The following is a 55,136-nucleotide window of genomic DNA, read 5'->3' on the forward strand; positions in this document are numbered from 1 at the left end:
ACAACGCGATATTCTCGGCCGCTGTCAGCGCCTCGAACAACGAGAAATGCTGAAACACCATGCCGATGCCGAGCTTCTTCGCCACACCGGGGCTGGTGATCCGAACGGCCTGGCCGTCCCAGAAGATCTCGCCCGAATTCGGCTCGAGCGATCCGAACAGCATTTTGACCAGCGTCGACTTACCGGCGCCGTTCTCGCCAAGCAGCGCGTGGATCTCGCCCTTCGCTATGTCGAGGTCGATATGATCGCACGCCGTCAGCGTGCCGAAAATCTTCGTAAGGCCGCGAACCTCCAGCAGGTTCGCCCTGTCATGATTTGCACTCACAGTGCCTCCCATCCGGTTTCCCGGATATGTTCTGTGTTCCCGAAAGCATGGTATGCGCGGCCGGCTCCCATCGGAAAGCAGCACCCAACTTGAAAGAGCTTCAAGAATTCCAGCGGAAACTCAAGGGGTAAGATAGGCCTGTTGTGAGCGCGAGAAAACCGGCGAAGCTGTTCAAGCGAACAGTGCCTTCACATATGGCAAGGCGCTGAAAAACAAGGCATCAGGCGAGAGCATGATGCCGAAAAGTGTGAAGTGGTTTTCGGGCGACATCATGCTCTATCTCTTTGATGTAGAGCCGGGTTCAGATTTCAGGTCGATTCGACCTGAAATCATCCGGCTTTAGGGAATGAGGATGGTTGTGCCCGTCGTCTTGCGGCCCTCGAGATCCGATTGCGCTTGTGCCGCGTCCTTCAGCGCATAGCGCTGGTTGATCTTGATCTCGACGGCGCCGCTCAGCACCACATCGAAGAGCGCTTGCGCCGACGCCACAAGATCTTCGCGTTTGGCATTGTAGACGAAGATCGTCGGCCGGGTGGCGAAGAGCGAGCCCTTCTGCGCCAGAAGCGACATCGAGAATGGCGGGATCGGCCCCGACGATTGGCCGAAGCTGACGAACATGCCGAGCGGCCTTAGGCAGTCGAGCGAGGCGGGAAAAGTATCGTTGCCGACGGAATCATAGACGACGTCACACTTCTTGCCGCCGGTGATGGCGGCGACGCCGGCGACGAAATCCTGCTCCTTGTAGTTGATGACATGGTCGAAACCATGCGCCTTGGCGAGCTCGATCTTGTCGCTGGAGCTTGCCGTGCCGATCACCGTTGCGCCGAGATGCTTTGCCCACTGGCCGAGGATGAGGCCGACGCCGCCTGCGGCGGCATGGTAGAGGATCGTGTCGCCGGCCTTCACTTTATAGGTACGGCGCAGCAGATATTCCGCCGTCATGCCTTTCAGCATCATGGCTGCCGCCTGCTCGTCGCTGATGCCGTCCGGCACCTTGACCACGCGATCGGCGGCGATCACCCGTTCCTCGGAATAAGCGCCGACATTGACGGCATAGGCAATGCGGTCGCCGGGCTTCAGCCAGTCGACGCCGGCGCCGACGGCGAGCACCGCGCCGGCCGCCTCGCTGCCCGGGATCAGCGGGAACCCGCCCGGCGGCGGGTAAAGGCCCGAACGGTGATAGACGTCGATGAAGTTGAGGCCGATCGCGGTGTGCCTGACCAGGATCTGCCCGGCGCCCGGCTGGCCGGGATGGGCATCCTCATAGGTCAAGACCTCGGGGCCGCCATGGGCGTGAATGCGGATAGCCTTGGACATCGCTCAACTCTCTTGGGAAGGGACAGAAGCAGGATCTAAAGCATGTCCCCCGAAAAGTGGGAACCGGTTTCGGGACAAAGACATCCGCAAAATCAAAAGCCTGAAGCGCATGGGGCGAATCCGAAGGATCGCGGCGCGCGTTAGCGTCAGGATTTCTTGGCGCCAAGATTGGGGAACATCTGCATGATACCCCCGATGCAGGCAAGATAGAGCCCGGTGATGGTGATGCCGATCTTGGTGAAGTCGCTGACCTGTTCACCCAGGACGCCGATCTGGTTGTAGAAGCTGGCGAGTGCGGCCTGTGCCAGCGCAAGCGCGCCAAAGGCGCACCACAAAAGGATCATAAAGAGATTGAGCGATCTGAGCCGGACTACCCGCACCGGATGGATGAAGTTGATCGGCAGAAAGGTGAGGATGCCAGCGACCACGACCACGGCGAAAGAAACCCACGGACCCGGTTCGATGACGAAGAGCGTGAACACCACCATGTTCCAGACGACCGGGAACCCTTTGAAGAAGTTTTCCTTCGTCTTCATGCCGGTGTCGGCGTAGTAGATCGCGCTCGACACCACGATGATGGCTGCCGACAGGAACGACAGGTTCTCACCCATGAATCCGCGCTGGTAGAGCGCGAAGGCCGGGATGAGCACATAGGTGACATAGTCGATGATGTTGTCGAGCATTTCCCCCGACCAGGTCGGCAGGATCTCCTTGACCTCGAGCTTCCGGGCGATCGGGCCGTCGATGCCGTCGACGAAGAGCGCCAGCCCCAGCCACCAGAACATCGCCGTCCAGCGCTCCTCGCTGGCCGCGACCAGCGACAGGAAGGCGAGGAACGAACCGGACGCGGTGAGCAGGTGCACCGAAAAAGCACGAGCCTGCGGCCACGTCACCTTCTTCTTCGGCAGCGGAATCCGCTCCGCGATTTTCTTGGCCGCTTTCCTGGCCGCTGTGTTCTTGCTCACGGGCCTCGCCAGTCCAGCTTGCAGATCTCGGCCGAACGGCCGGCAAAATTCCAATTGCGGCCGAAGGCCCGCATCTTGCTCTTGTCGGACTTCGCCACGATGATTTCCGACGCGATCCAGTATTCGGAATTACTGATCACCGTATCCTTCTCGCGGTCCTTGCCTAGTACAGGCGTCACTGCGCCGTCGATAATCCGCGGTATCTGGAAGACGCGCGTCCTGTCACGCGTCTCATAGGTGATCGGCACCTGCTCGACGCCGAGGAATTTGCCGACCAGGATCGACAGCAGCGATGTGGTGCCACCGGCCTTGCCGGTGAAGATTTTTGTCAGCGCCTTCACCGCGTATACCGAGGCGCGCTTGTCGATGAACAGCCCGGCGGTCCAGTTGCCTCGGCTCATATAGCCCGGGATTTCCATGATCAGCCCGAGATTGAGGCCGGAGAGGTCCACCTCGCCGAAATGGCCGGCATCGATGCGGAATCCCGCCCAGGTCTGGCAATAGCCCTCGGTCGGCGGATGGCTGCCGAGCGACAGAACGCAAGGGCAGAAAACCGTGCAATTGCAGGAGAGTACCAGCTCTCCCTTCATCGCCCAGCTTTGATCGGTCATCGAATTCTCCCCTCACGCCGAAACTAATAGCAGGGCGGCAGCCCACACAAGCAGTATCGCACCGCCCATCCGGCTTGCCACCCTGCCGGTGGTCTGTTTTTCGATCAGGGTGAACAGGCCGATCAGCGCCATCCAGAAGATGTTCATCGCGCCAACGGCGAACATCACCAGCATCAGCGCCCAGCAGCAGCCGAGGCACCAGACGCCCTGCTGCAGGCCCAGACGGAAAATGCGCCACGGTTGCGCGCTCCAGTTGGCGAACAGGATCGAGAACGGGTTCCGGCATTTCTTCAGGCAGGCCTGTTTCAAGCCGCTGAATTGATAGAGGCCGGCAATCGCAAGCGCAGCAGCACCAGCCAATCCGACGACCGGATCAAGCATCTGCCCCGCGGCGGCGAAGCGATAGACTGCAAGTGTCAGTACGGCAAATGCCGCCGACGCCGCAAGCCAGGCTGAGAGGTATCCGGCCACCAGAACCAGTGGATGGACGACGGGCTCGTGCTTGATCCGAGCGGTATCCGCAATCTCGCAATATGTGCGGATCATCGGCGCCGCCGAAGGCAGCATCGCCGCCACGGCCATCAGGAACCACATCAGGACGAGCGCTAACTCCTGCGGGCCTGCCGAGCCTGCAAGCGGAGCCGGCGTAAGGCACAGGGCGAAAAGGCGGTCGACGAATTCCGGCAGCGGCAATCGCGGCAGGTCTTTGAGCAGCGCATCGCCCGGAGCGCCGCCGGCAAGCCGGCTTTCGGCGCCGCGGACCGCCATGGCAGCGAGGATGAGCCAGGCAAGCGCGATGCCCGCGCCAATGGTGAGCGTCACCGCAAGGCGCGGGCTGCGCGCGAGTCCTGCCGTGGCGCGGCCAGCGCGGTCGAGATGGCTGAAATCATGCTCCTGCCCGGTCATGGCAATCGAATGGGCCGAATCGCCGCGTTGATCAAGCCCGCCGATCTGCCCTATATCCGCACATAGGCCCGATGGCCGCCCATCACTATGGAAGCCTCGCGTGGAGCAGAACGACAAAGCCCGCATATTGGTTGCCGGCAGCGGCCCGGCCGGCCTTATCGCAGCGCTGGGCTTTGCCGAGGCAGGTTTTGCCGTGACGTTGGCGGGCCCCGGAGCCACGACCAACGATAGCCGCACTACCGCGCTCATGAACCCTGCCCTGAAAGTGCTCGACCGGCTGGGCGTGCTTGCCGAGCTCAGGTCGCAGGCGGCGCCGCTCAAGGTGATGCGGATCGTCGACGCGACACGCAGGCTGATCCGCAGCCCAACCGTGACCTTTCGCGCCAGCGAGATCGGCGAGGAGCAGTTCGGGTTCAATCTGCCGAACAAGATTCTGATCCCGGTGCTCGCCAAGGCGGTTGCGGATCACCCCGGCATCGAGTGGCGGAAGTCGATGGTCGAGACGTGGCGGCTTGACGCCGACCGGGCCCACGCGAGCCTGGCTGACGGCAGCGAGGTTTCCGCGTCGCTGGCGGTTGCCGCCGACGGGCGCCTGTCGCCGGCACGCGACGCCGCCGGCATCAAAGCTTCCGCCCGCCCCTATCCCCAGTCGGCGCTCGTTCTCAATTTCAGCCATCGCAGCGAGCATGGTTTTATTTCGACCGAATTCCACACCGAGACCGGACCGTTCACGCAGGTTCCGCTGCCCGGCAAGCGCTCCAGCCTGGTCTGGGTGGTGAAGCCGGAGACGGCAAAGGAACTCGCGGCATTAGACGATGCCACGCTGTCCGTCCGGGTCGAGGAGCAAATGCAGTCGATGCTCGGCCGGGTTTCGGTCGAGCCCGGCCGCCAGGTCTATCCGCTGTCGGCGGCCTCGCCTGGCCGTTTCGCGCAGAACCGCGTGGCGCTTGTCGGCGAAGCGGCCCATGTCTTTCCGCCGATCGGCGCCCAGGGCCTCAACCTCGGCATCAGGGATATTGACGATCTGATTGGAATCGCCAGCGAAAATCGCGACGATCCAGGGTCGAGGCTAAGTCTCGCCGCCTATGACACAAGGCGCCGTCCCGACATTTTTGCGCGCAGCAGCGCGGTGAACCTGCTCAACCTGTCGCTGCTGTCCGACATGCTGCCAGCGCAGTTGGCGCGCAGCGCCGGCCTCAACGTGCTGGGCAGCTTCGCGCCGTTGCGCGCGTTCTTCATGCGCGAAGGCCTGCGGCCCGGCAGCGGCTTTCGCGCGCTCGCCGGCGGCTTCAGGAAACAGGCCGCGCGCTGAGCGATACATTTGGACCTTGCGCTTTCCGAAACCATTGCATCCGCCGGCAGCGCTGCGGCATGGAATTGCGGCAATGTCTGCGCCAATGGTACCAAGCCGAAAGTCGGGGTCGATTTTTGGCTGCGTGATGTGTAAATTCAAGACCTTAGGCGCCTTGTGCGCAAGCCACTGACGGCGCCTCGGTCCTAGGTGGTGAGTGCGATGAAGACGGCCAAATTCGCGATCGGGCAAGTGGTTCGCCATCGGCTGTTTCCGTTCCGTGGCGTGATCTTCGATGTCGATCCGCAGTTCGCCAACAGCGAGGAATGGTACGAAGCCATTCCCGCGGACATGCGTCCGCACAAGGACCAGCCCTTCTACCACCTTCTCGCAGAGAATTCCGAGACCGAGTACATCGCCTACGTATCCGAGCAGAACCTGCTCGAGGATCGGTCGGGCGAGCCGGTGCGGCATCCGCAGATCGGCGAGATGTTCGACAAGCTGCCCGACGGTCGCTATGAGCCGAAACGTCATTCGAAGCACTGAAGGCTCGACAGGCGGCAACAAAAAAAGCGGGGTGCTTGCCCCGCTTTTTGCATATTGGAGAAACGCTCCGGCGATCAGTTGGCGGTCTTCGCCTTGTCCTGCTCTTCCTTGAGCTTCTTGGCGAAGTCCTGGTTGTTCTTGGCGACGAAGTCCTGCAGCTTCTTCTGGCGGTCCTCGATGTCCGACTGCTGCAGCGGCGGGCCGTCATAGGCGCCGCTGAAGCCGGTCAGCGCGACCTTGATCGGGTTCGGCTGGTTCTGGAAATTGATCGAAGTGAGCGAGATCGCCTGGCCCTTCTTGAAGGACGCGACGAGCTGGTCGGTCAGCGGCACTTCGGCCACGCAACGATCAGGGAAGCAGATTACATAGTCGAGCTTCTGCGCCTTGCCGGCGTCGATCTGCAAGCCGATGCCCGGGGGAATGAGGCGCCCGGTCGGCACCGTGACCTGGAACACCTTGCGGTTCACCTTGCCCTTGAGCTCGATCAGGCTGACGCCGGTGACGAGCTGGCCATTGCCGGCGGTGACGATGTTCTGCACGTTGCAGATGTCGACGTCTTCCTGCTTGGTGCAGGCCTTGAACCAGCCCTGCGGAATCTGCGGCTGCTGCTGGGCCGAGGCGGTGAAAAGCCCGGCGCCCAGGACGCCGACCACGCCTGCGGCCAGCACCGAAAGGCGATACGCGTTGCTCGTCATATGGTGCACTTTCCTCTCAAATGATCCCGGGGACCGGCTTCTTCGTGCCGTGCGGTCCCGCTACCTGTTGCCCAAATGAGGCAACAGCATGACTTCGGAGCGCGTGTTACACTGCCAGCGGTGCCGAATCCAGCCCGGTTTCCGCGATTTCTTCTCGGTTCGAAGTCACTCGACGAACCCCGGATTGGCGATGGACCGGCCGAACCCAATTCCCATTGGCGCGCCGATTCAATCGGGGGGCGAAATGCTCTAGGGTGCGTGTCGAATCACAAAGCCGCCCGGTAAGGAGACGGTCATGGACCGCGTTCTCGTTCGGCTGATCGCCGCGCCCTCGTTTCTGGCCCTCTCGCTGCTTCCGGCTTTGTCGGAGCCGAAGCACGGCATCGCCATGCAGGGCGAGCCGGCGCTGCCTGCGGGCTATCAGCATTTCGACTACGTCAATCCCGATGCGCCGAAAGGCGGCAGCGTCACCTATTGCGTGGTCGGCAGCTTCGACAACCTCAACCCCTTCATACTCAAGAGCCTGCGCACCACCGCGCGCGGCATGATCGACACCGTCTACGGCAATCTCATCTTCGAGCCGTTGATGCAGCGCAATTACAACGAGCCTTTCAGCCTCTACGGCCTTCTCGCCGACAGCGCCGACATGGACTCGGAGCGCAAGAGCATCGAGTTCCATCTCAACCCCAATGCCAAATGGTCGGATGGCCAGCCGGTGACGCCGGAGGACGTGCTGTTCACCTACGATGTCTTCACCGACAAGGGCCGCCCGCCTTACAGCGACCGCATGAGCATGATCGCCAAGCTGGAGAAGACCGGCGACCACAGCGTGAAATTCACCTTCAATGACAAGGCCAATCGCGAATTTCCGCTGATCATCGCGCTGACGCCGATCATCCCCAAGCACGCTTTCGACAGGGACAGCTTCGACAAGACCACGCTGAAGCCGCTGATCGGCAGTGGCCCCTACACGGTGGACAAGGTGCAGCCCGGCCAGCGCATCGTCTTCAAGCGCAATCCCGATTATTGGGGCAAGGATATTCCCTCGAAACGCGGCTTCGACAATTTCGACCAGATCACCATCGAGTATTTCCTCAACGCCAACGCCAAGACGGAAGCCTTCAAGAAAGGCATCTGCGCCCTCGACGACGAGACCGATCCGGTCAAGCGCGACCGCGATATCGACTTCCCGGCCTTTCGCAAGGGTGACGTGAAGCAGGAATATTTCGACACCGGCATTCCGCCTGTGGTGACGGGCTTCCTGTTCAACACCAGGCTGCCGAAATTTGCCGATCCGGTCGTGCGGCGCGCGCTAGGCATGCTCTACGACTTCGAGTGGGCGAACAAGAACCTCTTCGCCGGCAAGTTCAACCGCACGATGAGCTTTTGGCAGAACTCCGAGCTGTCGGCGCTCGGCCATCCGGCCGACGAGCGGGAGAAGGCGCTGCTCGCCCCCTACCCCGGCCGCGTGCCTGCCGAGGTGATGGACGGCAGCTGGCGGCCGCCGGTCACCGACGGCTCCGGCCAGGACCGCAAGGTGCTGCGAGCGGCTTTCGAGATGCTGAAAGGCGCCGGCTATCATGTAGAAGGCGGCAGAATGGTCGATCCCCAGGGGAATCCCTTCGGCTTCGAAATCATGACGTCATCGCAAGATGAGGAGCGGCTTGCGGCGCTCTATCAGCGCACGCTGGAGAAGATCGGCATCGATGTTACCATCCGCAGCCTCGACGGCGACCAGATCCAGTCGCGCAAGCAGCGGTTCGACTTCGAGGTTCTGATTGGAACGAGCGGCTTCAACAATTCGCTTTCGCCCGGCAGCGAGCAACTTGGGCGCTGGGGATCGGTCGCTGCCAAGCAGGAAGGTTCGTTCAACCTCGCTGGTGTCGCCGACCCGGCGGTCGACGCCGCGATCAACGCCATGCTGAATGCCCGCGCCAAGGAGGACTACGTCGCCGCGGTGCGCGTTCTCGACCGGCTGCTGATCTCCGGCAACTACATCGTGCCCATGCAATACAACACGCAGCAGTGGCTGGCTTACTGGAGCTACCTGGAACATCCGCAAAAGACCCCCATATTCGGCTATCAGCTGCCGGCATGGTGGCGAAAGCCCAACTGACGCAAACCCCGACCGGCGCAAAATGCGGAGACGACCATGACAGCCGAGAACTCGATCACCGTCGATGTGGTGTCCGATGTCGTCTGCCCCTGGTGTTTCATCGGCCAGAAGCGGCTGGATAAGGCGATCGCCGCTGTCGGCGATGTCGGGGTGCATGTGCGCTGGCGGCCCTTCCAGCTCGATCCGACCATTCCGCAAGGAGGCATGGATCGCCGCCAATACATGCTGGGCAAATTCGGCAGCGAGGAGCGCATCCGCCAGATCCATGCGCGCATCGAACCGCTCGGTGAAGCGGAAGGCATCCATTTCGCCTTCGGTGCCATCAAGGTCGCGCCGAACACGCTGGACGCGCACCGCGTCATCCGCTGGGCGGGTGCCGCCGGCGAGGATGTGCAGAACCGGCTGGTGCGCCGCCTCTTCCAGCTGAATTTCGAGGAAGGGGCTGATCTCGGCGATTTTGCCGTGCTGACCGAGGCAGCCCGCGAAGCCGGCATGGACGCCTCCGTGGTTGAAACGCTCTTGCCGACGGACGCCGATGTCGACGCCGTCCGCAACGAGATCGCCACCGCCTCGCGAATGGGCATCACCGGCGTGCCCTGCTTCCTGCTCGAGGGCAAATATGCCGTGATGGGCGCGCAGGACGCCGACACGCTTGCCGACGCCATTCGCCAGGTCGCCCAGGCCAAGGCGCGCGGCGAGCTGGAAACCGCGGGCTGACCTGAAGTTTATTTTGCCATCACCTTCGCCTTGCTGACGAGAAGCCGCGGCCGCTGCCGCCCGAAGTCAATCCCTTGGTTGATGACAGGCAAGTGATTGGCTCCCTCGCTTCAGCTGTTGCCGTGACCGAACTCGGTAGATAGTCGAGGCAGCTCTGCTCGCCGGGGCTCCTGGTCAAGGTCGCCGGCCCTTCGGCGCCAAAATCACCGTCATATAGCTCGGCTCGACCTGAGCCGGCGCCCCGTCATGGGCTCGGAAAAATGACGGTTGGATCGAATCGAGGGCGGCGGTTTTTCGAGCATTCCAGTTGCCGCCCAATAGCGAAACCGGGCCGGCCGGCACGCTTTTCCGTTCACAAAGCCGTGTTTTTAGTTTCCCTAGGGGAAAGGCGGCGATGCCTTGGATCGTTGCCGTCAACCTTCTGGAATAAAACACAAAATCCCTGCTGAGGGCAACCAGCCGTCGATGCTCTCCTGTTGCCTTCATGCCACTGCGGGTAACCCTGTTCACATTCGGGGGCAGAAAATTAATGGAAAATGATCAATTGGTGTTACCATGTGTAACAAAACAAGAAAGGTTTGGGCGGGATCGTGATTCGGGTCGGCAGACCGCGACGTACAGTACCGGCAGAACTACCCAGCGAGGCGGCAAAGCCCTCGCACCTGACGCCGGTATCGTCGATGCGTACCTTCTGGGGGCTGATGCGAGCCTACTGGTTCTCCGACCGCTGGAAGGAAGCCTGGACCCTCACCCTCGTGATTGCGCTGCTCACCGCGCTCTCCAGCAAGGCAGGCGTCTGGTTTGCCATGGCGTCCGGCGAGATGGTGAATTCGATCGCCTTCTTCCACGACGCCGCCAACACCAATCCGCTGCAGGCGCTTCTCACCAATGCCGGCATATTGGTGCTGCTGGTCGTGCTCAAGGATGCCGGTTTCACCGGCGTGCGCAACCTCGTTTCGACGACCTTGCATCGCAAATGGCGCGGCTGGCTGAACAGCCAGTTCAACCAGGCGCTGCTCGACGGCAACCATACCCATTTCCATGCCCAGCATGGTTCCGTGGCCGGAAGCATCGTCGCTCCCGACAACATAGACCAGCGCATCCAGGAATCGATCAAGGACATGACGGGCGGCGCGATCGGCCTCGCCATGGGCGTGCTGGGTGTCGCGACCTCGCTCTACTTCGTCGGCGAGAATCTCATCGGAGCCTCCGTGGAGGTCAAAGGGCTGGAGTTTCTCGGCAGCTATGGCAGCGCCGTGCTCGCCTTCCTGGCGGTCGCTACTTACGTGCCGCTCAACACCTGGATTGCGGTCAAGCTCGGCGGCATGCTCGAGCGCCTCAACATACGCATGCAGCAGGCCGAGGGCAGCTATCGCGCCGAGTTGACGACATTCCTGCGCCGCAGCTTCCATGTCGCCGCCTCGCATGGCGAGGATGTGCAGAAGACCATGCACGACAGGCTCTATGTCGACATCGACAAGACTTGGGGCCGGCTGAACGTCGTCAACACCAGCTACACGTCGTTCGAGCTGATCTACAATTTCATCGGCGCCCGTATCGTCTCCTACGGCCCCGGTCTGGTGCCGTTCATCCACAACGGCTTCGATCTGAAGGGTTACATCACCGGCTCCGAAATGGTCGCCCAACTGATCAGCCAGTGTTCGTGGTTCATCCATGTCATGCCGGCGATCGCGACGCTCCGGGCCAACAGCCAGCGCGTGACCGAGCTTGCCAACGCCGTCGAGAACGTCCAGCAGCCGCAGGAATTCTATCGCCAGACCGGTCGTTCGGACTTTAGCTACGCCACGCAAAACCCTGTCTTCGGCCTGACCATCCAGAAGCTCGAGCTGGCGCATCAGGGCGAGGATGCAACGCCCTTCCTCAGCGCCGCCAACTTGCGCTTCCGCCGGGGTGAATGGACCTTCCTCAAGGGCGAGTCCGGTTGCGGCAAGACCTCGCTGATCAAGGCGATCAACGGCCTGTGGCCCTATGGCCGCGGCACTATCGTGTTCCCGGAAGGGGTGACGAGCTTTTACGCCGCCCAGGAAGTGAAGCTGCAGCAGGTCTCGCTGAAGCAGCTTGTCTGCCTGCCGGGCTCCGAGAACGACCACAGCGACATGCAGGTCGCGGCGGCCTTGCATAAAGCCGGTCTCGGTGAATTCATCGAGCACCTGACTGACGAGAGCCGCGAGGGCAAGATCTGGGATCAGGTCCTGTCCGGCGGCCAGAAGCAGAAGCTGGTGGTCGCCCGCATCATCCTGCAGCAGCCTGGGCTGCTGTTCCTCGACGAGGCGACCGGCGCGCTCGATCCTGAAGGCAAGATCGCCTTCCACGAGGCGATCAAGGGCAACTGCCCCGATGTCACCGTGATCAGCGTGATGCACGAGGCCGTGCCGCCGCGGTCGCTCTCCGGAGAGGAATTCTACCACAGCGTTGTCGCGATCGCCGACGGCGTCGCGACCAAGAAGCCGCTGGTCCCCACCCTGCCGCGCGAGCTCACGACCATCCTCGCCCAGCCGCCCAGGCCAGCCGAGGACAAATGGCTGCGCTTCCGCCGGCTGAAGCAGAAATAGCAGTCATACCAAGCCTTTGACCGGCCGGCCTGGTTCGGTCGCGGCTGCCGCCGATCACAGTCTCGCGAGCCGGCGTGCATTCGTTCATTTTCCGCGCTCTCCACGATTGACTCGACAAAGCGCGCTCCTATGTTGCGCCCGCTCGCAGAATTCCAACCCGAAACCAGCGAGCGGAAAGGTCAGCCCGCCATGCCTGGCGACAGTCACAGTCGAACGCAACCGCCGTCCGCCTTGACGTGACCTGATGGCTCACGTCCTGCCGGACGGCAAGGAGTGAGCCATGAACGAATTCGCACCCGTATTGGACGACGAAGCGATCGCCGTCGCCCGTGTTCTTGCCAACGATCACGTCGCCGACGTCGTCGAAGCCCTCAACCACGAACCCCATGAGACGGCCGTCGAGCTGCTCTGCGCGGTGCCGTTCGAGCGGTTGGTCGAAATCTTCGACCAGCCGGAGCTCGAAAACGCGCCGAAGCTCACCGAAGCCTTGCCGCGCTCCAAGGCGAGCGAGCTTTTGACCGCCATGTCGGTCGACCGCGCGGCCGACATCCTGCGCGAGCTCGACGCGGCGGCCCGCTCCGAGCTGCTCGGCGCGCTTGCCCCGCCGCTGCGCGCGACGCTGCTTTCCATTCTCGGCTACCCCGAGGGCAGCGCCGCCTCGATCATGACGACGGAATTCGTCAGCGTTCCTTCGGACTGGACCGTCGGCCGCACGCTCGACTACATCCGCAAGGTCGAGCGGACGCGCGAGACGGTCTATGCGATCTACATCGTCGATCCGGAAACGCAGCTCCTGCTGCGGGCGACCGGCTTGCGCCGGCTGATCACCGGCGAGCCGGAGGACTTGATCCTGTCGGTGGCGCCGGATCGCATGCCGGTGACGGTCACGCCGCTGACCGATCGCGAGACGCTCGCGCAGACTATCTCCAAATACGACCTGCTTGCCTTGCCGGTTGTGGATCACGGCAGGATCCTTGGCATCGTCACCGTCGACGACATCATCGACACTATGGTCGAGGAGACGACCGAGGACGTGCACCGTTTCGGCGGCATGGAGGCGCTGGACGAGCCCTATATGAAGATGGGCTTCCTCGCCATGATCCAGAAGCGGGCGGGCTGGCTCTGCGCGCTGTTCCTCAGCGAGATGCTGACGGCCAACGCCATGCAAAGCTACGAAGGCGAACTGGAGAAGGCGATCGTGCTCACCCTCTTCATCCCGCTGATCATGAGCTCGGGCGGCAATTCCGGCTCGCAGGCGACCTCGCTGGTCATCCGAGCGCTGGCGCTGCGCGAGATCGGCCTGCGCGACTGGTGGCGAGTGGCGCTGCGCGAGCTGCCGACCGGGCTGGTGCTGGGCTCCATCCTCGGCGTCGTCGGCATCTGCCGGATCATGCTCTGGCAGTATCTCGGCCTCTACGACTACGGCCCCCACTGGATGCTGATCGCGGCAACGGTGGGCGCCGCACTGGTCGGTATCGTCGCCTTCGGGTCGCTGTCAGGATCGATGCTGCCTTTCGCGCTGAAGCGCATCGGCTTCGATCCCGCGAGCGCCTCGGCGCCGTTCGTCGCCACGCTGGTCGACGTCACCGGGCTGGTGATCTACTTCTCGGTGGCGCTGGTAATCCTGCGCGGCACCCTGCTTTGAACTTGGGTATCACCGCCGCCGACTTTGCCGGCGGCGGCTCCAAGCCACCGCTTATTGCATGTCGCCCAAAAGTGTGCAGCGGTTTTGGGAGAACGACATGCGTCAAAACAAAGACCTAAAGCGCGTCGCCTGAATCCGCTTCAGCGCGACGCGCTTTAGACTCGCACGCCATTCTTCACGCGATAGGTCGGCTTATACATGGTGACCAGTTCCTCGGCCGCGGTCGGGTGGACGGCCATGGTGCGGTCGAAATCGTCCTTGGTCAGCCCCGCCTTCAACGGAATGCCGAGCAGCTGCGCCATCTCGCCGGCGTCGGGGCCGAGAATATGGGCTCCGAGCACTTTCCTCGATACGCCGTCGACCACCAGTTTCATAAGCATCTTCTCGTCGCGGCCCGACAGCGTGTGCCGCATCGGACGGAAGGAAGCCCGATAGACCTCGATTTCCGGGAAGCGCTTGACCGCCTCGTCCTCGGACAGACCGACGGTGCCGATTTCAGGCTGCGAGAACACGGCCGTCGGGATGGTGTCGTGGTCCGGCGAGGTCGGGTTGCCCTTGAAGGCGGTTTCGATGAAACACATCGCTTCGTGGATGGCCACCGGCGTCAGTTGCACGCGGTGGGTGACGTCGCCGATCGCCCAGATGTTCTCGATATTGGTGCGGGAATATTCATCGACGACGATCGCGCCCGTCTTGCCGAGTTCCACGCCGACGCCTTCGAGCCCCATATTCTCCGTATTGGGAATGCGGCCGATCGCCAGCATGACCTGGTCGACCGTCAGCGTCTGGCCGCCTGAGAGCAGCACGTCCAGCCTGCCTTCACGATTCTTCCGCACCCATTCGGAAACCGCGTGGCAGAGGATCCTGATCCCCTTCTTCTCCATCGTCTCGTGCAGCGAGCGGCGAAGGTCCATGTCGAAGCGGCTAAGGATCTCCTGGCCACGGTAGACAAGCGTGGTGTCGACGCCGAGCCCATGAAAGATGTTTGCGAATTCGACGGCGATGTAGCCGCCGCCCTCGATCATGATCGCCTTCGGCAATTCCTTGAGGTCGAAGGCCTCGTTGGAGAAGATGCAGTATTCGTGGCCGGAAAGCGCAGGATGCGGCGCCGGACGGCCGCCGGTGGCGATCAGGATCTGATCGGCGCTGACGGTGCGGTCTTCGGCAGTGAGATAAACAGAATGCGGATCGACGAGCACGGCGCGCGAGTGAAAGGTCTCGCCGCCCGCGCCCTCGACATTCTTCTTGTAGATCGCCTCCAACCTCGCGATCTCCTTGTCCTTGTTGGCGACCAGAGTCGGCCAGTCGAAGCGTGCTTCGGGCACCGTCCAGCCATAGCCGGCGGCGTCGGCGAAATGCTCGGGAAACTGCGAGGCATAGACATAGAGCTTCTTCGGCACGCAGCCGCGGATGACGCAGGTGCCGCCGTAACGATATTCCTCGGCGATGGCGACGCGCTTGCCGAGGGACGCCGCCATACGGGCCGCCCTCACCCCGCCGGAACCACCGCCGATGACGAAAAGATCGTAGTCGTAACCGGCCATCGGATGGGCTCCTGGGAAATGAAAAGGGTGCGCCAGAGGTAGGCTGCCAAGCGCCAAAAGAAAAGCCCGGGAAACCCGGGCTCTCCTGATCCAGCCGCTGTGACCGGCTGAAATGGCTGTGCGGATCAGTTCTGCGAATTATCGGCAGGAGCCGAGCCGTCTGCAGGAGCAGAGTTGTCGGCGGGAGCAGTCGCATCCTGCGCAGGCTTGGCCGGGGCCGCGGCCTTGGCGGCGGCGGCAAGGGTCTCGCCGACCTGCTGGGCGAGATCGCGGGCGACGCCGTTCTGCCAGATGTCGGCCGCCTTCACGAGATCGCGCGTCACCGCTGGGCCGCTGTCGAGCAGCTTCTTGCCGGCATCAGAGCTGTAGAAGGTGGCGATATCGTTGAGGTCCTTTTCGGAGAACACCTTGGCGTAGGCGAGCGCCGCCTCCTTCTCGAGGTCGGCGCGCCGCGAGGCGAGGCCGATCGCCTTCTCGGTGACGGTCTTCCCGATCAGCTCCTGCATGTCGGGGTTCTTCTGGATCAGCTGGTTCTCGAGCGCGGCCGCCGCCTGCGGCAGTATGTTGTCGAACGGGTCGGTGGCGTGGATAGCCACAACTGCGGCCCGCGCGGCCTTGAGATGCGATTCGCTGATATCCTGCGAAAACGCCGGCGAGGACAGCGCAAGGACGGCTGAGGCCGCCAGAAGCGTCAAAAGGCGGCGAACCCGTTTATGCAACATCATGGTCGATAGAACTCCCTGGTTTTCGGGCGGCATGGACGGTTTGGATGCCGTCGCCGCCGGCGATGATGGCCGTTGACGCCAGCCCGATGAATAGACCGTGCTCGACGACGCCTGGAATGGCGAAAAGAGCATTCGAAAGCGCTCTTGTATCCGGAATGCGGCCAAAAGATGCATCGAGGATAAAGTGGCCGCCGTCTGTAACAAATGGCTGTCCCCCCGTCATCCTCAATGTAACCGGGCCGGCAAGGCCGAGGCTTGCCGCGGCCGCGCCGACCGCGATCTCGGTGGCGCGCAGGCCGAACTTGTTGACTTCGATCGGCAGCGGGAAGCGACCGAGGGTCTCGACCATCTTGGATTGGTCGGCAATGACGATCATGCGCTTGGACGTCGCCGCGACGATCTTTTCGCGCAACAGCGCGCCGCCGCCACCCTTGATCAATGTTAGCGTGGGATCGATCTCGTCGGCGCCGTCGATCGTGAGGTCGAGCTCGGGCGTTTCCTCCAACGTCGACAGCGGCACGCCGAGCTCGCGACAGAGTGCCGCGGTGCGCTCGGAAGTGGGCACGCCGATGACGGTGAGGCCGGTCGCCACCCTTTCGGCGAGCAGCCGCACGAACGCGTCGGCGGTCGTGCCGGTGCCGATGCCGAGCCGCATGCCGTCACTGACGTGGACGAGCGCTGCGCGCGCGGCTTCGACCTTCAGCTGTCTTGTATCCACGCTTTTGCCCCGATTTCGCTGGTTTCGCGCGCGTCCTAGCATTTTTGCCTGTCCCGTCAAAGGCTTCGCCTGTGGACCGATAGAGGCTGCTTGCTTGGCCAGCGCGCAGCTTGTATCGGCTGCGGCATTTCAACCGCTGCAGGACTGGCCATGACCCGACCGATAATCGTGTTCGACCTCGACGGGACGCTCATCGACACCGCGCCGGACCTGCTCGACAGCCTCAACCACAGCCTGGCGGCCGGAGAACTTGCTGCAGTCGACGAAGCCGGCTTCAGGCGCTTCGTCGGCCATGGCGGCCGCGTCATGATCGAGCGCGCGCATGCGGCGCAGAACAAATCGCTCATGACGGAAGAACACGACCGGCTGCTGAAACTCTTCCTCGACCATTACACGATCAACATTCCAGGCAAGTCGCGTCCCTACTCCGGTGTCATCGCGGCGCTCGACCGTTTCCGGGCCGCCGGCTACCTGATGGCGGTCTGCACCAACAAATACGAAGCGAATTCGGTGGCGTTGATCGGCGCGCTTGACATGGACAAATATTTCGCCGCCATCTGCGGCCAAGACACCTTCGCCTTCCGCAAGCCCGATCCGCGCCACCTGATCGAGACCATCAAGCTGGCCGGCGGCGATCCGCACAGCGCCGTGATGGTCGGCGATTCGCAAACCGACATCGACACCGCCAAGGCCGCCGGCATTCCGGTGGTGGCGGTCGATTTCGGCTACACGGACCGCCACGTGCGCGAGTTCGAGCCGACGCTGGTGATCTCGCATTTCGACACGCTGACGCCGGATCTGGCCGAACGGCTGATCGCCGCGGCGCGCTGAGTCCCGGCTTTTCAAGCCTGCCGAGGACCGGCAAATTCGATCGTCGCAGATCGTCGGCACACTGCCTTGACTTCGCGCGCCTGCCTCCCTTATATCGCGGCTCGCTTCGGCCTTCGGGCAATGAGCGGGCGATTAGCTCAGCGGGAGAGCACACCCTTCACACGGGTGGGGTCGCAGGTTCAATCCCTGCATCGCCCACCATCCAACTTCCTGAGAATGTTGGATGATCTGGCCCCATGAAATCTCATAAAAATCTGGACGCCGCCGGCGCTTAGATCAGCCCTCTTCTCACGCTCAAATGTGTCACTGCCGTCACCAGGATGGCGCCGGTCATGAAATAGAGCGTGGCGACGATGTTGCCGTGATGGAAATGAATCCCGGCAAACAGCAAGGCCATGACCACGGCAAGAAATGCGATTATGCGCGAGAATTCATCGGGCATGGGGCGACCTACGGAAACGAGATGGATGGCCGCCCTCAATCAGCCGAGCGCTCATTAGATCAGATTTCGATTTTCCGCAATCGGTCCGATATGCGCCCTGACGACACGATCCGCGTGCTGCGCGTCGCGTTGCCGATTCTCTAAGCCAAATCCACCTCGACCCACAGCCCACCCGGACCGCGAGCAGGATCGCGCGGGGCGCTGCGTACGGCCAGGATGGAACCCGACGGCGAAGCGAAAGCCGGTTTTCCACCCGCATTGGCCAGCCAGTGATCGTCGGCGCGGATGACGCGGCCCTTGGTCTTTGCTTCGAGCGCGGTCAGAATCGGATCATAGGGCATCTCGCCCCAATGCACCTTCACCGCATCCAACTTATTGGTGGGAATGAACGCCGACAGGTCGGAGCTGACCAGCAGGTCAAACCCCTGCTTCTGCGGCGTCGCGTTCTGGCTGCCGTGATGGGCGACCTTGAGATAGACGGTGCGCGCCAGAAGATCGGCCGATGTGACGGTAGATTGTCCGACCGGCCATTTCAGGTCCTTCCAGCTCAGCCAGTTACCGATCTGGGCGTCGCCCGGGAACAGGAACACCCTGCCGCTGTCGATGAGTTCGAAGGCGAGCACCAGGCTGGTGTTGTTGACGCCGCGGTCGAGCTGCAGCGCGAGGTCGGCGGCGATCCCCATCCAGTCTGCGTCGATGCGGCGCCATGATTGGTCGCGGTCCTCCATGGGGGCAGCTCCGGAGACCGACCCGGAATATTGCTTGCGGGTAAAGGCGCCGATATCGACGACCGGGTCGCTGCCCTTGTCGCCGTTCAGCGCTGCCGAGAGCGGCGTGCCGATGTTGCGTTCGAAAGGGCTGAGCTCGTCGATGTAGGTCGGATCGTCGGCCTGGTTCATCTTTAGCCCGGATGCGAGCGCCCGCGCGAACGGCCCGCCGCTGGCGAGCGGGAACATCTCGCTCGCCTTTTCCTCCAGCCGGAGCGCCGCCTTGTCGCGCGGCGGCCCGAGCACATAAATCCGAAGATTGGGCAGGCCATCGATCGCTTGCGGCGCTCCGCCGGGCTCGAAATAGGTGGGCGTTGGTTTTGCGGATAGGTTTGCCGCGGCGTTGCGAGCCGAACGTACCCTCTCCCCGGCGGCGCCGAACTGGAAGCCGAGCACGGCCTGCAGGCCGTCGCGGACACGCTGCATGTACGGGTTGAGTCCCTGCATGCCGTCGAGCTTCTGGCTGGCGCCCTGCAATGCGTCCAGTGCCTGACCCTTGAACTTGTCGAGCTCGATGGCTCCAGGGTCGGCTGGATTTTCGGTCCAAGCCATCCAGACATCGCCGACGGAAAAATCCTTGAAGAGGTCCTTCGAAGTCAGGAATCCCGAAACATGGTCCCAGTGCTCATGGGTGACGACGAGCACATCGATCTTGCCGCCCGTTTCTTTCTTGAGGTCGGCGACGATGTCGGCGACCAGCGCCGGGCCGCCGGTGACCGATACGTGGATGCCGCAATCGATCAGCATGCGGAACGGCGCGCCATCGGCCTTCGTGAAAGTGAGCAGGTGACAGTCGCCGATGCCCTGGCAATAGTGCCGGACCGTGACGGAAGGAACGCGCGCTGTTGCGGAGGTCGCGGCTCTGCGCGGCCGCCTTGTTGCTGCTGGCTTCCTAGACATGATCGTCGTCTCCGTCGCTGGCATGCAGCATGGCGAAGGGCTCGGAGACCTCGCCGCCGAAATAGAGCGCCCGGAGCGGCGACAGATAGTTCGCTGTCACGGTCTCAGCCTGGCGCTTCTGCCGGTCCGCGCTGCCGGTGTTCTTGATGATCGCGTAGCGGATCTCCTCAAAGCCTTCGCGCGGGTCGATGATGATGGTTGCGCCGCCACGGAACCAAAAGAAGCCGTCACCCTTATTGACGCCTTGCGGCGCCGGCATGCCGTCGAAAGCGATCGGAAGCCGCTGCTGGATGACGGCGACGACCTCGACACGGAACGAGCCGTCCGGCTCGACGCGCCGCGTCGGGCGAACGCTGTAGATGTCGAAGGTCGTCTCGCCCTTCTTCGGCTGGTGCATGACCGTACCGTCGTCATAGTAGCGCGGCAGATCGGGAAGCAGGCCGAACTGCTTGTAGAGGTCGGGATCGGACGCGAAAGCCTTGTGCATCGCCTTCCAAAGCGCATAGCGGTTCTTGTCGTTGAGGGCGAAGATCTCGGAGCGCTTCAGCTTCTGGTTCCAGCCGAGGTCGATCTTGCTCAGCAGCCCCTTCAGCCAGGGTGGCGAAGGATCCTCCGGCGCGCTCCAGGCGAGCGTCTCTTCCGAAATGGTGCGCACGTCGCGCGGCAAAAGCTTCCACTTGCGGAAGGATTCCAGGAATGCCAGGCGATAGTGCAGAGGATCGTCGGGATAGGCGTCGCGGTCGGCTGTGATCAGCGCCCGCAGATATTCGCCGAAGGTAATGTCGACGGCGGGGCAATAATCGAGCGCGCGGATGCACATGGTCAGCATCTGACTGGCGGTCTTGGCGATCTCGTCTGTAAGGCGCTCGACGAGGCTCGGATGCAACGTACCCGCCGGCAGGATGCCGGTGCCGCCGGTGGCAAGCTGGATCAGGTCGTCGGTGCGGCGGTCGGCGATGGCGATGAACGCCTGGTAGACGGCGAAGACGAGGATGGAGCCGCGGTCGTGCGCCTCGACGGTCTTGTCGTAATCGAGGTCGGCCATGCCGGCGCCGCCATATTCGCGCAAAGGTCCGGCCCTGCCGCTGCCCTCGCCGAACTGCTTGGCGATGCCGGACAGTAGCGAGGCCGCCGACAACTCACCCCTCGCCTTGCCGATCTCGAAATTCACCAACTCCTTCAGCGTAAAATGTTGGAACAGCGCCACGATGTCGGCAAAGGCCTCATGGAACGCCGGAACGTCCGGATTCGACGCCTCCTGGAAGCGGCGATGCAGTCCGTCGAGCAGCGCATGCGACATCTCATGCGCGATGATGTCGCTGGAGAGGCACGAGAACACCGTCGTCCCGGGCGTGGTGACGTCTCCTTCATTGCCGGTTGCCGGGAAATAGCCGAACAGCAGCGCCTTCTTTTCCGGGCTGTAATAGGCGTTCTCGGCGCGCAGCGCATGCGGATAGATGCGCAGGCGCGGCACATAATGCGCCTTCACCGTCATGTCGCCGGCACGGCCGGGAGTTTGCGAATAGTGCGGCGCCCATAGCGCCCGCCGCCCCAGCGCGCGCTCGAAATGGCCGATCGTGGTCATGGCGACAGCGTAGACCATCTGCTGGTGGAATTTCGGATTGCCTTCCGAGGGCGGCAGGCCGTCCTGCGCCAAGAGCACCTTGTCGTTGAGGTCGACCGGATCGTAGATGCAGTTCGATGCCGGATCGACATCGAGCACTTCGAGATATTCGCCGATCGGGCCCGGCTGCAGCGCCTTGTCGGCCGACGGCTCGTCGTCCCAGGGAACCGAGAGCGTTGCCTGGTAGACCGACACCGAGTCCAATCGCTTGGCGACCGAAGGGTCGAGCGCGTAGATGCGCAGGCGCCGTTGTGGCGGCGGCAGCGGGCGCGGCTTGCGCTTGATCGGCGTCGGGCTTGCTGCGGGAGCGGCGGCCGGCACCGGCTTGGCGCCGGCCCTGCCCAGCACGCCCTCGAGAAAGGCCCTGAGCGGCTTCGACGGATTGCCTTCGTCCAGGGCGGCTTCGAGATAGCGATTGCGCGCCGCGGCCGAGATGGCGGCCGGGTCGCCGTCGGGATCGGCGATCGCCTGGTCGACGACGGCCGTGCTTTGCGCCATCTGCATCAGCTCCAGCGCCAGCATGCGTTGCCGTTGCGACGCCACGGACGACTGAGCGGCAAGCGAATTGCCCCCGGTCAAGAAATCGAGCCAGCTCCACGTATAAGTCGCCGGCGGCAGTTTCCGCAGCAGGTTCTCCGCCGGCGGGGCGACCGCCAGCGCGTCGAAGGCGCGCACCACGCCCTGCCCGATCTTCTCCAGCGTCTCAGCGGCGTTCATCTTCGGCGTCGATTTCTGCGCCGCCTTGAACAGCGCGAAGCGCACGGCCTCGATGCGCATCCAGGGCTGCGAATAGGTCTTCACGACGTCCCAGTGCTCGGCCAGCCAAAGCGCGGCCGCCGCGGCGACCTGCGGCGTCGCCGCAGAGGTGCCGTTGCCGTCCATGTCGACGACCTTGGCGCAGTCGATCTCCGCCCAGGGCACGTTCGGCGTGTAGGCGCCGAGCGCTGTCTTCATCTTCGATGGCGGGCCGTAATTGCCCTGCATCGTGCCGAAATCGAGCCCGGCATAGGCGCGGCCGTCGCCCATCACGCCACATGCGGCCAAGACGCGGTTGCAACGTGCCGGATAGACGATGCTGCGCGGCGTGAGGGCAAGATTGTTGCCGGCCGCGGTAACCATCACCAGGCCATGGTCGTAGGCGAGATTGACGGCGTCGACCAGGGCCTGGGAGGTAAGACCACCCATGCTCATCGACAGCACCTGCGCGCCTTGCTGGCGCGCATAGTCGATCCCCTGCACCATGGTGCCCGTGGTCAGGCGGACCACCCAGTCTGCGATGCGCACTGGAAGGATCTTCGCTTGCGGAGCACCGCCGACGAAGTCGGTGAAACCCGGCCAATGTGGCGACGTGCCGTCGAGCTTGTTGCCGGCAAGCAGGCTGAGCGTTCCGGTGCCGTGGCCGCGATTGCTGGTGAGCGTGCCGGCAGGCGCATGATCGGTCGCATTGTCCGGCCCAGTGCCGTCGTCGACGAAATTGCGCTGCTTGGCCGTGAGAAGCCCAGCCGGCACGGTGCGGTGGCCCGGATCGAAGCCGGTATCGAGATGGGCGATGGCGATATTGGCCTGCTTGGCGCCGGCCTTGCTGCGGGCAGCGGCGAACTGGCTGAAGGACGGCCCGGCGTTCCAGGCAACCACGCCAGGCACCGTCGCCTGCCTGCCGCTCGGGTCCTGGTCGTCGAAGGCGCAGACAGGGCTGGCGCTCGCCGACATGCCGCGGTCGCCGTTGCCGTTCTTGTAGTCCCATTGCTGAACGATGTCGGGCTCGATCGCCAGGACATCGGCGCCGGCAATCGCGACATCTCCACCGCGAGCCACAACTTCGTGGGCGTCGTCCCAGGGATTGTCCGAGTCCGCGCCCCTAGCGGAAAGCCGCAGCCAGGTCGCGCCCCGGTCCGTTGCTGCCCCGAAGTCGGCGCCGGAAGCACCTGGCGGCACGGTCAGGATCGGTTCGGCGTCGATCCCTCCGATACCAAGCGACCGGCTTTTGGCCGCAAACCCGGCGCCGTCGCCGCGAACCTTGACAAGGAGACTCCGCGCCATGGCATGCCCCTCCTCGGAAGTGGAAACCATGGCGTGAGCTGCCAATCCCAGTCAAGCCAAGTCCCAAACCATGCTTCGATCATTCTGTTAGGCAACTAGGAAACCGGCCGATTCTGTTTCGGCTTCGGCACAACTATGCTCGGTGTCTGAACATACATGCGACAAATGACAATCGCGCCGGCCGGTAGGCGCTTCTGTGACCGCCTTCACATACGCCGCGCGAGCTTCACGCACAGATATCGCACCGGGTGGCACTGGCTTCTGCTTCAACGCACGGGCTCGAATGGCTTCCGGGCCTGAAAATGGGTCGGTCCTCGGCAGGAAATTTCGATCACCTAGCCATTTTCAGATTTGCTGTCCGCGCGCGTCGGTCACCTCCCGCCACGCGCGCGGACGGCGTTTCAAAGATCGGTCCGCGTCCGCCAGCGCGCTCCGATGCTCATTGCAAGGGAAGTCGCCGGCTAATTTGATGCCTGCGGCACACGTCTGGCGCTCGATCTTGACCAAAGGCCATCGTGCTGCCGTGACCGCCACGAAAGGAGACCAGGCCTTGATCGAGCACGCACTTGTCATACAATTTCCGCTCAACGAGAGGCGGAAACGCATCATGTCGACAGCCGGCGTAGACGACCGGGGCGCCGTGCCGCGCCTGGCACGGATCGATCCGCGTCAGTTCGATCTGCTGTTCGGCGGCTGCAAGGTCGAACGCTATGCCGCGGGTCAGCACCTGTTCGTGCAGGAGGACGCTTCCGACCGCATCTACGGCGTGATGAACGGTACCGTCGAAATCTCGCTCTATTCGCCGGGCGGACAGAAGCTGGTGGCCAATATCGAGCTCTCGCGCAGCCTTGTCGGCGAGATCGGCGCCTTGGACGGACGCCCGCGAACGGCAACCGCTATCTGCCTCACCGCATGCGAGCTGGTTTCTCTCAGCCGAACGCAACTCTTTGATCGTATTGAAAAAAATCCGCCGTTGGCGCGTGCCATGATCGAACTTCTGTGCACGCGGCTGCGCTGGGTCAGCGGCGAGCTCGGCGACCAGGCCTTCTTCGGCATCGAGGCCCGGCTGGCGAAGCGGCTGGTGTTCCTCAGCAGTGTCATGGCCGACGCGGCCGGCTGGGTCCCGATCTCGCAATCGGAGCTCGGCGAGTTCCTCGGCGCGACGCGCGAATCCGTCAACAAGACGCTCAACGACTGGCGCAATCGGCATATGATCGCCATCAGGCGCGGCGGGCTGCGCATCACCAACACCGCCGCGCTGAACCAGATCGCCGAATCGCAGGACGACGACTGACCCGAATCACAGCCGCGAAATCAGGTAGCGCAGCGCGGACCGGCTCGGCATGAAGAAGTAGCCGCCGCCCTTCGTGGTAACGAATTGTGGCATGTCCTTAAGCACCGTGACCTTTTCCCAGGACGGAATCGAGAACCGGCCGACGCCGTCGCGCGCGCCGATCGTCGGATCCTTTTCGCCGACAAGGCCCTGTAACGAGCTCGACGAGACCCAGGTCTGCTGGATGAATTCGTACTGACGTTCGATGTCGGCGTTGAGGCACATGAAGAGAAGCCCCTTCTCGACCTTCCCGCTCCGGCCCTTTTTCTCGTAGGTGCGGCCGACGCGCAGGATGCGATGGCGCTTGCCGATCCTGATCTGCGTCTCGCGGTCCTCGCCGAGCGAATCGCGCGGATTGGAGCGGCGTATGTGCGAGCCGAGCGGGCAGCGATGCCCTTGCGGGTCCTCGGCGCCAAGCGCGAAATCGTTGTCGACGCCGCGGCCGGGGCGGCCATCGGGGTTGCGCACCAGCGAGCTGCCGTCCTGCCAGCGCCCGAGCATCTTGGCCGCCACCCAGCGCGGCGTGATGGCGTCGTCGCCGGTCTCGTGCGCGGCCCGCGCGGCGGCGTGCTTGCAGTAGTCGTTGAACAGCTCGACATGCTGCTCGAATTGACGCACGACGAGGAACGAGCCGTTGCGGCCAAAATCGCGCGGCGGTGGAGGCTGGCCGGGGATCTGCCGGTTCCGCCGCACCTGCGACAGGATGCCGGTGCGATCCTGCGCTGCCTCGACGGAGGGCGAGGCTGGATAGAATCCGTGCTCGTCGCGATAGCCGAACAGGAACTCGCCGGGCGCGACCAGATGCATCGGCGCGGCGCCCTTGTTGGCGCGCGACGTGCCCCTGACTATCGGCTGCGAGACACCGTCGGCAAAGCCGAAATGCTCATAGGCGCGCAAGCGCTCCGGCTTGCCGCTGTTGCCGGCATGCTGGGATTTCGCGCCGTCCCTTTTCGGCGAGCGGTTCACAACGAGCGGCAGCTCGGCGACGATTTTCATCCCGGCGCCCGTCGTCTTCCGCTTCGTCGTCGTGATCTCTCCCTTGAGAGTCGCCGGCTCTTCGGCGTAGCAGATGACGACCGCGTCGACCGGCGTCTTGGCCGAGCCCCACTGCCATTTGTCGGCCGCGTCCGGGCCGGTATCGTCGAGGATGCGGCTACGCTCCGGATTGCCCATGCCGTGGCGAAAGGCCGCTGGAAATGTGTCCAGCGGATCGTCGTCGACGCCACCTGCCAGCCCGAGACGACGAAGGCCGTCGGGACCGAAGGCCACCGTCATGGCTCGTCCGGCAGGCACGCCGTCGCCGAAACTTGTTTTGTCGATGACGAAGTCCAGCCAGGCTTTGCGTTGCATTGCCGGCAGATCTTCTGGCACCCGGATCGCCAGCATATGCGCGTAGCCGAGCGCGCCGAACGGACCGAAGAAGATCGATTGGATCTCGCCCGCTTCCAGCTCTTCGAGAGGCGAAGGCGCCGGTTCACGGCCGGCGGTTTCCGCCGGCCTTGCCTGCGGCCGCTGCAACGAGCCGAACAGGCTCACCCAGTCGCGCGCCTCGTTGCCGGTGGCCGAAGCAATGCCGCGCCTGATCCTGGAGTTGATGCGGATGCGCGCGGTGTTGAGATGGGGATAGGCGGAGTACCAGAACAGCGTCGGCACCTGCTGGCGTCGCGCCCAGCGCTTGAAGCGGTCGCCGTCGCGCGCGCCGTCGAGGAAGAGCCAGCGCGTGCGCGGATAACCGTCGGTGTTGCTCCACACCCCGGTCAGGCCTTCCGAAGCCTTGGCGATGAAGTCCTCCAGATAGCTTTCCCAGCTGCCGCCGTAGTTGGAGAAGAACATCAGCTTGTCGGTGCCCGGCAGCAGCACCCAGCGGGCGAAGTGAATGGTGTTGATGGTGGCAAGGAACCCCGGCTTGAACACTTTCTGCGCCGATATCGAGATCAGATAGAAGGAAAGCCTCAGTGCCAGCCGCCGCAAGGTGCCGGCCTTCATCGTCGAGATCGCGGTCAGATGGTTCTGCGCGCAGTGGTCCTCATTGGCGAGGATCCTGTCTAGGGCGCCGATGTCGACCGGGGTGTTCTGCGGCCTGTCCTTGTCCTCGAGGCGCCGCAGGCCCAGGAAGCACAAGCCGACGAACAGCAGGGCGATAGCCAGCAGCCCCAGCACCGCCAGCAGAAGCGCGGTGCCGGCAATTGCGATGTTGGTAAAGGTGACGCCGTGGAGGTTGCCGAACACAAGCACATAGATCATGCGCCAGAAGGCAAGCACGACGATCGCGACTGTGGCGAGCATTGCGGGCGCAAGCAGCGTCGTCGTCAAGGCCCGCCACCAGCGGCCCGGCGGCCGCTCGAGCAGGCTTTCGGCGGGCTCGAAGGCCCAGCCGAACTGTCCCAGCGACTGGGCATGCCGGCGCGCCTCGGTAAGCACCGCAAGGGCGTTGCCGGTACCGGCACGCGGCTTTTCGACGATCTCGCGCACACTGTCGGCAAGCTCGGCCTCGGCTAGGATGCGGCGCACCGAATGGCCAGGCGTGCCCGAAAAAACCAACCCTGCCGCGCTGCCGAAGGACGGCGATATTTCGATGTGATGCTTCTTCAGGAAGCCGTCCAGCGAGCCGCCGTCGGACAGACCGCAAACGTCCCTGAAGATCGGCCGCAACCGGTCGCCTATGGCCAGCGTGATGGCGCCGATCACATCGTCCGCGCTGCCGTCGCCGGAGATTTCGAGCACGAGTGCCCCGGTGTCGAGGCCTGATTTCTCGTCCTTTCCGGTGGCCGCGACTGCCAGGCTGGCGAAATGAATCGAGCCCACCTTGTCGAGCGCGCCGCCCACCTCGTCGATCGCCGGATTGCCGAGGGCGCCGACCTTGTCGCGCACGGCATCCAACGGCACCGCGCGCGCGATCGGGCAAACCACGGTGACCATCGACTGGTCGACTGTGCGGCAAAGCGGCGAGCGCTCGAAATCGACCTTGAGGCTCGCCGGATATGCGCCGACATTGACCATCTTGCCGGCTCTGCCGCGCGCGCGGCTGAGCTTGGGCTTGCTGAACAGGGCACGAACGCATTCGCCGATCTGTATGCGGGCGATCTCAGCGCCGATGCACAGGTGGATACCGTGGCCGAAAACCATGTAGTCGCGGTGCGGACGCGAGGTGTCGAACTCATTTGGCCTTTGCACGATTTCCGGATCGAACATGGCCGACAGCGTCGCCGGCATCACCACGGTTCCGGCCTTCACCAGGCGCTCTCGGCGCGTGCCCTTGCCGATGGTCGCATCACGGGCGGTGTAGCGCCACGGGCCGACCCAGATCGGCTTGAAGCGCATGGCTTCCAGGATCGCCCGATCGAGCTTGCCGCTATCGCTTGCGGCAATGGCCGCGTCGACAGCCTGGCGGGCATCGGACCGCGACAGGATGACGTCCAGGCAATTGCCGCCCGCAAGCACGTTGGTCGGAACGAAACCGGCAATCATGCCGAGCATGATCGAATGGATGTCGGGCCGCGACAGGCGCCCCTGATCCATGAGCGCGACGAGGCGGGCCAGCGGCCGGTCGTCCTTCCCTCCCTTGTCCCTGACCGCGGCGATCGAGCGCTCGATGACCTTGATCAGGCGATCGCCGCCGACGACCGCGAGTTGGCGCGTTGTCGGGTTCGCGGTCGGATCTGAAAAGAACAGCGCGCTTAGCGCGATCGACCAATCGGCAAACTCGGTTTCGTCGTCGATCTCAAGACCGAAATAATCGCGACAGATTCGCACCGGCACAATTTTCATCAGCCCGGCGATGGCGTCGAAGCCCGGGCTGGCTCTGGTCATGATGTCGCGTGAATGACGCTCCGCGATCGGCCTGACGGCGGCTTCGACTTCCGCTGGCGGAAAGGCGCTCAGCACGGCCGACTTCATCTGCCGGTAGGCAGCCCCGTCCTGCATCCCGAGGATGAAGTTCGATCCCCTGGCCAGTTCCGCCATTTCCGGACCGTAGGGTGTTTCGAACTCGTCGCCGCGCTCCAATATGTCGCGCACGTCGACGCCCTTGGTGACGAGCAGGAAGTTGCCAAAGGCCAGGTTCGGCCAAAAACGGCGCAGCGGCGCCAGCAACCAGCGCGGATCGCTCAGAAAGAACCCGGTGATGCGGGAGGCAATACCATCCCTGGCGCGAAGCCGGTTGATATCGAACGGCGGCATCTCGACGACAGGGCGCTGGCTCTTCTGGGCCGCGCGGACAGCAGCGAAATACTTCAACTTGATCATGCGCGTTCGAGCCCCCCGGCTGTCCAAGTCGATGCGATGCCGGCAAGCTAATGGCCTAGGTTTGCATCGGTCCGGCGTATGTGATTTTTTTCACAGTCGTCTGTCTTCGGTTCCCGCGATCATGCAATGGACTTGGCCTGGTCGAAATTCGCGATCAGGAAGTTGTTCTTCGCCGAATCGACGAACGGTATCCAGCGAATCCTCTGCTCGGAAAAGTCGGGATGTCTTGTCCCGAAAATGGCGAGTTCCCGCTCGGCCTCGTCGCGGCGGCCGCTCCGCATCAAGGCGCCGATTTTCAGGAACCTGGCGTAGAAGTAGCTCGGCGAAAGGTTGAGCGAGCGGTCGGCAACCGCAATTGCCGCGGGCCAGTCCTCGACGAAGCAATATGCGGCGGCCAGTTCCCCAAGATTGTGGAAGCGGTAGAGGTCGAACGGGCTCAGCCGCTCGGTATCCAGGAAGAATGGGATCGCGCCGGCGGCATCGCCGAGCAAAAGGCGCGCGCTGCCCATCGCAGAGCGGGCGAAGGCAAAGCTCGGGTTGATGTGGATCGCCTCAGCGAGATGCTCGGCGGCCGACGCCGGCTGGCCGCGCATGATGTCGGCGGCGCCGAGATAGGCATGCGGTCGCGCGTCGAGGCTGTCCATCAAAAGCGCCTTGCGCGCGAACGCCTCGACCTTGTCCAGGTCGTCGCTGTCGCCGAAGCGCAGCCATGCCCGCCAGAAATACCACCATGACAGCTCGTTCAGCACGGCACTGGAATTCGGATCTTCCTGGTAGGCCTTGTCGAAGAATTCGAGCGCGATTTCGGTGTCGCTGCGCGTGCGCCTGTTCATGTGCCAACGGCCCCGCCGCACCAATTGCCAGGTCTCGAGGCTTTCCCACGGCACCTGGAAGGTCCGCACCTGCTCGGCCCGATCGACTTCCTTGTCGAGGATCGAAACGATCTCGCTGCCGATCTGGTCGCGCAGGCTGAAGATATCGACGAGATCGCGATCGAAGCGTTGCGACCAGACGAGACGCCCGTTCGACGTATCGGTGAGCGAGGCGTTGAGGCGGATCTGCCCGCTGTAGCGCGCCAGCGTGCCGCCGACGATATAGCGCGCGCCAAGCGCATTGCCGATGAGCCTGGTTCCGAGGCTGTCGTCGCGGAACTGGAAGCTGGAGCCCTTGGCGATCACTGAAAGCCAGCGGGTGTTGGAGAGGCCGTAGATGATGTCTTCGGCAATGCCGTCGGCCATGTAGCCGACATCGGGCTCGCTTCCGTCGCCCTGGAACGGCAGCACCGCGATTGCCGGCGGCCCCTTGGCGAAGGGTCTGTAGGAACCCGAAGCTGTGGCGGCCAAGGGAGCCGCCATCGTGGCGCCGTTGCCGCCGCGCCCGGCTATCAGGACGCGCACCGGCAGGGCGATGTTCTTCAGCATGAACTCGCCGAGGTCGGTAAAGACCGCCGCGGTCTTGTCCTTTACGTGGTGCCAGGTTGTCTCCGAAATGGCGAGGCCGTCATGGGGAGCGAATTCCTGGAGGCGGGCGGCTATGTTGACGTCGTCGCCATAGAGCCGGCCCTCGCGGACGATGACGTCGCCGGTGTTGATCCCGGCCCGAAACGGCATGCGCATCTCCTCGCCCACCGAGGCATTGAGCGCCATGATCCGATCCTGGAAATCAAAGGCCGCGCGCAAAGCTTCGATCGGATTGCCAAACTCGGCCATGATGCTGTCGCCGGCAACGCCAAAGGTGCGGCCGCCAAAAGCGCCGCAGCTGTCGGTGATGATATCGCGCCTTTCCTCGAAGGCCGCGACGGCGAGTTCGTCGTCGATGCCCATCAGCCGTGAAAAGCCAACGGCGTCGATAGAAATGATTGTCGCCAGCTGACGGGTATAGTTCCGTTCAGCCATGATAGAGCCCCCGGTCCCTGTTTTCGGTCCAGAACAGGCGACTTCCGCTCTCAAAACACTTCGCCGTTTGCCGATGGAAAATCCCGGCAGGCTCGGCGCGCCGTTGCCACCCTGTTGGTTTGGACTCTATCAGGGTCTTGCCAAAAGCTCTACCACGAACAGCTAATGGAGCGCGCCTTCGGCCCGACCCATGGTTAGCCGTTTGTTACCTGAAGCATCAGATCCTGGAAACTTGCTTACATATTGGAATCTCGCGGCTTTATTTATTTCCGCTTGCGCGAATGAAGGTGCTGCCGGTCGTGGCGGACTGGCCGTGGAGCAAGGTGTTGTCGTCCCGTGGTGGAACCAACCGGCCGGGATTCGAGTTTTCCAGCGCACTCATGCCAACACGAAATTGAGGGGCAGTCATGCGCGCTGTTGTTTTGGCAATCGGTATTGCGTCTTTCCTTGCCGGCGGGCCGGCTTTCGCGGCGGACGACCAGGCGATGCCTCCGCAAAATGCCAAGAAGCTTTCGGAAATCGTCGCCAAGGTCGAGAAGCGGAACGACTTCCAATATGTGAAGGGGGTCGACTGGAGCAGCGACGGCTATACCGTCACCTACTACACGACCGACAAGGCCAAGGTCCAAATCACCTACGATCCGGTAACCGGCGAGCCAAAATAGACGCCTGAAGACGGCTGCCCGTGGGTAGCCGCCCCTGCCCATCCCGAGTCTTGCGTCGACGCGTATTTGATGGCTGACTGCGCGCCACGATTGCGGGCACGGGGGTGCATGGCAATGGTTGGCTACGTCCTGAAGCGCATCTTGATGATGCTCGCCGGCTATCTGGTCGGCTTGATCGCGCTGGTCGTGATCTACATGGTGCTGAGCTCACTGCCCAACGCTCCAGGCTATTTCGAGCTGATGCAGTTCACGCCCGTCGCTGTGCTCGTGGTGCCGCCCCTCGGCATGTTCGTCTATTTCCTGACGATCGTGGTCACCGGCATGCAGACCCTGGTCTTTGCCCTGATTGCCGAGTTCTTCTCGTTGCGGAGCTTCTGGCTGCACATGCTGTTCGGCTGTGCCGCGGCAGCAGCCGGTTTCGTGCTGCTCTGGCCTGACGCGCCGGACGATCCGGAACGCTGGGGCGACATGGGCATCATCGCCGGCGCTGGTCTCGTCGCCGGCCTGGTCTACTGGCTGATCGCCGGGCGCGACGCCGGCTTTCGGCGCCCACTCGTCTAAGCAATGCCAGGAAAGTGACAAGCGCTTAGGCTCGGCGGCTTCGCCGTAGCCTTCCATCCGGAATTGGTGAAAAACAAACAGCGCTCAGCTTGACGGCGTGCGCACCGCTTCGGTCGCGTCCAGCGCCTGCATCAGTTTCGAATCGCGATCGTAGACGTCGTCGAAATACTCGACCTTGCCGGACATGTCCGGCCAGGCGGTGAAATAGGCGACGTAGACCGGGATGACGCGCGTGACATTCTCCGTCGAATGGCCGTGCTTCAGCTTCTCGGCGATATCGTCGACGGAAGTGCCGAGCACCGCGGCCGCCATGCCGCGCGGGTCCTGCAGGCGGATGCAGCCATGGCTCAACGCCCGCATGTCGCGCTCGAAGAACGACTTCTGCGGCGTGTCATGCATGTAGATGGCGTGCTTGTTGGGGAAGAGTATCTTCAGCTCGCCAAGCGCATTGGCCTCGCTTGGCTGCTGGCGCACGCTGAACGGGACTTTGGCGCCGTAGGCGCCCCAGTCGACCGCAGCCGAGGGAATTCGCCTGCCGCTGGAATCCGTCACCTCATAGCCGGCACGGTCGAGATAGCCCGGATCACCGCGCAGCCTCGGCAGCATCTCGTTGACGATGATCGACTGCGGCACGCCCCAATAGGGATGGAAATCGACCTGCTTGATCTGGTTGTAGAAGAAGGCGGTCTGATTGGTGACCTTGCCGATGACTGCGCGGGTCTTCAGCTTTTCCTCGCCATTGTTGATGTAGCTTGCGGTGAAGGCCGGCTGGTTGATGAAGACTCGCGGGCTGCCGAGGTCGGAGGGGAGCCAGCGCAACTCTTCGAGCGCGACCCTGACCTTCCCGATCTTGTCGGCCTTGGATGTTCCGGCAAGCGAAGCGACGGTGCGCGGTCCGATGACGCCGTCGCCCTTCATGCCGGCCCGCTGCTGCACCGCCTTGATCACCGGCACCAGCTCGGGATCATAGACCTCGCTCTTGCCGAGCCTGGCGAGAACCTCGCCATAGTCGCCGCCCATCTCGTCATCGAGATTGCGGGCAATGAGCGTCAAAAGCTTGGGCAGCTCGGGGCTGCTTTCGCCGGGCTTCAAGAGCAGCTTCGGATCGACGACGATCTCATTCTCCTCGCTCGCCTCGAGCGATTCCAGTTCGACGCGCAGCGCCTGGTATTCCGGGTTTTGCGGGTGTCGCGATTCTAGGTAGGTGCGCACCTCCTGCGTATGCGCCAGTGTCCTCAACACGCCCTCGAGATCGAGCGGCTTGGCCGGGAAGTCGTAATAGCCGGTCATGCGGTTCGGGTCGACGCGGCCGCTCTGGGCGTCATGGGCATAGCGCAGCACGCGCGCCGACAGCGCCATCTCGAAGCGGACCAGTTCCTTGGTCCGCTCTTCCGGCGTGGCGGCAGTCGTGGCCGCCGGAACATCGACGGAGTAGTCGGCAGGGGTCAGGCCGTAACTCGCCGCCTCGCCAAGAACCCGCACGGCATCCTGCGCCCTGCTGTTGGGCGCGTCTCCTGTTACCCAGATGAAATCTGGATTGGCCGAGTAGTAGGCGACCAGCGCCTTGGCGATGTCGGGTTCGGCAAAGAGTTCGAAGTCGCTCAGGCCTGCCAGCGCGTCGCGAAACGCGCTTCCGGTCACGGACGGCACAAAGGCTGCGTCCTGTGCGGTCGCGAGTTGCGGAGCCGGCAGCAGCGACTTGAAGTCGATGCGCACGAGCCTGTCGGCCCTGTAGGTATTGTAGGTCGGGCTGCTGATCCTGACGCTACCTCCGCCGCCGGTGCCGGGCTGCATCTTGCGCGGCCTCGGCGGCGGCGGAAATTCGCCTTGCGGATTGTGCCGGATGCCGCCGCCGAACAGCATGTCGAACAAGCCCTGCGCGCGCGCCGGCTGCTGCCCGAAGGCAAGTACCGCCGCAATTGCGATCGGCATGACGGCCTTTTTGTTCCCGAGGATTTTCATGCTTCACCCGCACCGGTTGCAACCGGTTCCCGTTCCGTGCCGCTTGACGGTCCCGCCCTCCGCATGGCGGATGTAAGGCGCGACTATACCGATTCATACTGATTTCGTTAAGCTTCCATAAATTTCCGCGACCGTGTTGCAGAACAGTTTCACATCCTTGTGAGACACAATGCGGCACGGCCGCTCCTGGTTTCAGAAACCTGATGACAATCAGGCGTTGGCACCGCCGTCGATGGTCAGCGCCGCGCCGGTGACGAAACGGCCCTCAGCGCTGGCGAGCCACGCGACCAGGCCCGCTATCTCCTCGGCCTCGCCGAATCGCGGGGTCGCCATTTTCTGGCGCTGGTGCTCGGCATGCGGCCCGTCGGCAGGGTTCATGTCGGTGTCGGTCGATCCCGGATGAACGATGTTGGCGGTGATGCCGCGTGGGCCAAGGTCCCGCGCCAGAGCCTTGGTCAACCCGACCAGCGCTGCCTTGCTGGTCGAATAGGCGCTGAGGCCGGCGTCCGTTACGCGCTCAGCGAGGTTGCTGCCGATCGAGATGATGCGACCGCCTTCCGCCATGTGCCGAGCGGCCGCCTTCGAGGCAACGAAAGGCGCCCTCAGATTGACCTCCATGCTCTCGTCGAAATCGGCAAGCGACAGGCTATCGATCGGCGCGGCGCGCCAGATGCCGGCGCTGTTGACCAGGATATCGAGCCGGCCAAACGCCTCCGTCGCCTGTTCGACGGCACTCTCGATCGTTTCGGCATCGCGGCCGTCCGCCTTGATGGCAAGAGCGCGGCCGCCGGCCGCCTCGATCTCGTCGACGACGTCACGCGCCTGCGCCGCGCCATGGATATAGGTCAAGGCAACGCTGGCACCGTCGCGCGCCAATCTCCTGGCAATGGCCGCCCCTATGCCGCGGCTGCCGCCGGTCACGAAGGCGGCCTTGCCGCTCAGTGGCTTTGAAGGCATCGATTTCTCCTTTTTGTAATGATCGATACATAAATATTTGTCAGCCTTGCCCTGCCCCGTCAACTGAATTATGTATCGATCAACACAGAAAAGCATGCCCCAGGAACACCATGCCGGAAAGAGGCCGCCCCCGTTCCTTCGATCGAAGCGCCGCGCTGCGGCGAGCGATGGAGGTTTTTTGGGCCAAGGGCTATGAAGGTGCCTCGCTGAGCGATCTGACGACAGCCATGGGCATCAATTCGCCCAGCCTCTATGCCGCCTTTGGCAGCAAAGAGGCGCTCTTCCTCGAAGCAACCGACCTCTATACGCGTGTCGAAGGCTCCGATATCTGGACGACGCTGGAAGAGGCGCCGACCGCGCGGCTGGCAATCGAAGGGTTCCTGACCCAGACGGCAAAGGCCTATTCCCAGACCGATCGGCCGCAAGGCTGCCTGATCGCGCTCGGTGCCTTGCACCAGGATTCTAGCCAGGGTCTGATCTGCCATGATCTGCGCCGCCGCCGGGCCGAAAATCATAAGGCGCTCAAAAGGCGCTTGGAACGCGCGGTGGCCGAAGGAGAACTGCCGGCGAATTTCGACAGCCAAACCGCCGCCACCTTCTTCGCGACGGTGCAGCACGGCATGTCGATCCAGGCGCGTGACGGCGCCACGCATGCTGCCCTCATGGCAACCGTTGCCGGCGCCATGGCGGCCTGGGCAACGCTGGCCGGCGCTCGGGCCTGAACCAAACATCAATCCGTGACAAACAGCGGTCTTTGTGATCGAAATTCCAGTGGCCTCGAGCACGGCCTGGAGGATGCGCAGTGAAGAAGGGATATCGCGAGCTTCTCGATGAGGCGAATGCCGAGATAGAGGTGGTATCGCCTGAGGAAGCGGCCGGGCTGCTGGAGGATGACGACACGATCTTCGTCGATCTGCGCGACCCTCGCGAAGTCGAGCGCGACGGCAAGATCCCCGGCGCCAAGCATGTGACACGCGGCATGCTGGAATTCTGGATCGACCCGGAAAGCCCCTACCACAAGCCGTTCTTCGCCTCGGGAAAGACCTTCGTCTTCTTCTGTGCCGGCGGCTGGCACTCGGCGCTCGCCACCAAGACGGCGCAGGACATGGGTCTTGCCCCGGTCAAGCACATCCTTGGCGGCTACACCGCCTGGAAGGCGGCGGGCCTGCCGGTCGAGCCCGGTCAGAAGAAGAAAGCTGACTGACTGCGTTTTTGCACGCTGTTCCGGGCCGAAGACCGCAGCGCACTTTTCCCGCAACCATTCACTGCAGCGTCGATTCGTGCTCCTCGGTGACGAAGCGGACGGCGCGCGCAACGACATCCTTGTCGGCAAGGATGCGGCGGTGGCCAAGCCCTTCGGCCCAATGCAGGCGGACATGATCGCCGGCTCCCGCATAGCGCTTGGCATGGTCGGCATGGACTTCGCGATCGTCGGGCGCGTGGATGATCAGCGTCGGCACCGGCGCCTCGGCAAGCTGGCGGTCGCCGGTGAATTCGCTAAGCGGCCGTCCAGACAGATGCTTCACCCGATCCGCCATGGCGAGCCGGGAGCGCGGTCCGACATTCATCATGCGACTGAAGTCGTCGAAGATCGCCGGCAAGGAACTTGGCGCCGCGATCAGCACCAGCTTTTCGGCCGAGAGCGGCGGCATGCCCTTGACCGACGCCGCAACGGCGTTGGCGGCGATCGCGCCGCCGAAGGAATGGCCGACGGCGGCGACAAACGGGCCGAACCATTCGCCGGCGACTCGCGCCGCATCGACCGCGGTCACCATATTGAGATGCCTGCCGAGCGAATGGCCGTGCCCCGGCAGATCGAGCGAGACGACCTTGTAACCGGCCCCGCGAAACCCCTCGATCAGCGTGCGCATGTATTCGGTGCGCGAGCGCCAGCCATGGATGACGAGCACTGTGCCATGAGAGCCCCTGCCCGGCTCGGGCCTGAACTCATGCACCGCAACGCAGTCCGTCGTCGTCTTCAGCCTGTGATGGCGCGCCTCGGCCATGAAACCGGCAGCGCGCTCCACGGCGCGCCGCTCGCCATCGCTCGAGGATTTGACGCTGGGTGTGCGGCAGAATAATTCGAACGCGGCGCGGCCGCTGAGACGCGGAGCGACATGCTCGGCCGCGCCGAAGACGCCCCGGATGACCTTCAATCTAAATGATGCCATAGTGGCGGTCCATCCATTCGTTCAAGCATGAACATAATAGTTCAAACATGAACATTAAGCAAGAGCTGCCCTGGGACAATCCGCGCTTCCGCAACTGGGTTGCGGTGGCGCGCGCCTGCCATGTGCTGGAGCGTACGCTAGCGACGAAGCTCGCGCCGCTCGACTTGAAGCCGGCGCAGCTCGACGTGCTGATGAACCTCTACCGCCACCCCGGCATGTCGCAGCACGACCTTGCCCGCAAGCTCCTAGTCGGCCGCTCCAACATCACCATGCTTTTGCCGCAGCTCGAAGCGCGCGGCCTGCTGCGCCGCGAAGGCGACGAGAAGGACAAGCGGGTGCTGCGGCTGAACCTCACCGAAGCCGGCGAGGCCTTGCTGATGCGGGCGCTAAAAGTGCACATGGCGCTGATCGAAAAGGCGATGAGCCAGTCGACGCCGGAACAGTGCGACATGATCGGCGAGCAGATGCGCAAGATCGCCGACGTGCTGAAGGAAGCCTGAGCAGCCCCTTTCCTCACCACATTGTCTTTTTCGCCCGCTCTGGCCATTCCCTGTCGTAGATCTCGCCGTCGATGTTCTTGCGGCTGGTGATCTCTAGTATCTGGCCGGGCGTTGGCAGCGACTTCGGGTCGACATGCTTTGCCGGATTCCACAGCTCCGAGCGCACGATGGCGCGGGCGCATTGGAAATAGACGGTGTCGACCGAAATCACGGTGACCGACCGTGCGGGCTTGCCGTCGACCGTGAAGGAGGCGCAAAGCTCGGCATCGGTGGTGATATGGGCGCGGCCGTTGACGCGCAGCGTCGTGCCGGAGCCCGGCACCAGGAAAAGCAGCCCGACGCGCGGATCGCGAATGATGTTCTTCAGCGAATCGGCGCGGTTGTTGCCACGCCTGTCGGGCATCATCAGCGTCTTTTCATCGACGAGGCGCACGAACCCGGCAAGATCGCCCCGCGGCGAGCAGTCGAGCCCCTCCGGCCCGCTGGTCGCCAGCGCCACGAAGGGCGAGGCTTCGATGAAGGCGGCATATTCGGAGATCACATGGTCGAGTTCCTTGACGATCGAGGCCTCGCCAGGCAGCCCGTAGAGGGTTTCGAGCTGTTCGACCGATGTGATGAGCGACATCTCTTTTTGCCTCCTGACCTTTTGCCGGCGCTACTCTATGTCCATGACGCTTTGACGACAGTCCGACACCGAAGTTGAACTTGCGGGCGTCAGGCCAGAGCGGTTCACCGTTTCACGGAAACGCCGAACTGCTCTAACTATTTGTTTCTACGCAATTCCGGACGGAAAACCGCTCACACTTTTCCTGGAATTGCTCTAGCGATCCCTGCTGAGCCCCTTCTCGGCCAACTCGGCGAGATAGGCGTTCCAGCGTTCCTCCTTCTCATGGCCGAGCGTGTGAAGGTAATTCCAGGTGAAGATGCCGGTGTCGTGGAAATCGTCGAAGGTGATGCGCACAGCATAGTTGCCGACCGGCTCGATCTTGAGGATCGCGACATTGCGCTTGCCGGGTACGGTCACGCGTTGTTCGGGCGAATGGCCTTGCACCTCCGCCGAGGGCGAGGCCACGCGTAAAAACTCCGCCGGCAGCTCGAACGGCTGATGTCCGGGAAAGGTCACGGTGAGCAGCTTGCGGTCTTTCGAGACCCTCAGTTCCTTCGGCGTCGTCATATTTGGTCCTGCGTGAATGGGACCCTTCCCTACGCCGCTTCGCGCGATGCGGAAAGGTCATGGAAGCCAGCCGACATGCGATGTCGGTCGCGGACTGTTACCAAAGATCAAGACCTTCTATCTTGAATGCCGGATCGGATCGTATCACATAGCCATATATAACGAGCCCGTTTACGGCCACGGAAGCGCTTGAACATGAACATGATCGACCCATTCGGTCGCACGATCACCTACCTTCGCGTGTCGGTCACCGACCGCTGCGACTTCCGCTGCACCTATTGCATGGCCGAGGACATGACCTTCCTGCCGAAGAAGGATCTGTTGTCGCTCGAGGAGCTCGATCGGCTGTGCAGCGTCTTTATCGAAAAGGGCGTGAGGAAGCTCAGGCTGACCGGCGGCGAGCCGCTGGTGCGCAAGAACATCATGCATCTGGTGCGCCAGTTGTCGCGGCATCTCAAGAGCGGCGCCCTGGAAGAGCTGACGCTCACCACCAACGGCTCGCAGCTCTCGCGCTTTGCCGCGGAGCTCGCAGACTGCGGGGTGAAGCGCATCAACGTCTCGCTCGACACGTTGGATGCCGACAAATTCCGCCAGATCACCCGCTGGGGCAATCTCGGCAAGGTCATGGAAGGCATCGACGCCGCGCGGGCCGCGGGCCTGAAGGTCAAGCTCAACGCCGTGGCGCTGCGCGACTTCAACGACGCCGAAATCCCCGAGATGCTGCGCTGGGCGCATGGACGCGGCATGGACCTCACCGTGATCGAAACCATGCCGATGGGCGAGATAGACGCCGACCGCACCGACCAATACCTGCCGCTGTCGCTGCTGCGCGCCTCGCTCGAGCGCCAGTTCACACTGACCGACATCCCCTACAAGACCGGCGGCCCTGCCCGCTACGTCCAGGTCGCGGAGACCGGCGGCCGGCTCGGCTTCATCACGCCGATGACGCATAATTTCTGCGAAAGCTGCAACCGCGTCCGGCTGACCTGCACCGGCACGCTCTATATGTGCCTCGGCCAGGAGGACGCCGCCGACCTCAGGGCGCCGTTGCGTGCGTCCGAAGGCAACGAACTGGTCGGCGAGGCCATAGACGAGGCGATCGGGCGCAAGCCGAAGGGGCATGATTTCATCATCGACCGCCGCACCAGCCGCCCTTCGGTATCGCGCCATATGAGCGTCACCGGCGGCTGATTTTTCCCAAGGATTGGTGCAAGATCGCCTTTGGTCACTGACCTTTGGGGGCACCATGAAGCGTTTTCATCTCGTCCAGGGCGCGCCTTTGGCGATCGCCTTTTCGTCCTTGTTGGCAATCGCAACGACAGCAGCAATCGCGAAGCCATTCACCTACGTCAATGCGCGCTTCGGCACCGCATGCACCTTTCCAGACCAGATTTTCAGCATCACCGAAGCCGAGCCGGAGAATGGCGACGGGCAGCAATGGACCGCGCCCGACGGCGCAAGCCTGACCTGCTCCGGCATCTACAACATCGACAACGACACGCCGAAGGGCTTCGTCGCCGGCGAAAAGGCGAACACCGGACAGGGCTACAAGATCACCTACAGCAGGGCCGGCAAGAACTGGGCCGTGCTCTCCGGTCTCAAGGGCGACAGGGACTTCTACGAGCGGCGCCTGTTCGGAAAGGACGATGTCATCCGCACCGTCTGGATCGAATATCCCTCCTCGCTCAAGGCGAAATATGACCCCCTGATCGTCGCCATCGCTGCCAGCCTGCGCGGTCCTTGAGGCGTACGCGACACCCCTGCAAATAAGCCCTTCGCGCGGGCTTCCACAGCGATTTACCGCGGCAGTGTTCGGGCCTAGCCTCCAGAAGCGACTTTTCGCATCCAGGGGGAATTCTCATGCGCACATTCATGCTTTCGCTTGCAATGCTCGGACTTGCTTCCGCGCCGGCCACCGCCAGTCGATCGGCGGCACCTACACTGTCGCCGGCACCAATTTCGACGGCTCGAAATATGGCGGCGAGGCGACCATCACGCTGACCAGCGACACCACCTGCACCATCCATTGGGAAACCGGCGGCTCGTCCTCCGACGGCATCTGCATGCGCAACGACAACGCCTTTTCGCCGGCTATGTGATGGGCAAGGAAATCGGCCTCGTCGTCTACAAGGTCGATAAGGACGGCTCGCTCCACGGGCTGTGGACCATCGCCGGCCAGAACGGCAACGGCACCGAAGTGCTGACGCCCAAGTAAGCGTTCGACGCATTTGCAAATCGATCGTCCGGGCCGCGGAGAAATTCGTGGCCCATTTCTTTGCCGTTGCTGTTTTCCAGTTGCCTGCTACAGGCTTGACCCAAAAATAGAATCTGGAAACGCCCTTGCCTCTCTCGCCCAATCTTCGCGGCGCACTTTTCATGGTGGTGGCTATGATCGGCTTCACCCTCAACGACGCCATCACCAAATTCTCGTCGGAATCGATGAACATGGCGCAGGTCATGCTGGTGCGCGGAGCTTTCGCATCGTTCTTCGTCGGCCTGCTTGCCTGGCGGCGCGGCGCGCTGGCCAATCCGGCAGCGATGCTGCAGCCGATGGTGGCGATGCGCGTCGCCGGCGAGGCCGGCGCCACGGTGTCGTTCCTGATCGCCCTTGCCCATCTGCCGATCGCCAATGTCTCGGCCGTGCTGCAGGCGCTGCCGCTTGCGGTGACGATGGGCGCGGCACTTTTCTTCGGCGAAGGCGTCGGCTGGCGGCGTTGGTTGGCCATTGCCGTCGGCTTTGCCGGCGTTCTGATCATCGTGCGGCCGGGTTTCGAAGGTTTTAGCGTCTATTCGCTGCTGGCGCTGACAAGCGTTGCCTGTTGTGCCGTGCGCGACCTCGCCACCAAGCGCATCCCGCAGGCGATCCCGACCATGCTGGTGTCGACGGCGACGGCGCTGGCCATGACCGTGCTGGGCGCGCTACTGCTGTCGCCGATGGGCGGCTGGACGCCGATGAGCGGCCAGGCGACCGTGCTGCTGGCGCTGGCGGCGGTGCTGGTGCTCATCGGCTATCAGTTCATCATCATGGCGATGCGTTCGGGCGACATCTCCTTCATCGCGCCGTTCCGCTATACGGCGCTGCTGTGGTCGATCCTGCTCGGCCTCGTCATCTTCGGCGACGTCCCCGATCTGCCGATGATCGTGGGCGCCACGATCATCATCGGCTCCGGCCTCTATGCGATCTACCGCGAGCGCGTCGTCGGCAGGCTGCAGCCCGCCGCCGAAAGCGCTGGACCCGACATGGCGCCGGACGGCATATAGGGCCGATGGACCGAAGCGTAGCGGGCATCATCCTGGCAGGCGGCCAGTCGCGCCGGATGGGCGGCGGCGACAAGCCCCTGCTTTCGCTGGGCAAAGCCAGGCTGATCGACCATGTCGCCGCGCGCCTCGAACCGCAGGTCGGCATGCTGGCGCTCAATGCCAATGGCGATCCCGCGCGGTTTGCCGGCACGAACCTTCCGGTGCTTGCCGACACGATGCCCGGCTATGCCGGCCCGCTGGCCGGCATTCTGACCGGCCTCGAATGGGCGGCAACGAACACGGCTTGCCGGTCACTGGTGAGCGCGGCCGGCGACACGCCGTTCTTCCCCGGCGATCTTGTCGAACGATTGAACGCTGCTGCCCAAGAACGGCCGGGCGCGATCGCCGCCGCCAGTTCCGATGGCCGATTGCACCCCACTTTCGCGCTGTGGCCCCTTGGCCTGCGCGATGCGCTGCGCCATTTCCTGGTCGACGAAGACAACCGCCGGGTTTCGGCCTTCATGGAGCGGCACGGTCTTGTTCAGGTGGAGTTTCCGATGATCGAAGCCGAAGGCCGGCGGATCGACCCGTTCTTCAACATCAACACGCCGGACGATCTTGCGGAGGCGAAACGTCTGTTGCAAAGCCTCCAGCCATGAGACGCGTATTAGGCATCACCGGCTGGAAGAATTCCGGCAAGACGACACTGACCGAGAAGCTGGTCGCCGAACTGGTCCGGCGCGGCTGGACGGTCTCGACCGTGAAGCATGCCCATCACGACTTCGACATCGACAAGCCGGGAGCGGACTCCTTTCGCCATCGCCAGGCCGGCGCCACGGAGGTCGCGGTCGTCTCCGGTCGGCGCTGGGCGCTGATGCACGAGCTGCGCAACGAGGACGAACCCTCGCTGGACGACATTCTGTCGCGTCTGGCGCCCTCGGACATCGTGCTCGTCGAAGGCTACAAGCGCGAGGCGCACCGCAAGATCGAGGCGAGACGGCTGGAAGCCAAGGACCGGACGCCGCTTTCGGCCAACGATCCGAACATCGTCGCTGTCGCCGCCGACTTTCCGGTCGAAGGCGAGAGCCTGCCGGTTTTCGACCTCGATGATACGAAATCGATAGCCGACTTCATCGAGCGCGCGACCGGCCTCGTTGCTCCCGGCAAGTAACGCAGCGGCAGTCGGCGATTGTCGTTTGCGGTTGTTTTGCGGTTGCTTTTTTCTTCGAAAGAGTGGGAGTATCCCGCGCAGCGGGCGGACAAGTAGCTCCGTCCTCAAGAGCCGCATGGGACAGCGGCCATGACAATATGAGAGGATTATCATGCGTATTGCACTGCGTATCGCGCTCGCCGCTTCGGCCGCGCTGCTGACACTTGGCGTCGCCCAGGCTCAGGAAAAGACCCTGAGGATCGGCACCGAAGGCGCGTACCCGCCCTTCAACAACCTGACCTCGGACGGCCAACTGGTCGGCTTCGACATCGACATCGCCAAGGCCCTCTGCGACGAAATGAAGGTGAAATGCACCTTCGTCGCGCAGGACTGGGACGGCATCATCCCGGCGCTTCAGGCCGGCAAGTTCGACGCCATCGTCGCCTCGATGTCGATCACGCCCGAGCGCCAGGAAAAGGTCGACTTCACCCACAAATACTACAACACGCCGTCTGCGATCGCGGTGCCGAAGGATTCGCCGCTCAAGGGCGTGACCAAGGAAGACCTCGCCGGCAAGAATATCGGCGTCGCCACCACGACGACGCATTTCAACTATGCCTCGAAGACCTATACCGACAGCACCATCAAAGGCTATCCGAGCAGCCCCGAGGAGCAGGCCGATCTCGCCAACGGTCGCCTCGACGCCATCGAGGACGACATCGTCGTGCTGCAGCAGTGGCTGGATTCGCCTGACGGCGCCTGCTGCAAGATCCTCGGCCAGCCTTCGCCGCAGCCGGTCGAGATTTTCGGACCGGGCGCCGGCATTGCCGTGCGTAAGGGCGAGACCGACCTGGTCAACAAGCTGAACTCCGCGATCGACGCCATCCGCAAAAACGGAAAGTACAAGGAAATCAACGACAAGTACTTCAAGTTCGACGTCTACGGCGCCGAGTCCTGATCATTGCGTTAAGGGCGGTGAGGAAGACCTCGCCGCCCTTCTTTCATTCCGGGATCGCTACGGAGACACGCCCCGCCAATGCCGGCCCAAAGCATTTGGACACTTCTCAGTTGGGGGCCCGATGGCTGGAGTGACGATATCGCCTCTGGCGTGCTGGTCACGATTGCGCTGGCGCTCGCCACCCTCCCCATCGGCCTGGTGATCGGCTTTTTCGTCGCCTTCGCCAAACAGTCGCAAGAACCGTCGCTGCGGCTCGCGGCCAACATCTACACGACCGTCTTTCGCGGCCTGCCTGAATTGGTGACGCTGTTCCTGTTCTTCTTCGGCATGCCGTTGTTGCTGCAGCACCTTGTGCGGCTGTTCAACCCCGAAGCAACCATCGACGTGAACAGCTTCATCGCCGGCATGATCGTGCTGTCGCTGATCTTCTCGTCCTATGCCAGCGAGGTTTTTCTTTCCGCGTTTCGCGCCATTCCAAAGGGCCAGTATGAGGGCGGCTACGCCGTTGGCCTTTCGAAATGGCAGACGATGCGCCTCGTGGTCCTGCCGCAGTTGCTGCGCATCGCCTTTCCGGGCCTCGAGAATTGCTGGCTCAGCCTGCTCAAGGACACGTCGCTAGTGTCCGTGGTCAATCTTGCGGAAACGCTGCGCAACGCCGGCGTCGCGGCGCGCGTCACCAAGCATTCGTTCCTCTTCTACAGCGTCGCCGCGCTGGTCTTCCTTGTGCTGGCCATCCTGTCATCGGTCGCCACCGGCTATATTCTGCGCTCCCTCGGGCGGAGAGAGGCACGATGAGCGTCAGCCAGGCTATTGCCGTCGACAGGCCGCCGCCCCAGGCTCGCGGCTGGCCGCGTGCCCGCATCGTAGGCTACGCGCTGGTCGGCATGTGGATCCTCTTCGGCCTCGGCATCGTGGCCTATCTGGTCCACGCCTGGCAAGGCGGCACATTCTTTGACAGATACGCGCCGGCCTATCTGCGGGGACTTGGCACCACTTTGGCACTGGTGGGCATTTCGATGGTCACCGGTGCGATCCTGTCGCTCCCGGTTGCCTATGGCCGCATGTCGAAGAACCGGATCCTGTCCGGACTTGCCTATTGCTACGTCTATTTCTTCCGCGGCACGCCGCTGCTCGTGCAGACCTATCTGGTCTATTATGGCGTCGGCTCATTCAGGCCGGAACTGCAATCCGTCGGTCTCTGGTGGTTCTTCCGCGAAGCTTTCTATTGCGGGGTGTTTGCCTTCTCGCTCAACACCGCCGCCTACCAGGCCGAAATCCTGCGCGGCGCCATCGAGAGCGTTCCCCGGGGCCAATGGGAGGGTGCCGCCTCGCTCGGGCTGCATAAGCTTCAGACGCTGCGCAAGGTAATCCTGCCCCAGGCGATCATCGTCGCGCTACGGCCCTACGGCAACGAGCTCGTTTTGATGATCAAGGCCTCGGCCATCGTTGCCATCATCACCGTCTACGACCTGATGGGCAATGCCAAGCTCGCCTACGCCAACTCCTTCGACATTCAAGCCTATATCTGGGTAGCGATCGTCTACCTGGTGATGGTCGAGATCCTGCGCCACGGCGTCGAATGGATCGAGCGCCGGATCACCATTCACCTCAAGCGATAGAGCGCCGCGTTCCAGGCTGCACCAGTCGATGTGGCCCTCCGTGCCTTGACGAATTTTTCGCATGGCCTAGACCTTCCGCCACTGAAATCTCTCTTTTGCTGGAAGGCAGGCTAATGGCATCGGTTGCATTTCTCGGTCTTGGCGTCATGGGCTATCCGATGGCCGGCCACCTCAGGAACAAGGGCGGCCACGACGTTACCGTCTACAACCGTACCACGGCCAAGGCCGAGCAGTGGGTCGCCCAACATGGCGGCAGGCTGGCATTGACGCCGGCCGAGGCGGCCGAAGGCAAAGATTTTGTGTTCTCCTGCGTCGGCAATGACGACGACCTGCGCTCGGTGACGACCGGCGCCAAGGGCGCCTTCGCAGCGATGAAGAAAGGCTCCGTCTTCATCGACAATACCACCGCCTCGGCCGAGGTCGCGCGCGAATTGGCCGACGCCGCTGAAAAGGCCGGCTTTTCCTTCCTCGACGCGCCGGTGTCGGGCGGCCAGGCGGGCGCCGAGAACGGCGTGCTGACCGTGATGGCCGGCGGCGAGCAGGCAGCCTTCGACAAGGCCAGGCCGGTCATCGACGCCTTTGCCCGCATGGTCGGGCTGATGGGGCCGGCCGGCGCCGGCCAGCTCACCAAGATGATCAACCAGATCACCATCGCCGGCCTCGTCCAGGGGCTGGCCGAAGGCATCCATTTCGGCAAGAAGTCCGGGCTCGACATCGAGAAGGTCATCGAGGTGATCTCCAAGGGTGCCGCCGGCTCCTGGCAGATGGAAAACCGCCACAAGACGATGAACGCCGGAAAATATGATTTCGGCTTCGCCGTCGACTGGATGCGCAAGGATCTCGGCATCTGCCTCGCCGAGGCAAACCGCAACGGCGCCAAGCTGCCGGTGACGGCGCTGATCGACCAGTTCTACAAGGATGTGCAGGAGATGGGCGGCAGGCGCTGGGACACGTCCTCGCTGCTGGCGCGCCTGGAAAAATAGACAGCGATGGCCCTGCCCGATCCGAGCTGGAGCGCCGACGACATCGTCGCTCATTTGCGCTCGATCGGCACCGAGGAGAACCGCGCCGGCATGGCGCGGTTCGGCATCAATACCGTGGCCGCGCTCGGCGTCGGCAATTCCGATCTGAGGCCGCTGGCGCGCAAGCTGAAGAAAAACCACGAGAGGTCGCTGCTTCTCTGGGATACCGGCATCCGCGAGGCGCGATTGATGGCCGCCTTCACCGGCGAGGCGAAGAAGGTCGATATCGGCCAGTGCCGGCGCTGGGCCGCCGGTTTCGACAGCTGGGAAATCGTCGACACCGTTGCCGACCTGTTCGCCGAAACGCCGTTCTGGCGCGAGCTGATCGAGGAATTCGCCGAGGACGAACGCGAGTTCGTGCGCCGCACCGCCTTTGCCATGCTGGCCTGGGGCGCGGTGCATCTGAAGAAGGAGCCGGATGGGACCTTCCTTGCCTATCTGCCGCTGATCGAGAAGCATGCGGGCGACCCGCGCAACTTCGTCCGTAAGGCGGTCAACTGGGCGCTGCGGCAGATCGGCAAGCGGTCGATGGCACTGTACGCCCCTGCCCTTGCGCTGGCCGAGAAACTGGCGGCATCGTCCGACAAGACGGCGCGCTGGATCGGCAAGGACGCTGTCAAGGAACTGACGGATGCCAAACGGCTCGAACGGCTCGCTGCCGGAAAGGCTTGATCTCGGCCATATCCGCTTCATCGAGGTGACCCGGCAAACGCGCGGTCGTTTCGAAGAGCTGTTCGAGCAGCCCGGCGCGCCGAAATATTGCTGGTGCATGGCCTGGCGCCATTCCAGCCGCGAGCACATTGAGAACGACGAGAAGAAGCGCATGATGATGGCGCTGATCGATGCCGGCACACCGGTCGGCATCGTCGCCGAGCTCGACGGCAGGATGGTCGGCTGGTGCTCGGTCGCGCCGCGCGAAACCTATCGAAAACTCTCAAAGCAGCAGGACGACAGCGAAACAGGCGTCTGGTCGATCGTTTGCTTCTACGTCCCAAGGGCCTTGCGCGGCGGCGGCCTCGCTTCCGCTTTGCTGGATGCCGCGATCGAGCACGCTTTCGCCAAAGGCGCTTCTACCATCGAGGCCTATCCGGTAGACGAGGCCGCACCGAGCTATCGCTTCATGGGTTTTCGCGACATGTTCGTCGCACGCGGCTTTCACGAGATCGGCACCGCCGGCGCACGGCGGCATGTGATGCGGCTGAGCCGTTGAGCCTTAGTCGGTCAGGACGCTTTTACTCGATTTCGGGAATGGACTGGCGAAGGATGGCACGACCATGAGCAAGACTCTCAAATCAGTCGCGACGTTGGCGGCCATGCTCGCTGCCGCGCAAGCTGACGCCGCAGCCGACGTCGCGCATATCTTCTGGAAGGATCTGCGCCCAGCCACGCAGGCAGTCGCCGAGAATGCCAACCTGCCGATGATCGCGGCAAAACTGCCCGATCACGGCGAGACGCTGTCGTTCGATCTGCAGGACAAGACCATTCAGTTATCCGGCTATGCATTGCCGGTCGATCGCGACGGCGATCTCGTCTACCAGTTCCTGCTGGTGCCGTGGACGGGCGCCTGCAGCCACATGCCGACGCCGCCGCCCAACCAGATCGTGCTGGTGACGCCGGCGCATCCGTACAAAATGTCGGAGGCCTATCAGCCGGTCTCCGTCACCGGCGTGCTGAAGCCCGGCATGGAGAAGAGCCAGCTCTTCATCCTCGACGGCGTCCTGATCGTCCAGTCGGGTTATACCGTGCGCAAGGCGGAGGTGGCGAGCGTTGATACGGTGCCGGACGCGGTCACGCTGCCGGTCAACTCGCCGTGGAATTTCCTCAACAAAAAGAAGAACTAAATCTCGCCGCTTCGCGTATGGTGGAAAGCGGCGAGCGCTAGATGATCAGGCCGCGTTGGCGCCCGATTCCTTGTCGAGCACCATGTAGTCGAGTGGGATCTCGGTCGTGTATTTGATCTGCTCCATGGCGAAGGACGACGACACGTCGCGGATCTCGATCTTGGCGATCAGCCGCTTGTAGAAGGCGTCGTAAGCGGCAATGTCGGGCACCACGACGCGCAGCAGATAATCGACATCGCCGCTCATGCGGTAGAACTCGACCACTTCCGGAAATTCCTGGATGACCTCGGAGAAACGCCGCAGCCACTCATGGCTGTGCGAATTGGTGCGGATCGACACGAAGACGGTGACGCGCACATTGACCTTCTCGTGGTCGAGAATGGCCACACGTCGTTGGATGACGCCCTCTTCCTCGAGCTTCTGGATGCGTCGCCAGCACGGTGTGGTCGACAGGCCGACTTTCTTGGCGACATCGGCGACCGCAAGCGTCGCATCCTCCTGCAGGAGGCGGAGAATTTTTCGGTCAAGGCGGTCCATCGGGAGAACTCCAGGGGAATAGTTTCGCTATATTCCCTTTTATCCGGGCCTTCCACAAGAAAGAAATTCTGCCAATGGCGGTAAAAGCGAGTGATATCTTGCCGAATGCCTATCCGATGCGATAGCGGATTTGCGACCGCAGGAAAGGCAGCAAATCCATTTCAAACCAGGGATTCTGCTTCAACCAGCCGGTGTTTCGCCATGACGGATGCGGCAGCGGCAGCACTTTCCGGGCGGGCGACTGGTCCCAAATGGTGCGCCAGTTTTTGACCGTTTCCGTCAGTGATGGCCCACGGGCCGAGCCCATGTGCCAGGACTGCGCGTAACCGCCGATCGTCAGCACCAGATCGATCTGCGGCATCAGCGCCATCAACGCAGCGCGCCAGGCCGGCGCGCATTCGCGGCGCGGCGGTAGGTCGGCGCCCTTGGCATCCTGACCCGGAAAGCAAAAACCCATCGGCACGATGGCGAATTTTTTCGTGTCGTAGAACTCTTCGCTGCTGACGCCGAGCCAGCTTCTGAGGCGATCCCCGGAAGCATCGGTGAAAGGCATGCCCGATATGTGGACCTTGGTGCCCGGCGCCTGGCTGGCGAGCAGGATGCGCGCGCTCGACGACGGCCTCAGCACCGGACGCGGCTCATGCGGCAACGGTCGGCCGCGCGGGTGCTCGACGCAGATGCGACAGGCTCGCACCCTGGTGGTGAGGCTTTCCAGCGCTCGGGTCATGCTCGGCAAGTCGTCCAAATGCGGCCTCAGGCAGCGGCGCTTGGCCGGCTGGAGAGCGCCGCATGCCAGCGCAGCACATTCGCGCATGCCTCGGGCACCTTGATGCGGGCCGGCTTCATGAAGTCGATGGCGATCAGCCCGGTGATGTCGGCGACCGAATAGGTATCGCCGGCGGCGAACTCCCTATCCGCCAGTTCGCGGTCGAGGAGATGCAGGAATTCAATGACCTTGGGTTTGTTGGCCTCGCCCCATTCCGGGATCTGCGGCACCTCCCAGTCCTTCATCGCCGGATGGATGTGCCGGAAGGCAGCGGCGACGCAGCTTAGGAGGTTTAACTCCAGGCGCCTTTGCCACATCTCCACCTTGGCTTTGCCGAGCGCGCCCTTCCCGAACAAGGCAGGCTCCGGATGCAACTCCTCGAAATAGCGGCAGATGGCGATGGATTCGGTGATGATGGTGCCGTCGTCCAATTCCAGAACCGGCAGCCGCCGCAACGCATTGCGCGACGCCACTGGCTCCTCGCGATGCTCCAGCGCGCCCATGTCCACAGGCACCAGCGGAACGGTCAGCCCCTTTTCCGCCAGGAAAACCCGAACCCGCCTGGGGTTCGGCGCGCGGCCGCCATCGAACAGCTTCATTCCATTCTCCGATCTTTCACCCCGATCATAGGGCGGGCTTCAATGCATGTCGCCCAAAAGTGCGCAGCGGTTTTGGGGAGACGACATGCACCGAACAGAGCATCGCCAGAAGCGGCATCACCAGAAGCGAACAAGCTCGCGCAGCGCGTCGCCAAGCGAAGCCAGCGTGCCATGCTTCCTTTCGGTCGGCTGGTCGTGATGGCTGTCGCGCCAGTCTTGCGGCTCTTCGAAGGAGCCGGCCCAGATGCCGACCTTGGCGACCCGCGCGGTCGCCTCCTCGGTTTCGAAGTCGCCGAATGCGACGGCCCATCCGGCCTGCACTTGAGCACGGTTGAGGTCTGTGTCGCCTGCCTTGCAGGCACCGAGCAGCCGGCCGTATCGGTCGCGCTGCCAGCCTCTGCAGGAAACCGGCCTGTTGGCGATCAGCCGCACCAGCGACTGCCGCGCGAGCCTGCCGCAAGGGTAGTCGGCGCCCTCCTCGCGGCACGTCTGCGTATATTCCGGAGCGTCGATGCCGCGCATGCGGATACGCTCGGTACCCAGCGTGAGCGAATCGCCGTCATTGACGATGGCCGTGCCTTGCTCCTTGCGCGTCTCGAAACGGTCGAGCCGCGCCGCCACCAGGATGAACAGGCCAAGCACAATCGCGGTCAGCCCATAATCCAGCAGCCTGCGCCGGAGGCTGCGCGGAGGCCGCGGAGCATATCGCCGGCGCGGTCCTCGCGACCAGGAACGGCTCATATGGCAAACAGTCTCTTAATCATTCGAACGTAGCTTAACGAACTGAAAATCGCTGCGCGCAGAAATTGAACTTCGCATGCCTTTGCTACGCTCGGACACAGCGGACAAATTCATTGTGGACCGCAGGAAACCGCATCGCAACAGCGATGTGGCGCGCGCGGTGCGCAGGACGCGTGACCGTCTTTCGCAGCAGGCCGGCAGCCTCGACTTCGATCGCGAGCTGCTGAAGCTGCATGCGCGCGCCATGGTGGTCAGCGCGATCGCCATACCGCTGCTCGTGCTTGCCGTGGCGGCGGTCGGCCACTTTGCCGGCCTGGGCAATCAGGTCGCCATTTGGGCCCTCTTTACCCTGCTCTGCTACACCATCGTCACTTTCATGGCGCGGCGCGTCGAGCGCACGGAAGCGGCCGAGCTCGACCCCGTGCGAACACGCCGCGAGTTCCTGATCGGCCATTCGCTGTGCGGCCTCGGCTGGGCCTGGTTCGCCTGGCTCGGCTGCGACACATGCCAGGTCGACCAGTTCCATGTCGCCAAGGCCATGGTGCTTCTGGCCGCCATGGCGACGACTGCGGTGATGGCATCTTCGCTGGGGGGCGCGTTGCTTGCCACCTTCGCCATTCCGGTCGCGATCTATGCCTATGCCGTCGCGCGCCTATGGATGCCGATCGAAGGGATCATGGCGGCGCTCCTGGTCGCTGCGCTGCCTTTCTTCGGCTATGTCGCGCGCCATCTCAACCAGGCCTCGTGGATGGTGCTCTCTTTCCGCTCGGAAAAGGACGCGCTGATCGCCGAGGTGGAGACGGCGAAATCGATGTCCGACGAGGCTCGGCGGCGCGCCGAGGACGCCAATCTGGCGAAGTCGCGCTTTCTCGCCTCGATGAGCCATGAGCTCCGAACGCCGCTCAACGCCATCCTTGGTTTCTCCGAAGTGATGGCCAACGAGGTGCTCGGGCCAATGAACAACCCAACCTATCGCGACTACGCGCACGATGTGCACGAATCCGGCCAGCACCTGCTCGACCTGATCAACGAGATCCTCGACCTGTCGCGCATCGAGGCCGGCCGCTACCAGCTCAACGAGGAGCCGGTGGTGCTGGTGACGATCGTCGAGGACTGCTGTCACATGATGGAGCTCAGGGCGCGCAATAAGGACATCCGCGTTATCCAGGAGTTCGAGACGACCTTGCCGCGTCTGTTCGGCGACGAGCGGGCCATCCGGCAGATCACGCTCAACCTATTGTCCAATGCGATCAAGTTCACCGCGTCGGGAGGCGAAGTCCGCGTGCGCGTCGGCTGGACAGCGGGCGGCGGTCAGTACATCTCGGTCAAGGACAACGGCCCGGGCATCCCGGATGAGGAAATCCCGGTGGTGCTTTCCGCCTTCGGCCAGGGCTCGATCGCCATCAAGAGCGCCGAACAGGGAACCGGCCTCGGTCTGCCGATCGTGCAGGGGCTGCTCGACATGCATGGCGGCGAGTTCGAGCTTCACTCCAAGCTGCGCGAAGGCACGGAGGCCATCGCCATTTTCCCGCTGAGCCGGGTGATGGAGGAACTGCCGGCTCTGCCGACCAAGGCGGTTGCGGCGCGCCGGCGCTAGGCTGGTTCCGTCACGAAATCCGCTCTGCGCCTCGCTCTCCCCTACATCGGCCCTGGCATCATCATGGTCGGTTTCTCCAGCATCGGGAACTCGGCCTTGCTGCATTTCACCTTCGGGTTCGTCGGGCTGAACATGCCGTTCGGATTGTCGCTGAACAGCCAGGCGTGAAGATCGTAATGCACGAACTCCTTCGGGATCAGCGGGTAGTGCCCCTCCATCGGTCCCATGAACTTCTGGCCGAACAGGCTGGGGGCTTCCTTGACGTCCGGCGTCAGCGGCACCAGCCATTCCACGCCGACCAGTTTCAACCCCTTCTTCGTCGGCTCGTAGATCAGGACGTTGGGTTTCATCGGGTCGAGCTTCTGGCCGACGCTTGGGACGTTGACGAAATGGATGCCCATGGCGCCCTTCGGATAGTCCATCGCGCCGGCTATCTTTTCGCCGCTGTAGTAGACGCAGCCGACGGTCGACAGATAGAGGTCGCGCAGAGCGGCCGTGTAGTCCTCATATTTGGCCAGCGATTTTTTCAGGGCCTCGAGGTCGGCCTTGTTGGCGTCTTCGGCCCGAGCCGTGGCGGCACCGGTCATGGCCAAAACCATGGCGATGGCGGCAAGAGAGTATTTGTGAGTCATGGATGCCTCCTTCGTTCGGATAAGCCCTCGGGCTGAGCCGCTGGTGACAGCGAGCACCAAGCCTGCCGGAGCGGCGGCGACTTCGGCCGTCGTGCTTCGATATTGGAAAGCTGGATTACGCGACGATTTCAGTTGGGCGAAAGCTGGTTACGACTGAAATCGAAATACGCGTGGACGCGAGGCAGGATACGCCCACCCGATATTTGGCTCCATCGAACCAGACTAAGCATGTCTCCCGAAAGTAGGGACCGGTTTCGGGGCAAAGACATGCGTAAAATCAAGAGCCTAAAGTGCACGGAGCGAATCTGAAGGATCGCCACGCGCCTTAGTTGCGAACGACTACCGCCATACCGGAACTGGTAAGCGCCGCGGCCTTCACAAGACCTGCGGCAAGTCCAGCCCCCACCCCTTCGCCGTGACTGACGCCGAGATCGAGCAACGGCTCGAGCCCAAGCCGTTCGGCGACCTTGGCATGGCCGGGCTCCGGCGACAGGCTGGCGAGCAGGCAATGGTCGATCGCTGAGGAATTGACCCTGTGCAGGACCGCGGCGGCAGCCGTCGCGACGAAGCCGTCTAGCAGCACCGGGATCTTCTGCATGCGGGCGGCGAGAATGGCGCCGCAGATCGCCGCGAACTCGCGGCCGCCGACCCGTCGCAATGCTTCGAGCGGATCGCCGAGGCCGGTGCCATGAAAGGCCAGCGCCCGGTCGACCACTTCGGCCTTGCGCGCCATCATTGCTGCATCCGCGCCCGATCCCGGCCCGATCCAGCCGGCGCCCTTGCCGCCGAACAGCGCCGCGCACAGCGACGCCGCAATGGTCGAATTGCCGACACCGAGATCGCCCAGGCATAGAAGGTCCGCGCCGCCGGCGACCGCTTCCATGCCGAAGGCCATGGTGGCGGCGCAGCCGCGTTCGTCGAGCGCCGCTTCCTCGGTGATGTCCCCGGTCGGAATGTCGAGGGCCAGATCGAAGACCTTCAGGCCGAGATCGTTGGCGATGCAGATCTGGTTGATTGCCGCACCGCCGGCGGCGCAGAGTTCAACGGCATTGGCGGTCGCCGAAACGGGCCGCGGCGAGATGGCATGTCGCACCGCGCCGTGATTGCCGGCGAAGATCGCCACAAGCGGCCGGTTTATCGCCGGCGGCGCACGCCCGCTCCAGGCGGCCAGCCAGATCGCGATATCCTCGATGCGCCCAAGCGAGGCCTTTGGCTTGTCGGTCTTGGCGAACAGCGTGCGGATACGGGTTTCGGCGGCGACGTCCGGCGTCGGCAGCGTCGTCAGGAGGGTGCGGAAATCATCGAAAGGCTTGGCGGTCATATCGGTCTCATTGCGGGAACAGGCAGCGGCATAGCCGCCTTCGCTGCCCGGCACAACCGCCCGGCAATGCCGCGGAAGCACCGGTGGGCGGCGCATTGCGGAGGGCTTGCATTGGCTTTGTGGTTGCACCATGTGGAGTGAAGGCAAGAGAACAGCATGACCGCCATTGAGTCCCCCTGCATACTCGTCTGCTCGATCGACATGAAAACCGGCTTCTGCTTCGGCTGCGGGCGCACGCGCGATGAAATCGCGACCTGGCTCATGATGACGCCGGAAGTCCGGCGGACGGTGATGGCCGAGTTGCCGGCGCGGCTGGAGACGGTCGAACGCCAGCCGCGCCGCGAAACGCGGC

At 63.2% G+C, this 55,136-nt stretch carries 53 protein-coding genes, 1 tRNA gene and 1 pseudogene (2 of these 55 running past the window's edge); 29 read left to right on the forward strand and 26 right to left on the reverse strand.

Annotation, left to right across the window (positions count from 1 at the left end):
• The 5 genes from RFM40_RS02580 to RFM40_RS02600 form a co-directional block, all read right to left on the reverse strand.
• Positions 1-337, reverse strand: partial view of an ABC transporter ATP-binding protein gene (locus tag RFM40_RS02580; RefSeq protein ID WP_320225953.1) — the beginning only. 1,241 nt of this gene lie to the left of the window's left edge; 337 of the gene's 1,578 nt are visible here — the first part of the coding sequence; the start codon lies at positions 335-337; the stop codon falls past the left edge of the window.
• Positions 338-664: 327 nt separating this feature from the next.
• The gene (locus RFM40_RS02585) at positions 665-1,642 is read right to left on the reverse strand and encodes a quinone oxidoreductase family protein (protein WP_320277065.1); all 978 of its coding nucleotides are present in this window, start codon (positions 1,640-1,642) and stop codon (positions 665-667) included.
• A 146-nt stretch (positions 1,643-1,788) separates the two neighbouring features.
• A complete protein-coding gene (gene pcsA / locus RFM40_RS02590; RefSeq protein WP_430691636.1) occupies positions 1,789-2,550 on the reverse strand; it encodes a phosphatidylcholine synthase in 762 nt (253 codons plus the stop codon).
• Between the two features lie 53 nt (positions 2,551-2,603).
• Complete coding sequence (locus RFM40_RS02595) at positions 2,604-3,218, reverse strand: DUF1326 domain-containing protein (protein ID WP_320225950.1); 615 nt, start codon at positions 3,216-3,218, stop codon at positions 2,604-2,606.
• 12 nt (positions 3,219-3,230) lie between these two features.
• A complete protein-coding gene (locus RFM40_RS02600; protein WP_320225949.1) occupies positions 3,231-4,124 on the reverse strand; it encodes a DUF2182 domain-containing protein in 894 nt (297 codons plus the stop codon).
• 100 nt (positions 4,125-4,224) lie between these two features.
• On the opposite strand from RFM40_RS02600, the gene RFM40_RS02605 reads away from it, so the two are divergent.
• Together RFM40_RS02605 and hspQ are read left to right on the forward strand one after the other, a co-directional pair.
• Entirely contained in the window at positions 4,225-5,436 is a 1,212-nt protein-coding gene (locus tag RFM40_RS02605; protein ID WP_320277066.1) for a UbiH/UbiF family hydroxylase, read from the forward strand.
• Positions 5,437-5,637: 201 nt separating this feature from the next.
• Positions 5,638-5,961 (forward strand): heat shock protein HspQ, encoded by a 324-nt coding sequence (gene hspQ / locus RFM40_RS02610; RefSeq protein ID WP_059188585.1) that lies wholly within the window; start codon positions 5,638-5,640, stop codon positions 5,959-5,961.
• A gap of 74 nt (positions 5,962-6,035) precedes the next feature.
• On the opposite strand, the gene RFM40_RS02615 is transcribed toward hspQ, so the two are convergent.
• Positions 6,036-6,656, reverse strand: coding sequence for an invasion associated locus B family protein (locus RFM40_RS02615; protein WP_059188586.1), 621 nt, complete (start codon positions 6,654-6,656; stop codon positions 6,036-6,038).
• Between the two features lie 295 nt (positions 6,657-6,951).
• Between RFM40_RS02615 and RFM40_RS02620 the strand changes: the two genes are divergently transcribed.
• Positions 6,952-8,772 carry an extracellular solute-binding protein gene (locus RFM40_RS02620; protein ID WP_320277067.1) on the forward strand — a complete coding sequence of 607 codons (1,821 nt, stop codon included), beginning with the start codon at positions 6,952-6,954 and terminating at the stop codon, positions 8,770-8,772.
• A gap of 36 nt (positions 8,773-8,808) precedes the next feature.
• Positions 8,809-9,489: a DsbA family oxidoreductase gene (locus RFM40_RS02625; RefSeq protein ID WP_320225946.1), complete on the forward strand. Its 681-nt coding sequence runs from the start codon at positions 8,809-8,811 to the stop codon at positions 9,487-9,489.
• Between the two features lie 174 nt (positions 9,490-9,663).
• Here the strand turns inward: RFM40_RS02625 and RFM40_RS02630 are convergent, their stop codons facing one another.
• A complete protein-coding gene (locus RFM40_RS02630; RefSeq protein ID WP_320225945.1) occupies positions 9,664-9,975 on the reverse strand; it encodes a hypothetical protein in 312 nt (103 codons plus the stop codon).
• Positions 9,976-10,169: 194 nt separating this feature from the next.
• Between RFM40_RS02630 and RFM40_RS02635 the strand changes: the two genes are divergently transcribed.
• Both RFM40_RS02635 and mgtE read left to right on the forward strand, forming a co-directional pair.
• On the forward strand, positions 10,170-12,062 hold the full coding sequence (locus tag RFM40_RS02635) for an ABC transporter ATP-binding protein/permease (protein WP_320225944.1): 1,893 nt from the start codon (positions 10,170-10,172) through the stop codon (positions 12,060-12,062).
• Between the two features lie 280 nt (positions 12,063-12,342).
• Positions 12,343-13,707 (forward strand): magnesium transporter, encoded by a 1,365-nt coding sequence (mgtE, locus tag RFM40_RS02640; protein ID WP_320225943.1) that lies wholly within the window; start codon positions 12,343-12,345, stop codon positions 13,705-13,707.
• Between the two features lie 155 nt (positions 13,708-13,862).
• Here mgtE and gor read toward each other — a convergent pair whose 3' ends face one another.
• From gor to rpiA, 3 genes are all read right to left on the reverse strand, one after another.
• Positions 13,863-15,251 carry a glutathione-disulfide reductase gene (gor, locus tag RFM40_RS02645; protein ID WP_320225942.1) on the reverse strand — a complete coding sequence of 463 codons (1,389 nt, stop codon included), beginning with the start codon at positions 15,249-15,251 and terminating at the stop codon, positions 13,863-13,865.
• A gap of 125 nt (positions 15,252-15,376) precedes the next feature.
• Complete coding sequence (locus RFM40_RS02650; RefSeq protein WP_320225941.1) at positions 15,377-15,976, reverse strand: DUF2059 domain-containing protein; 600 nt, start codon at positions 15,974-15,976, stop codon at positions 15,377-15,379.
• Positions 15,963-16,694 carry a ribose-5-phosphate isomerase RpiA gene (gene rpiA, locus RFM40_RS02655; RefSeq protein WP_320277068.1) on the reverse strand — a complete coding sequence of 244 codons (732 nt, stop codon included), beginning with the start codon at positions 16,692-16,694 and terminating at the stop codon, positions 15,963-15,965. The genes RFM40_RS02650 and rpiA overlap by 14 nt, the downstream gene beginning before the upstream one ends.
• A 150-nt stretch (positions 16,695-16,844) precedes the next feature.
• On the opposite strand from rpiA, the gene RFM40_RS02660 reads away from it, so the two are divergent.
• Positions 16,845-17,525, forward strand: coding sequence for a phosphoglycolate phosphatase (locus RFM40_RS02660; protein ID WP_320277069.1), 681 nt, complete (start codon positions 16,845-16,847; stop codon positions 17,523-17,525).
• A 126-nt stretch (positions 17,526-17,651) separates the two neighbouring features.
• Positions 17,652-17,726, forward strand: a tRNA-Val gene (locus RFM40_RS02665).
• A 70-nt stretch (positions 17,727-17,796) separates the two neighbouring features.
• Here the strand turns inward: RFM40_RS02665 and RFM40_RS02670 are convergent.
• The 3 genes from RFM40_RS02670 to RFM40_RS02680 form a co-directional block, all read right to left on the reverse strand.
• Positions 17,797-17,967: a hypothetical protein gene (locus RFM40_RS02670; protein ID WP_320277070.1), complete on the reverse strand. Its 171-nt coding sequence runs from the start codon at positions 17,965-17,967 to the stop codon at positions 17,797-17,799.
• A 140-nt stretch (positions 17,968-18,107) separates the two neighbouring features.
• Complete coding sequence (locus tag RFM40_RS02675) at positions 18,108-19,634, reverse strand: MBL fold metallo-hydrolase (RefSeq protein WP_320277071.1); 1,527 nt, start codon at positions 19,632-19,634, stop codon at positions 18,108-18,110.
• A complete protein-coding gene (locus tag RFM40_RS02680; protein WP_320277072.1) occupies positions 19,627-23,298 on the reverse strand; it encodes a S8 family serine peptidase in 3,672 nt (1,223 codons plus the stop codon). Before RFM40_RS02680 ends, RFM40_RS02675 begins: the two co-directional genes overlap by 8 nt.
• A gap of 607 nt (positions 23,299-23,905) precedes the next feature.
• On the opposite strand from RFM40_RS02680, the gene RFM40_RS02685 reads away from it, so the two are divergent.
• Complete coding sequence (locus tag RFM40_RS02685; RefSeq protein ID WP_320226044.1) at positions 23,906-24,592, forward strand: Crp/Fnr family transcriptional regulator; 687 nt, start codon at positions 23,906-23,908, stop codon at positions 24,590-24,592.
• Positions 24,593-24,598: 6 nt separating this feature from the next.
• Here RFM40_RS02685 and RFM40_RS02690 read toward each other — a convergent pair whose 3' ends face one another.
• Positions 24,599-28,876: a cytochrome P450 gene (locus RFM40_RS02690; protein WP_320277073.1), complete on the reverse strand. Its 4,278-nt coding sequence runs from the start codon at positions 28,874-28,876 to the stop codon at positions 24,599-24,601.
• Between the two features lie 119 nt (positions 28,877-28,995).
• A complete protein-coding gene (locus RFM40_RS02695; protein ID WP_320277074.1) occupies positions 28,996-30,771 on the reverse strand; it encodes an adenylate/guanylate cyclase domain-containing protein in 1,776 nt (591 codons plus the stop codon).
• 407 nt (positions 30,772-31,178) lie between these two features.
• Between RFM40_RS02695 and RFM40_RS02700 the strand changes: the two genes are divergently transcribed.
• Complete coding sequence (locus tag RFM40_RS02700; RefSeq protein WP_320225933.1) at positions 31,179-31,436, forward strand: PepSY domain-containing protein; 258 nt, start codon at positions 31,179-31,181, stop codon at positions 31,434-31,436.
• Between the two features lie 114 nt (positions 31,437-31,550).
• Positions 31,551-31,997 (forward strand): hypothetical protein, encoded by a 447-nt coding sequence (locus tag RFM40_RS02705; RefSeq protein WP_430691633.1) that lies wholly within the window; start codon positions 31,551-31,553, stop codon positions 31,995-31,997.
• Between the two features lie 84 nt (positions 31,998-32,081).
• Here RFM40_RS02705 and RFM40_RS02710 read toward each other — a convergent pair whose 3' ends face one another.
• Together RFM40_RS02710 and RFM40_RS02715 are read right to left on the reverse strand one after the other, a co-directional pair.
• Positions 32,082-33,959, reverse strand: a complete 1,878-nt coding sequence (locus tag RFM40_RS02710; RefSeq protein WP_320277076.1) for a L,D-transpeptidase family protein — start codon at positions 33,957-33,959, stop codon at positions 32,082-32,084.
• A 210-nt stretch (positions 33,960-34,169) separates the two neighbouring features.
• Positions 34,170-34,916, reverse strand: coding sequence for a 3-oxoacyl-ACP reductase family protein (locus RFM40_RS02715; protein WP_320273953.1), 747 nt, complete (start codon positions 34,914-34,916; stop codon positions 34,170-34,172).
• 110 nt (positions 34,917-35,026) lie between these two features.
• On the opposite strand from RFM40_RS02715, the gene RFM40_RS02720 reads away from it, so the two are divergent.
• Both RFM40_RS02720 and RFM40_RS02725 read left to right on the forward strand, forming a co-directional pair.
• Complete coding sequence (locus tag RFM40_RS02720; RefSeq protein ID WP_320225929.1) at positions 35,027-35,638, forward strand: TetR/AcrR family transcriptional regulator; 612 nt, start codon at positions 35,027-35,029, stop codon at positions 35,636-35,638.
• An 80-nt stretch (positions 35,639-35,718) separates the two neighbouring features.
• The gene (locus tag RFM40_RS02725; protein ID WP_320277077.1) at positions 35,719-36,120 is read left to right on the forward strand and encodes a rhodanese-like domain-containing protein; all 402 of its coding nucleotides are present in this window, start codon (positions 35,719-35,721) and stop codon (positions 36,118-36,120) included.
• A 58-nt stretch (positions 36,121-36,178) separates the two neighbouring features.
• Here the strand turns inward: RFM40_RS02725 and RFM40_RS02730 are convergent, their stop codons facing one another.
• A complete protein-coding gene (locus tag RFM40_RS02730; RefSeq protein ID WP_320225928.1) occupies positions 36,179-37,087 on the reverse strand; it encodes an alpha/beta hydrolase in 909 nt (302 codons plus the stop codon).
• A 47-nt stretch (positions 37,088-37,134) separates the two neighbouring features.
• On the opposite strand from RFM40_RS02730, the gene RFM40_RS02735 reads away from it, so the two are divergent.
• Positions 37,135-37,587 (forward strand): MarR family winged helix-turn-helix transcriptional regulator, encoded by a 453-nt coding sequence (locus RFM40_RS02735; protein WP_126089229.1) that lies wholly within the window; start codon positions 37,135-37,137, stop codon positions 37,585-37,587.
• Between the two features lie 13 nt (positions 37,588-37,600).
• Here the strand turns inward: RFM40_RS02735 and RFM40_RS02740 are convergent, their stop codons facing one another.
• Both RFM40_RS02740 and RFM40_RS02745 read right to left on the reverse strand, forming a co-directional pair.
• Positions 37,601-38,212, reverse strand: coding sequence for a pyridoxamine 5'-phosphate oxidase family protein (locus tag RFM40_RS02740; protein WP_320225927.1), 612 nt, complete (start codon positions 38,210-38,212; stop codon positions 37,601-37,603).
• A gap of 195 nt (positions 38,213-38,407) precedes the next feature.
• Entirely contained in the window at positions 38,408-38,761 is a 354-nt protein-coding gene (locus RFM40_RS02745) for a gamma-butyrobetaine hydroxylase family protein (RefSeq protein ID WP_320277078.1), read from the reverse strand.
• A 195-nt stretch (positions 38,762-38,956) separates the two neighbouring features.
• Here RFM40_RS02745 and moaA point away from each other — a divergent pair, with 195 nt between their 5' ends.
• The 13 genes and pseudogenes from moaA to RFM40_RS02810 all read left to right on the forward strand — a co-directional run bounded on the left by moaA (position 38,957) and on the right by RFM40_RS02810 (position 48,591).
• The gene (moaA, locus tag RFM40_RS02750; RefSeq protein ID WP_320225925.1) at positions 38,957-39,952 is read left to right on the forward strand and encodes a GTP 3',8-cyclase MoaA; all 996 of its coding nucleotides are present in this window, start codon (positions 38,957-38,959) and stop codon (positions 39,950-39,952) included.
• Between the two features lie 55 nt (positions 39,953-40,007).
• Complete coding sequence (locus tag RFM40_RS02755; RefSeq protein ID WP_320277079.1) at positions 40,008-40,505, forward strand: hypothetical protein; 498 nt, start codon at positions 40,008-40,010, stop codon at positions 40,503-40,505.
• A gap of 116 nt (positions 40,506-40,621) precedes the next feature.
• Positions 40,622-40,976: pseudogene (locus RFM40_RS02760) on the forward strand (hypothetical protein).
• A 125-nt stretch (positions 40,977-41,101) separates the two neighbouring features.
• A complete protein-coding gene (locus RFM40_RS02765; RefSeq protein WP_320277080.1) occupies positions 41,102-42,022 on the forward strand; it encodes a DMT family transporter in 921 nt (306 codons plus the stop codon).
• 5 nt (positions 42,023-42,027) lie between these two features.
• The gene (gene mobA / locus RFM40_RS02770) at positions 42,028-42,660 is read left to right on the forward strand and encodes a molybdenum cofactor guanylyltransferase MobA (RefSeq protein WP_320277081.1); all 633 of its coding nucleotides are present in this window, start codon (positions 42,028-42,030) and stop codon (positions 42,658-42,660) included.
• Positions 42,657-43,172, forward strand: coding sequence for a molybdopterin-guanine dinucleotide biosynthesis protein B (mobB, locus tag RFM40_RS02775; protein ID WP_320277082.1), 516 nt, complete (start codon positions 42,657-42,659; stop codon positions 43,170-43,172). Before mobA ends, mobB begins: the two co-directional genes overlap by 4 nt.
• A gap of 151 nt (positions 43,173-43,323) precedes the next feature.
• A complete protein-coding gene (locus tag RFM40_RS02780) occupies positions 43,324-44,109 on the forward strand; it encodes an ABC transporter substrate-binding protein (RefSeq protein ID WP_127858092.1) in 786 nt (261 codons plus the stop codon).
• Between the two features lie 78 nt (positions 44,110-44,187).
• Positions 44,188-44,904, forward strand: coding sequence for an ABC transporter permease (locus tag RFM40_RS02785; protein WP_320220482.1), 717 nt, complete (start codon positions 44,188-44,190; stop codon positions 44,902-44,904).
• A complete protein-coding gene (locus RFM40_RS02790) occupies positions 44,901-45,728 on the forward strand; it encodes an ABC transporter permease (RefSeq protein ID WP_320225918.1) in 828 nt (275 codons plus the stop codon). Before RFM40_RS02785 ends, RFM40_RS02790 begins: the two co-directional genes overlap by 4 nt.
• Positions 45,729-45,841: 113 nt before the next feature.
• Positions 45,842-46,711, forward strand: a complete 870-nt coding sequence (locus tag RFM40_RS02795) for an NAD(P)-dependent oxidoreductase (protein WP_320277083.1) — start codon at positions 45,842-45,844, stop codon at positions 46,709-46,711.
• Between the two features lie 6 nt (positions 46,712-46,717).
• A complete protein-coding gene (locus tag RFM40_RS02800) occupies positions 46,718-47,422 on the forward strand; it encodes a DNA alkylation repair protein (protein ID WP_320225916.1) in 705 nt (234 codons plus the stop codon).
• The gene (locus tag RFM40_RS02805; protein WP_320225915.1) at positions 47,382-47,960 is read left to right on the forward strand and encodes a GNAT family N-acetyltransferase; all 579 of its coding nucleotides are present in this window, start codon (positions 47,382-47,384) and stop codon (positions 47,958-47,960) included. The genes RFM40_RS02800 and RFM40_RS02805 overlap by 41 nt, the downstream gene beginning before the upstream one ends.
• A 64-nt stretch (positions 47,961-48,024) precedes the next feature.
• Positions 48,025-48,591: a DUF3299 domain-containing protein gene (locus tag RFM40_RS02810; RefSeq protein ID WP_320277084.1), complete on the forward strand. Its 567-nt coding sequence runs from the start codon at positions 48,025-48,027 to the stop codon at positions 48,589-48,591.
• Positions 48,592-48,636: 45 nt separating this feature from the next.
• On the opposite strand, the gene RFM40_RS02815 is transcribed toward RFM40_RS02810, so the two are convergent.
• From RFM40_RS02815 to RFM40_RS02830, 4 genes are all read right to left on the reverse strand, one after another.
• Positions 48,637-49,128, reverse strand: a complete 492-nt coding sequence (locus RFM40_RS02815; protein WP_126100371.1) for an Lrp/AsnC family transcriptional regulator — start codon at positions 49,126-49,128, stop codon at positions 48,637-48,639.
• Positions 49,129-49,237: 109 nt separating this feature from the next.
• Positions 49,238-49,942: a uracil-DNA glycosylase family protein gene (locus RFM40_RS02820; RefSeq protein WP_320277085.1), complete on the reverse strand. Its 705-nt coding sequence runs from the start codon at positions 49,940-49,942 to the stop codon at positions 49,238-49,240.
• The gene (locus RFM40_RS02825; RefSeq protein WP_320277086.1) at positions 49,882-50,493 is read right to left on the reverse strand and encodes a glutathione S-transferase; all 612 of its coding nucleotides are present in this window, start codon (positions 50,491-50,493) and stop codon (positions 49,882-49,884) included. The genes RFM40_RS02820 and RFM40_RS02825 overlap by 61 nt, the downstream gene beginning before the upstream one ends.
• Positions 50,494-50,610: 117 nt before the next feature.
• Complete coding sequence (locus tag RFM40_RS02830) at positions 50,611-51,234, reverse strand: thermonuclease family protein (protein ID WP_320225911.1); 624 nt, start codon at positions 51,232-51,234, stop codon at positions 50,611-50,613.
• 76 nt (positions 51,235-51,310) lie between these two features.
• On the opposite strand from RFM40_RS02830, the gene RFM40_RS02835 reads away from it, so the two are divergent.
• Entirely contained in the window at positions 51,311-52,831 is a 1,521-nt protein-coding gene (locus RFM40_RS02835; protein WP_320277087.1) for a sensor histidine kinase, read from the forward strand.
• Between the two features lie 41 nt (positions 52,832-52,872).
• Here RFM40_RS02835 and RFM40_RS02840 read toward each other — a convergent pair whose 3' ends face one another.
• Together RFM40_RS02840 and RFM40_RS02845 are read right to left on the reverse strand one after the other, a co-directional pair.
• Positions 52,873-53,463, reverse strand: coding sequence for a hypothetical protein (locus RFM40_RS02840; RefSeq protein WP_320277088.1), 591 nt, complete (start codon positions 53,461-53,463; stop codon positions 52,873-52,875).
• Positions 53,464-53,788: 325 nt separating this feature from the next.
• Positions 53,789-54,784 carry a nicotinate-nucleotide--dimethylbenzimidazole phosphoribosyltransferase gene (locus RFM40_RS02845; protein ID WP_320277089.1) on the reverse strand — a complete coding sequence of 332 codons (996 nt, stop codon included), beginning with the start codon at positions 54,782-54,784 and terminating at the stop codon, positions 53,789-53,791.
• 156 nt (positions 54,785-54,940) lie between these two features.
• Here RFM40_RS02845 and RFM40_RS02850 point away from each other — a divergent pair, with 156 nt between their 5' ends.
• Positions 54,941-55,136, forward strand: partial view of a DUF1289 domain-containing protein gene (locus RFM40_RS02850; protein WP_320277090.1) — the 5' portion only. The gene runs 35 nt beyond the window's last position; 196 of the gene's 231 nt are visible here — the first part of the coding sequence; the start codon lies at positions 54,941-54,943; the stop codon falls past the right edge of the window.

This window comes from Mesorhizobium captivum, from assembly GCF_033977165.1.
Lineage (GTDB): Bacteria > Pseudomonadota > Alphaproteobacteria > Rhizobiales > Rhizobiaceae > Mesorhizobium > Mesorhizobium captivum.

Excerpts from the sequence above, each read along its gene's own strand:
- RFM40_RS02585 (WP_320277065.1), bottom strand. The coding sequence starts at position 1,642 with ATGTCCAAGGCTATCCGCATTCACGCCCATGGCGGCCCCGAGGTCTTG.
- RFM40_RS02595 (WP_320225950.1), bottom strand. The coding sequence starts at position 3,218 with ATGACCGATCAAAGCTGGGCGATGAAGGGAGAGCTGGTACTCTCCTGC.
- RFM40_RS02600 (WP_320225949.1), bottom strand. The coding sequence starts at position 4,124 with ATGACCGGGCAGGAGCATGATTTCAGCCATCTCGACCGCGCTGGCCGC.
- hspQ (WP_059188585.1), top strand. The coding sequence starts at position 5,638 with ATGAAGACGGCCAAATTCGCGATCGGGCAAGTGGTTCGCCATCGGCTG.
- RFM40_RS02615 (WP_059188586.1), bottom strand. The coding sequence starts at position 6,656 with ATGACGAGCAACGCGTATCGCCTTTCGGTGCTGGCCGCAGGCGTGGTC.
- RFM40_RS02620 (WP_320277067.1), top strand. The coding sequence starts at position 6,952 with ATGGACCGCGTTCTCGTTCGGCTGATCGCCGCGCCCTCGTTTCTGGCC.
- RFM40_RS02625 (WP_320225946.1), top strand. The coding sequence starts at position 8,809 with ATGACAGCCGAGAACTCGATCACCGTCGATGTGGTGTCCGATGTCGTC.
- RFM40_RS02630 (WP_320225945.1), bottom strand. The coding sequence starts at position 9,975 with ATGAAGGCAACAGGAGAGCATCGACGGCTGGTTGCCCTCAGCAGGGAT.
- RFM40_RS02635 (WP_320225944.1), top strand. The coding sequence starts at position 10,170 with ATGCGTACCTTCTGGGGGCTGATGCGAGCCTACTGGTTCTCCGACCGC.
- mgtE (WP_320225943.1), top strand. The coding sequence starts at position 12,343 with ATGAACGAATTCGCACCCGTATTGGACGACGAAGCGATCGCCGTCGCC.
- gor (WP_320225942.1), bottom strand. The coding sequence starts at position 15,251 with ATGGCCGGTTACGACTACGATCTTTTCGTCATCGGCGGTGGTTCCGGC.
- RFM40_RS02650 (WP_320225941.1), bottom strand. The coding sequence starts at position 15,976 with ATGATGTTGCATAAACGGGTTCGCCGCCTTTTGACGCTTCTGGCGGCC.
- RFM40_RS02660 (WP_320277069.1), top strand. The coding sequence starts at position 16,845 with ATGACCCGACCGATAATCGTGTTCGACCTCGACGGGACGCTCATCGAC.
- RFM40_RS02670 (WP_320277070.1), bottom strand. The coding sequence starts at position 17,967 with ATGCCCGATGAATTCTCGCGCATAATCGCATTTCTTGCCGTGGTCATG.
- RFM40_RS02675 (WP_320277071.1), bottom strand. The coding sequence starts at position 19,634 with ATGTCTAGGAAGCCAGCAGCAACAAGGCGGCCGCGCAGAGCCGCGACC.
- RFM40_RS02680 (WP_320277072.1), bottom strand. The coding sequence starts at position 23,298 with ATGGCGCGGAGTCTCCTTGTCAAGGTTCGCGGCGACGGCGCCGGGTTT.
- RFM40_RS02685 (WP_320226044.1), top strand. The coding sequence starts at position 23,906 with ATGTCGACAGCCGGCGTAGACGACCGGGGCGCCGTGCCGCGCCTGGCA.
- RFM40_RS02690 (WP_320277073.1), bottom strand. The coding sequence starts at position 28,876 with ATGATCAAGTTGAAGTATTTCGCTGCTGTCCGCGCGGCCCAGAAGAGC.
- RFM40_RS02695 (WP_320277074.1), bottom strand. The coding sequence starts at position 30,771 with ATGGCTGAACGGAACTATACCCGTCAGCTGGCGACAATCATTTCTATC.
- RFM40_RS02700 (WP_320225933.1), top strand. The coding sequence starts at position 31,179 with ATGCGCGCTGTTGTTTTGGCAATCGGTATTGCGTCTTTCCTTGCCGGC.
- RFM40_RS02705 (WP_430691633.1), top strand. The coding sequence starts at position 31,551 with ATGGTTGGCTACGTCCTGAAGCGCATCTTGATGATGCTCGCCGGCTAT.
- RFM40_RS02710 (WP_320277076.1), bottom strand. The coding sequence starts at position 33,959 with ATGAAAATCCTCGGGAACAAAAAGGCCGTCATGCCGATCGCAATTGCG.
- RFM40_RS02715 (WP_320273953.1), bottom strand. The coding sequence starts at position 34,916 with ATGCCTTCAAAGCCACTGAGCGGCAAGGCCGCCTTCGTGACCGGCGGC.
- RFM40_RS02720 (WP_320225929.1), top strand. The coding sequence starts at position 35,027 with ATGCCGGAAAGAGGCCGCCCCCGTTCCTTCGATCGAAGCGCCGCGCTG.
- RFM40_RS02730 (WP_320225928.1), bottom strand. The coding sequence starts at position 37,087 with ATGGCATCATTTAGATTGAAGGTCATCCGGGGCGTCTTCGGCGCGGCC.
- RFM40_RS02735 (WP_126089229.1), top strand. The coding sequence starts at position 37,135 with ATGAACATTAAGCAAGAGCTGCCCTGGGACAATCCGCGCTTCCGCAAC.
- RFM40_RS02740 (WP_320225927.1), bottom strand. The coding sequence starts at position 38,212 with ATGTCGCTCATCACATCGGTCGAACAGCTCGAAACCCTCTACGGGCTG.
- RFM40_RS02745 (WP_320277078.1), bottom strand. The coding sequence starts at position 38,761 with ATGACGACGCCGAAGGAACTGAGGGTCTCGAAAGACCGCAAGCTGCTC.
- moaA (WP_320225925.1), top strand. The coding sequence starts at position 38,957 with ATGAACATGATCGACCCATTCGGTCGCACGATCACCTACCTTCGCGTG.
- RFM40_RS02755 (WP_320277079.1), top strand. The coding sequence starts at position 40,008 with ATGAAGCGTTTTCATCTCGTCCAGGGCGCGCCTTTGGCGATCGCCTTT.
- mobA (WP_320277081.1), top strand. The coding sequence starts at position 42,028 with ATGGACCGAAGCGTAGCGGGCATCATCCTGGCAGGCGGCCAGTCGCGC.
- mobB (WP_320277082.1), top strand. The coding sequence starts at position 42,657 with ATGAGACGCGTATTAGGCATCACCGGCTGGAAGAATTCCGGCAAGACG.
- RFM40_RS02780 (WP_127858092.1), top strand. The coding sequence starts at position 43,324 with ATGCGTATTGCACTGCGTATCGCGCTCGCCGCTTCGGCCGCGCTGCTG.
- RFM40_RS02785 (WP_320220482.1), top strand. The coding sequence starts at position 44,188 with ATGCCGGCCCAAAGCATTTGGACACTTCTCAGTTGGGGGCCCGATGGC.
- RFM40_RS02790 (WP_320225918.1), top strand. The coding sequence starts at position 44,901 with ATGAGCGTCAGCCAGGCTATTGCCGTCGACAGGCCGCCGCCCCAGGCT.
- RFM40_RS02795 (WP_320277083.1), top strand. The coding sequence starts at position 45,842 with ATGGCATCGGTTGCATTTCTCGGTCTTGGCGTCATGGGCTATCCGATG.
- RFM40_RS02800 (WP_320225916.1), top strand. The coding sequence starts at position 46,718 with ATGGCCCTGCCCGATCCGAGCTGGAGCGCCGACGACATCGTCGCTCAT.
- RFM40_RS02805 (WP_320225915.1), top strand. The coding sequence starts at position 47,382 with ATGCCAAACGGCTCGAACGGCTCGCTGCCGGAAAGGCTTGATCTCGGC.
- RFM40_RS02810 (WP_320277084.1), top strand. The coding sequence starts at position 48,025 with ATGAGCAAGACTCTCAAATCAGTCGCGACGTTGGCGGCCATGCTCGCT.
- RFM40_RS02815 (WP_126100371.1), bottom strand. The coding sequence starts at position 49,128 with ATGGACCGCCTTGACCGAAAAATTCTCCGCCTCCTGCAGGAGGATGCG.
- RFM40_RS02820 (WP_320277085.1), bottom strand. The coding sequence starts at position 49,942 with ATGCGCGAATGTGCTGCGCTGGCATGCGGCGCTCTCCAGCCGGCCAAG.
- RFM40_RS02825 (WP_320277086.1), bottom strand. The coding sequence starts at position 50,493 with ATGAAGCTGTTCGATGGCGGCCGCGCGCCGAACCCCAGGCGGGTTCGG.
- RFM40_RS02830 (WP_320225911.1), bottom strand. The coding sequence starts at position 51,234 with ATGAGCCGTTCCTGGTCGCGAGGACCGCGCCGGCGATATGCTCCGCGG.
- RFM40_RS02835 (WP_320277087.1), top strand. The coding sequence starts at position 51,311 with ATGCCTTTGCTACGCTCGGACACAGCGGACAAATTCATTGTGGACCGC.
- RFM40_RS02840 (WP_320277088.1), bottom strand. The coding sequence starts at position 53,463 with ATGACTCACAAATACTCTCTTGCCGCCATCGCCATGGTTTTGGCCATG.
- RFM40_RS02845 (WP_320277089.1), bottom strand. The coding sequence starts at position 54,784 with ATGACCGCCAAGCCTTTCGATGATTTCCGCACCCTCCTGACGACGCTG.